This window comes from Cryobacterium sp. TMT2-14 (assembly GCF_004402465.1).
Taxonomy (GTDB): Bacteria; Actinomycetota; Actinomycetes; order Actinomycetales; family Microbacteriaceae; genus Cryobacterium; species Cryobacterium sandaracinum.
The window spans coordinates 1-55,962 of the sequence record NZ_SOFV01000007.1 but is presented as its reverse complement, the minus strand read 5'-3'; the positions used below and the strand labels follow the sequence as shown (position 1 = coordinate 55,962).

At 68.4% G+C, this 55,962-nt stretch carries 51 protein-coding genes, 1 tRNA gene, 2 pseudogenes and 1 riboswitch (1 of these 55 only partly in view); of the genes and pseudogenes, 24 read left to right on the top strand and 30 right to left on the bottom strand.

The features are described 5' to 3' along the window. Both E3O28_RS01685 and E3O28_RS01680 read right to left on the bottom strand, forming a co-directional pair. Positions 1 to 257, bottom strand: partial view of an FABP family protein gene (locus E3O28_RS01685; RefSeq protein ID WP_104100151.1) — the beginning only. 358 nt of this gene lie to the left of the window's left edge; only the first 257 of its 615 coding nucleotides appear in the window; its start codon is at positions 255 to 257; the stop codon falls past the left edge of the window. A 206-nt stretch (positions 258 to 463) separates the two neighbouring features. Further along, positions 464 to 727, bottom strand: coding sequence for a hypothetical protein (locus tag E3O28_RS01680; RefSeq protein WP_104100152.1), 264 nt, complete (start codon positions 725 to 727; stop codon positions 464 to 466). Positions 728 to 801: 74 nt separating this feature from the next. Here E3O28_RS01680 and E3O28_RS01675 point away from each other — a divergent pair, with 74 nt between their 5' ends. The 8 genes from E3O28_RS01675 to pstB all read left to right on the top strand — a co-directional run bounded on the left by E3O28_RS01675 (position 802) and on the right by pstB (position 9,836). Beyond that, entirely contained in the window at positions 802 to 1,494 is a 693-nt protein-coding gene (locus tag E3O28_RS01675) for a response regulator transcription factor (RefSeq protein WP_104100153.1), read from the top strand. After that, positions 1,469 to 2,395: a mycothiol synthase gene (gene mshD, locus E3O28_RS01670; protein WP_241972970.1), complete on the top strand. Its 927-nt coding sequence runs from the start codon at positions 1,469 to 1,471 to the stop codon at positions 2,393 to 2,395. Before E3O28_RS01675 ends, mshD begins: the two co-directional genes overlap by 26 nt. Before the next feature lie 56 nt (positions 2,396 to 2,451). Beyond that, the gene (locus E3O28_RS01665; protein ID WP_104100155.1) at positions 2,452 to 4,626 is read left to right on the top strand and encodes an RNA degradosome polyphosphate kinase; all 2,175 of its coding nucleotides are present in this window, start codon (positions 2,452 to 2,454) and stop codon (positions 4,624 to 4,626) included. Continuing rightward, positions 4,623 to 5,561, top strand: a complete 939-nt coding sequence (locus E3O28_RS01660) for an NUDIX hydrolase (RefSeq protein ID WP_104100156.1) — start codon at positions 4,623 to 4,625, stop codon at positions 5,559 to 5,561. The genes E3O28_RS01665 and E3O28_RS01660 overlap by 4 nt, the downstream gene beginning before the upstream one ends. Before the next feature lie 185 nt (positions 5,562 to 5,746). Continuing rightward, positions 5,747 to 6,826: a phosphate ABC transporter substrate-binding protein PstS gene (pstS, locus tag E3O28_RS01655; protein WP_134373877.1), complete on the top strand. Its 1,080-nt coding sequence runs from the start codon at positions 5,747 to 5,749 to the stop codon at positions 6,824 to 6,826. A 144-nt stretch (positions 6,827 to 6,970) separates the two neighbouring features. Next, positions 6,971 to 7,915: a phosphate ABC transporter permease subunit PstC gene (pstC, locus tag E3O28_RS01650; protein ID WP_104100157.1), complete on the top strand. Its 945-nt coding sequence runs from the start codon at positions 6,971 to 6,973 to the stop codon at positions 7,913 to 7,915. Next, a complete protein-coding gene (gene pstA / locus E3O28_RS01645; RefSeq protein ID WP_134373875.1) occupies positions 7,915 to 9,015 on the top strand; it encodes a phosphate ABC transporter permease PstA in 1,101 nt (366 codons plus the stop codon). The genes pstC and pstA overlap by 1 nt, the downstream gene beginning before the upstream one ends. A 41-nt stretch (positions 9,016 to 9,056) precedes the next feature. Then, positions 9,057 to 9,836, top strand: a complete 780-nt coding sequence (gene pstB, locus E3O28_RS01640; RefSeq protein WP_104100159.1) for a phosphate ABC transporter ATP-binding protein PstB — start codon at positions 9,057 to 9,059, stop codon at positions 9,834 to 9,836. A 177-nt stretch (positions 9,837 to 10,013) separates the two neighbouring features. Here pstB and E3O28_RS01635 read toward each other — a convergent pair whose 3' ends face one another. From E3O28_RS01635 to E3O28_RS01620, 4 genes are all read right to left on the bottom strand, one after another. Further along, on the bottom strand, positions 10,014 to 10,916 hold the full coding sequence (locus E3O28_RS01635) for an aminodeoxychorismate lyase (protein WP_134415079.1): 903 nt from the start codon (positions 10,914 to 10,916) through the stop codon (positions 10,014 to 10,016). A 69-nt stretch (positions 10,917 to 10,985) separates the two neighbouring features. Further along, the gene (locus E3O28_RS01630; RefSeq protein WP_134415078.1) at positions 10,986 to 11,834 is read right to left on the bottom strand and encodes an anti-sigma factor; all 849 of its coding nucleotides are present in this window, start codon (positions 11,832 to 11,834) and stop codon (positions 10,986 to 10,988) included. After that, positions 11,831 to 12,415 carry an ECF RNA polymerase sigma factor SigK gene (sigK, locus tag E3O28_RS01625; RefSeq protein ID WP_104100197.1) on the bottom strand — a complete coding sequence of 195 codons (585 nt, stop codon included), beginning with the start codon at positions 12,413 to 12,415 and terminating at the stop codon, positions 11,831 to 11,833. The genes E3O28_RS01630 and sigK overlap by 4 nt, the downstream gene beginning before the upstream one ends. 246 nt (positions 12,416 to 12,661) lie before the next feature. After that, on the bottom strand, positions 12,662 to 13,291 hold the full coding sequence (locus tag E3O28_RS01620; protein WP_134415077.1) for a DNA-directed RNA polymerase subunit beta: 630 nt from the start codon (positions 13,289 to 13,291) through the stop codon (positions 12,662 to 12,664). Between the two features lie 119 nt (positions 13,292 to 13,410). Between E3O28_RS01620 and E3O28_RS01615 the strand changes: the two genes are divergently transcribed. Both E3O28_RS01615 and E3O28_RS01610 read left to right on the top strand, forming a co-directional pair. After that, a tRNA-Lys gene (locus E3O28_RS01615) sits at positions 13,411 to 13,483 on the top strand. A 169-nt stretch (positions 13,484 to 13,652) separates the two neighbouring features. Beyond that, positions 13,653 to 14,090, top strand: coding sequence for a hypothetical protein (locus E3O28_RS01610; RefSeq protein WP_104100163.1), 438 nt, complete (start codon positions 13,653 to 13,655; stop codon positions 14,088 to 14,090). Positions 14,091 to 14,137: 47 nt separating this feature from the next. On the opposite strand, the gene E3O28_RS01605 is transcribed toward E3O28_RS01610, so the two are convergent. From E3O28_RS01605 to E3O28_RS16150, 3 genes and pseudogenes are all read right to left on the bottom strand, one after another. Beyond that, complete coding sequence (locus tag E3O28_RS01605) at positions 14,138 to 15,334, bottom strand: GAF domain-containing protein (protein WP_134401427.1); 1,197 nt, start codon at positions 15,332 to 15,334, stop codon at positions 14,138 to 14,140. Positions 15,335 to 15,457: 123 nt separating this feature from the next. Continuing rightward, the gene (locus tag E3O28_RS01600; RefSeq protein WP_241972969.1) at positions 15,458 to 16,792 is read right to left on the bottom strand and encodes a DUF445 domain-containing protein; all 1,335 of its coding nucleotides are present in this window, start codon (positions 16,790 to 16,792) and stop codon (positions 15,458 to 15,460) included. A gap of 69 nt (positions 16,793 to 16,861) precedes the next feature. Continuing rightward, positions 16,862 to 17,092: pseudogene (locus E3O28_RS16150) on the bottom strand (histamine oxidase); the annotation flags it as partial. Between E3O28_RS16150 and E3O28_RS16145 the strand changes: the two are divergent. The 3 genes and pseudogenes from E3O28_RS16145 (at position 17,003) to E3O28_RS01590 (ending at position 19,376) form a co-directional block, all read left to right on the top strand. Continuing rightward, positions 17,003 to 17,821 (top strand): annotated as a pseudogene (locus E3O28_RS16145) (aldehyde dehydrogenase family protein). The pseudogenes E3O28_RS16150 and E3O28_RS16145 overlap by 90 nt on opposite strands. A gap of 98 nt (positions 17,822 to 17,919) precedes the next feature. Then, positions 17,920 to 18,327 carry a hypothetical protein gene (locus E3O28_RS16795; RefSeq protein WP_241972968.1) on the top strand — a complete coding sequence of 136 codons (408 nt, stop codon included), beginning with the start codon at positions 17,920 to 17,922 and terminating at the stop codon, positions 18,325 to 18,327. After that, entirely contained in the window at positions 18,324 to 19,376 is a 1,053-nt protein-coding gene (locus tag E3O28_RS01590) for an APC family permease (protein WP_241972967.1), read from the top strand. Before E3O28_RS16795 ends, E3O28_RS01590 begins: the two co-directional genes overlap by 4 nt. An 88-nt stretch (positions 19,377 to 19,464) precedes the next feature. On the opposite strand, the gene E3O28_RS01585 is transcribed toward E3O28_RS01590, so the two are convergent. Next, the gene (locus E3O28_RS01585) at positions 19,465 to 20,448 is read right to left on the bottom strand and encodes an aldose 1-epimerase family protein (RefSeq protein ID WP_104100165.1); all 984 of its coding nucleotides are present in this window, start codon (positions 20,446 to 20,448) and stop codon (positions 19,465 to 19,467) included. Between the two features lie 9 nt (positions 20,449 to 20,457). Further along, entirely contained in the window at positions 20,458 to 21,372 is a 915-nt protein-coding gene (locus E3O28_RS01580; protein WP_134415075.1) for a DeoR/GlpR family DNA-binding transcription regulator, read from the bottom strand. A gap of 84 nt (positions 21,373 to 21,456) precedes the next feature. Between E3O28_RS01580 and galT the strand changes: the two genes are divergently transcribed. Then, positions 21,457 to 22,671: a galactose-1-phosphate uridylyltransferase gene (gene galT / locus E3O28_RS01575; protein WP_104100199.1), complete on the top strand. Its 1,215-nt coding sequence runs from the start codon at positions 21,457 to 21,459 to the stop codon at positions 22,669 to 22,671. After that, on the top strand, positions 22,668 to 23,828 hold the full coding sequence (gene galK / locus E3O28_RS01570) for a galactokinase (protein ID WP_104100167.1): 1,161 nt from the start codon (positions 22,668 to 22,670) through the stop codon (positions 23,826 to 23,828). Before galT ends, galK begins: the two co-directional genes overlap by 4 nt. A gap of 178 nt (positions 23,829 to 24,006) precedes the next feature. Here the strand turns inward: galK and E3O28_RS01565 are convergent, their stop codons facing one another. Both E3O28_RS01565 and E3O28_RS01560 read right to left on the bottom strand, forming a co-directional pair. Next, positions 24,007 to 24,903: an ABC transporter substrate-binding protein gene (locus E3O28_RS01565; protein WP_104100168.1), complete on the bottom strand. Its 897-nt coding sequence runs from the start codon at positions 24,901 to 24,903 to the stop codon at positions 24,007 to 24,009. Positions 24,904 to 25,102: 199 nt separating this feature from the next. Further along, complete coding sequence (locus tag E3O28_RS01560) at positions 25,103 to 25,579, bottom strand: YbaK/EbsC family protein (protein ID WP_104100169.1); 477 nt, start codon at positions 25,577 to 25,579, stop codon at positions 25,103 to 25,105. Between the two features lie 49 nt (positions 25,580 to 25,628). Between E3O28_RS01560 and E3O28_RS01555 the strand changes: the two genes are divergently transcribed. Next, complete coding sequence (locus tag E3O28_RS01555) at positions 25,629 to 26,177, top strand: gamma carbonic anhydrase family protein (RefSeq protein ID WP_104100170.1); 549 nt, start codon at positions 25,629 to 25,631, stop codon at positions 26,175 to 26,177. 172 nt (positions 26,178 to 26,349) lie between these two features. Here the strand turns inward: E3O28_RS01555 and E3O28_RS01550 are convergent, their stop codons facing one another. The 8 genes from E3O28_RS01550 to E3O28_RS01515 all read right to left on the bottom strand — a co-directional run bounded on the left by E3O28_RS01550 (position 26,350) and on the right by E3O28_RS01515 (position 35,069). Continuing rightward, the gene (locus E3O28_RS01550) at positions 26,350 to 27,234 is read right to left on the bottom strand and encodes a bifunctional methylenetetrahydrofolate dehydrogenase/methenyltetrahydrofolate cyclohydrolase (RefSeq protein ID WP_104100171.1); all 885 of its coding nucleotides are present in this window, start codon (positions 27,232 to 27,234) and stop codon (positions 26,350 to 26,352) included. 220 nt (positions 27,235 to 27,454) lie between these two features. Further along, entirely contained in the window at positions 27,455 to 28,753 is a 1,299-nt protein-coding gene (gene glyA, locus E3O28_RS01545) for a serine hydroxymethyltransferase (protein WP_104100172.1), read from the bottom strand. 42 nt (positions 28,754 to 28,795) lie between these two features. Further along, a riboswitch (ZMP/ZTP riboswitch) is annotated at positions 28,796 to 28,885 on the bottom strand. A 6-nt stretch (positions 28,886 to 28,891) separates the two neighbouring features. Continuing rightward, positions 28,892 to 29,230 (bottom strand): monovalent cation/H(+) antiporter subunit G, encoded by a 339-nt coding sequence (gene mnhG, locus E3O28_RS01540; RefSeq protein ID WP_104100173.1) that lies wholly within the window; start codon positions 29,228 to 29,230, stop codon positions 28,892 to 28,894. Beyond that, positions 29,227 to 29,490 (bottom strand): monovalent cation/H+ antiporter complex subunit F, encoded by a 264-nt coding sequence (locus E3O28_RS01535; protein ID WP_104100174.1) that lies wholly within the window; start codon positions 29,488 to 29,490, stop codon positions 29,227 to 29,229. Before E3O28_RS01535 ends, mnhG begins: the two co-directional genes overlap by 4 nt. Beyond that, positions 29,490 to 30,116, bottom strand: a complete 627-nt coding sequence (locus tag E3O28_RS01530; RefSeq protein WP_104100175.1) for a Na+/H+ antiporter subunit E — start codon at positions 30,114 to 30,116, stop codon at positions 29,490 to 29,492. The genes E3O28_RS01535 and E3O28_RS01530 overlap by 1 nt, the downstream gene beginning before the upstream one ends. Continuing rightward, positions 30,113 to 31,672: a Na+/H+ antiporter subunit D gene (locus E3O28_RS01525; protein ID WP_104100176.1), complete on the bottom strand. Its 1,560-nt coding sequence runs from the start codon at positions 31,670 to 31,672 to the stop codon at positions 30,113 to 30,115. The genes E3O28_RS01530 and E3O28_RS01525 overlap by 4 nt, the downstream gene beginning before the upstream one ends. Beyond that, positions 31,669 to 32,157, bottom strand: coding sequence for an NADH-quinone oxidoreductase subunit K (locus E3O28_RS01520; RefSeq protein ID WP_104100177.1), 489 nt, complete (start codon positions 32,155 to 32,157; stop codon positions 31,669 to 31,671). The genes E3O28_RS01525 and E3O28_RS01520 overlap by 4 nt, the downstream gene beginning before the upstream one ends. Then, a complete protein-coding gene (locus E3O28_RS01515; protein ID WP_134415074.1) occupies positions 32,154 to 35,069 on the bottom strand; it encodes a Na+/H+ antiporter subunit A in 2,916 nt (971 codons plus the stop codon). Before E3O28_RS01515 ends, E3O28_RS01520 begins: the two co-directional genes overlap by 4 nt. Before the next feature lie 188 nt (positions 35,070 to 35,257). Here E3O28_RS01515 and E3O28_RS01510 point away from each other — a divergent pair, with 188 nt between their 5' ends. Continuing rightward, positions 35,258 to 36,784 carry an amino acid permease gene (locus E3O28_RS01510; protein WP_233191283.1) on the top strand — a complete coding sequence of 509 codons (1,527 nt, stop codon included), beginning with the start codon at positions 35,258 to 35,260 and terminating at the stop codon, positions 36,782 to 36,784. Between the two features lie 106 nt (positions 36,785 to 36,890). Continuing rightward, positions 36,891 to 37,310: a GreA/GreB family elongation factor gene (locus tag E3O28_RS01505; protein ID WP_104100180.1), complete on the top strand. Its 420-nt coding sequence runs from the start codon at positions 36,891 to 36,893 to the stop codon at positions 37,308 to 37,310. Between the two features lie 81 nt (positions 37,311 to 37,391). Here the strand turns inward: E3O28_RS01505 and E3O28_RS01500 are convergent, their stop codons facing one another. Further along, a complete protein-coding gene (locus E3O28_RS01500; RefSeq protein ID WP_134415073.1) occupies positions 37,392 to 38,708 on the bottom strand; it encodes an MFS transporter in 1,317 nt (438 codons plus the stop codon). A gap of 166 nt (positions 38,709 to 38,874) precedes the next feature. On the opposite strand from E3O28_RS01500, the gene E3O28_RS01495 reads away from it, so the two are divergent. The 3 genes from E3O28_RS01495 (at position 38,875) to E3O28_RS16130 (ending at position 40,505) form a co-directional block, all read left to right on the top strand. Beyond that, the gene (locus tag E3O28_RS01495; RefSeq protein ID WP_104100182.1) at positions 38,875 to 39,747 is read left to right on the top strand and encodes a formyltetrahydrofolate deformylase; all 873 of its coding nucleotides are present in this window, start codon (positions 38,875 to 38,877) and stop codon (positions 39,745 to 39,747) included. A 28-nt stretch (positions 39,748 to 39,775) separates the two neighbouring features. Beyond that, entirely contained in the window at positions 39,776 to 40,132 is a 357-nt protein-coding gene (locus tag E3O28_RS01490; RefSeq protein ID WP_241972966.1) for a YrdB family protein, read from the top strand. 82 nt (positions 40,133 to 40,214) lie between these two features. Continuing rightward, positions 40,215 to 40,505, top strand: coding sequence for a hypothetical protein (locus E3O28_RS16130; protein WP_166784702.1), 291 nt, complete (start codon positions 40,215 to 40,217; stop codon positions 40,503 to 40,505). A gap of 178 nt (positions 40,506 to 40,683) precedes the next feature. Here the strand turns inward: E3O28_RS16130 and E3O28_RS17170 are convergent, their stop codons facing one another. From E3O28_RS17170 to E3O28_RS01455, 6 genes are all read right to left on the bottom strand, one after another. After that, positions 40,684 to 41,415 (bottom strand): DUF222 domain-containing protein, encoded by a 732-nt coding sequence (locus tag E3O28_RS17170; RefSeq protein ID WP_134342223.1) that lies wholly within the window; start codon positions 41,413 to 41,415, stop codon positions 40,684 to 40,686. Positions 41,416 to 41,446: 31 nt separating this feature from the next. Beyond that, positions 41,447 to 42,151, bottom strand: coding sequence for a DUF222 domain-containing protein (locus E3O28_RS17165; RefSeq protein ID WP_166784706.1), 705 nt, complete (start codon positions 42,149 to 42,151; stop codon positions 41,447 to 41,449). A gap of 97 nt (positions 42,152 to 42,248) precedes the next feature. After that, positions 42,249 to 43,463: an MFS transporter gene (locus tag E3O28_RS01470; protein WP_241972965.1), complete on the bottom strand. Its 1,215-nt coding sequence runs from the start codon at positions 43,461 to 43,463 to the stop codon at positions 42,249 to 42,251. A 196-nt stretch (positions 43,464 to 43,659) separates the two neighbouring features. Continuing rightward, entirely contained in the window at positions 43,660 to 46,749 is a 3,090-nt protein-coding gene (locus E3O28_RS01465) for a S8 family peptidase (protein ID WP_241972964.1), read from the bottom strand. Between the two features lie 148 nt (positions 46,750 to 46,897). Continuing rightward, positions 46,898 to 48,853, bottom strand: a complete 1,956-nt coding sequence (locus E3O28_RS01460; RefSeq protein ID WP_104100189.1) for a heavy metal translocating P-type ATPase — start codon at positions 48,851 to 48,853, stop codon at positions 46,898 to 46,900. Between the two features lie 136 nt (positions 48,854 to 48,989). Continuing rightward, positions 48,990 to 50,204, bottom strand: a complete 1,215-nt coding sequence (locus tag E3O28_RS01455) for an NADP-dependent isocitrate dehydrogenase (protein ID WP_104100190.1) — start codon at positions 50,202 to 50,204, stop codon at positions 48,990 to 48,992. A gap of 175 nt (positions 50,205 to 50,379) precedes the next feature. Between E3O28_RS01455 and E3O28_RS01450 the strand changes: the two genes are divergently transcribed. The 3 genes from E3O28_RS01450 (at position 50,380) to E3O28_RS01440 (ending at position 51,674) form a co-directional block, all read left to right on the top strand. Beyond that, positions 50,380 to 50,832 carry a GNAT family N-acetyltransferase gene (locus tag E3O28_RS01450; RefSeq protein WP_104100191.1) on the top strand — a complete coding sequence of 151 codons (453 nt, stop codon included), beginning with the start codon at positions 50,380 to 50,382 and terminating at the stop codon, positions 50,830 to 50,832. A 10-nt stretch (positions 50,833 to 50,842) separates the two neighbouring features. Next, complete coding sequence (locus E3O28_RS01445) at positions 50,843 to 51,163, top strand: MGMT family protein (RefSeq protein WP_104100192.1); 321 nt, start codon at positions 50,843 to 50,845, stop codon at positions 51,161 to 51,163. A 64-nt stretch (positions 51,164 to 51,227) separates the two neighbouring features. Then, a complete protein-coding gene (locus E3O28_RS01440) occupies positions 51,228 to 51,674 on the top strand; it encodes a cytoplasmic protein (protein ID WP_198411461.1) in 447 nt (148 codons plus the stop codon). Positions 51,675 to 51,702: 28 nt separating this feature from the next. On the opposite strand, the gene E3O28_RS01435 is transcribed toward E3O28_RS01440, so the two are convergent. Further along, positions 51,703 to 53,508 carry an ABC transporter ATP-binding protein gene (locus tag E3O28_RS01435; protein ID WP_104100193.1) on the bottom strand — a complete coding sequence of 602 codons (1,806 nt, stop codon included), beginning with the start codon at positions 53,506 to 53,508 and terminating at the stop codon, positions 51,703 to 51,705. Next, entirely contained in the window at positions 53,505 to 55,226 is a 1,722-nt protein-coding gene (locus E3O28_RS01430; protein ID WP_104100201.1) for an ABC transporter ATP-binding protein, read from the bottom strand. The genes E3O28_RS01435 and E3O28_RS01430 overlap by 4 nt, the downstream gene beginning before the upstream one ends. Between the last annotated feature and the right edge of the window lie 736 nt (positions 55,227 to 55,962).

Here is a 55,962-nt window from a genome sequence, read left to right as displayed (position 1 = left end):
AGCCGCCAGTACCCGGTTTCCGTCATCAGCGGCGTCGACTCACCGCCGTCGGAGTCGGGCGTCGGCTCGAGCCAGGTGTAGGAGCTGTAATTCAGGTGCGGCAGGCCGTCGTGGCTGAAGCTCAACCGGTGACCGAACTCCCGGCTGACGGACTCTTCGCCGATCTGATAGTCGATGATTCCCGAACCTTCCCACACCCCGAGGAGCCACGACAGCGGCACCAGTTCGGAGGGGAGCTGAGGGGGCAGCTCAAACATCGAGGGCTACCGCTGCCCCCGGTACAGCTTGAACAGAACCAAGCCGGACACCCAGGCGATCGACAGGCTCGCCAGCGCGAGCAGCCCCAGGAAGAAGATTTCGATAGCGAGGATAGACATACGTCTTACTCTAGCCCGCTCGCGCGCGATAACCCCTCGGCACGCCTCAGCAGAACCACACGAGCACGGGCTGACTCAGATCAGAGTCAGAGGAGCCCGGCGAGAGCGAAGATTCCGGTGGCGGCGGCGAGCACGGCCACGGCACCGACGAGGCTGGTCGTCACCCGGTCCACGTAACCTTCCTTGCGTCCGGTCGCGAGCTGTACGCTCAGGGTTCCGATCGTGCAGCCGGCGAAGGAGAGGCTCATCCAGATCAGATGCTGGCCGGGCAGGGACAGCCATCCGGCCAGCACGGCGCACGCGAACGCGAACAACCACACCACGACGACGCTCTTCCACTGCCAGCTCACCCTCTCATTCTGCCCTGCCCGGGACCCTTTCCGCGGCACGCTAGGATGGGGCGCACAATCCTTGGAGGGTGAGTGTGGCCCAGTTGTTGATCCTGACCTCGGCGGTCAACAGTGACGTTCTTCCCGCCCTCGCCCTGCTGTCACACGGCACGCGCACCATCCCCGCCCAGCCGGACCAGCTCGTGACGGCGCCCGACGCCGACCTCATGCTCGTCGATGCCCGCTCCAATCTGATGGCGGCCAAGTCGCTCTGCCAGATTCTGCGCACCACGGGAAACACCGTTCCGCTGCTGCTCGTGATCACGGAGGGCGGCCTGGCCGCGGTGAGCCCGGACTGGGGCGTCGACGACGTCATCCTCGAGACGGCTGGGCCGGCCGAGGTGGATGCGCGCATCCGCCTCGCCGTCGGGCGCGTGCCCCGCACGGAGGAATCCGCCACCATCCGCGCCGCCGGGGTCATCATCGACGAGGCCAGCTATTCCGCCAAGGTGCACGGCCGGCCGCTGGACCTCACCTACAAGGAATTCGAGCTCCTGCGCTTTCTCACCGCGCATCCGTCGCGGGTCTTCACCCGGGAACAGCTACTCAGCGAGGTCTGGGGCTACGACTACTTCGGCGGCACCCGCACGGTGGACGTGCACGTGCGGCGACTGCGGGCCAAGCTCGGCGACCAGGAATCCCTGATCGGCACCGTGCGCAACGTGGGCTACCGCTTCAATGTGCAGGAACAGGACGGCACCCGTGGCATTCATCCGGTTTGCGCCTGATCTGACGGATGCCGCCTTCGCGGCCGAGTTCCACCGGGTCAGCGCCACCGCTACCCAGGGCGACGGCTACGCGCCGTTCAACGAACAGTCCCTTTTCGACGTGGCCGCGGGGCACCGCGCCCCGTTCCTGGTCGTGGAGAAGGACGGGAACGTCGTCGTGGGTGCGGGCATCCTCGGCGCCGGCGAACTCGACCTCGTCGTCGACCCGGCCCGACGCCGGCACGGGTACGGCGCGGCCGCCCTGGCCGAAATCCTGGCCGACGCGCCCGGGGAGCTGACGATCTGGTCGCACGGCGACCACCCCGCTGCCCGTGCGCTCGCCGATCGGTTCGCTTTCACGGCCGAGCGCACCCTGCTGCAGCTGCGGCTGGACCTGTCGAAGGAGACAGCCGGCAGCGCGCCGGCCGAGCCCGGAGCCCCTGCCCGCACCGGCATCCGTGCCGCCGTCCAGATCGACGCGTTCCGGCCCGGGCCGGACGACGCGGAATGGGTGGCGCTGAACGCGCTGGTGTTCGCCGCGCACCCGGAGCAGGGGGCTCTGACCGCGAGCGATCTGGCCGCCCGCTGTGCCGAACCGTGGTTCTCGGCCGGTGATTTCCTGGTGGCCCGCGACGCCGGCACTGGCACTGGCACCGGTCGGATGGTCGGCTACAACTGGTTGAAGATCGAGTCGGGCTCCCCGGTGGGCGAGATCTACGTCGTCGGCGTGCACCCGGATGCCGCCGGTCGCGGCGTCGGCCGCCGCCTCATGTTGGCCGGGCTCGACCGCCTCCGCGAACGCGGGTGCCGTACCGCGGACCTGTATGTGGAGGCCGACAGCGCCGCCGCGGTGGCCCTGTATCGTTCGCTCGGGTTCACCGAGCGAACGATCGATGTGCAGTACCGCCGCAGCCCGCATTGACCAGTGTTCATCCAAGATCGTCGCATTCGCGCGGTCCGCAGTGTCAAGATGGTTGAATGGACGGCGATAACATTCAGACCGACTCGGGCCTGGGCAGCGACTTTGACGATGATTTCGATCCCCTGATCGGCGTGAACGATCCGGCGCTCCTCACCGAGCGCTACCTCGACCGGGAACTGAGCTGGCTGGCCTTCAACCAGCGGGTGCTCGAGCTCGCGGAGGACCCTGATCTCCCGGCTCTGGAACGGGCGAACTTCCTGGCCATCTTCGCCAGTAACCTCGACGAATTCTTCATGGTGCGGGTCGCCGGCCTGAAGCGCCGCATCCTCACCGGGCTGGCCGTGCCGACCAACATCGGGCGCGCCCCGCAGGACGCCCTCTCCGACATCTCCACCACGGCCCACGTTCTGCAGGCCCGGCACGCCCACGCCTTCCAGGACCTCGTCAGCCCGGCCCTCGCCGAAGCCGGGATCGACATCGTCAACTGGGACACCCTGGACGATGCCGACCGCCGTTCCCTGCGCGACTACTTCTCGAACCAGATCTTCCCGGTGCTGATGCCCCTCGCGGTCGACCCGGTGCATCCATTCCCCTACATCTCCGGGCTCTCGCTGAACCTCGCGGTCCGGGTTCGCAACTCCAAAACCGGCAAGCAGGAGTTCGCCCGGCTCAAGGTGCCCACCATGCTCCCCCGCTTCGTGCGCGTGGACCGACGCGAGAAGGCAGATAGCGTCCGCTTCATCACGCTCGAGGACCTGATCGCGAACCATCTCGGAGATCTGTTCCCGGGCATGGACATCCTCGAGCACCACGTCTTCCGGGTCACCCGCAACGAAGACGTCGAGATCGAAGAGGACGAGACCGAGAATCTGATCAAGGCCCTCGAGAAGGAGCTGCTGCGCCGCCGGTTCGGCCCGCCCATCCGTCTCGAGATCACCGAAGACATGGACGAGGTCACCCTCGGCCTGCTCGTGCGCGAGCTGGACGTCACCGATCAGGAGGTGTACCGCCTGCCGGCCCCGCTCGACCTGGGCGGCCTGTTCGACCTGCGGATCGACCGCCCGGACCTGCGCTACGTGAAGCACGTGCCGACGACGGCCGTTCAGCTGCTCGCCCCGGAACCGAACGCGGAACCGGACATCTTCAGCGCCATCTCGCGCCGGGACATCCTGCTGCACCACCCGTACGAGTCGTTCGCGACCAGCGTGCAAGCGTTCCTCGAGCAGGCCGCGGCCGACCCGGACGTGCTCGCCATCAAGCAGACCCTGTACCGTACCTCGGGCGACAGCCCCATCGTCGAGGCGCTGATCGCAGCCGCCGAGTCGGGCAAGCAGGTGCTCGCCCTGGTGGAGATCAAGGCCCGCTTCGACGAACAGGCCAACATCACCTGGGCCCGCAAGCTCGAGAAGGCCGGCGTGCACGTGGTCTACGGCCTCGTGGGCCTGAAGACGCACTGCAAACTCGCGCTCGTGGTGCGGAACGAAGACGGCGTTTTGCGCCACTACAGCCACATCGGCACCGGCAACTACAACCCCAAGACCAGCCGTCTCTACGAAGACCTCGGGCTCCTGACCGCGGACCCGCAGGTGGGCAAGGACCTCACCCGTCTGTTCAACGAACTCTCCGGCTACGCGATCGAGAAGAAGTTCAAGCGCCTGCTGGTGGCGCCGCTGCACCTGCGCCGCGCCCTGCTCAAGAGCATCGCGACGGAAACCGCGGCCGCCCAGGCCGGCAAGCCGTCGGGCATCCGGATCAAGGTGAACTCCATGGTCGACGAGGCCATCATCGACGCACTGTATCGGGCCAGCCAGGCGCGCGTGCCGATCGAGATCTGGGTGCGCGGCATCTGCAGCCTGAAGCCCGGGGTCCCCGGGATGAGCGAGACCATCAAGGTGCGCTCGATTCTCGGGCGATACCTGGAGCACTCCCGGATCTTCTCGTTCCACACCAACGGTGACCCGCAGGTCTACATCGGCAGCGCCGACATGATGCACCGCAACCTCGACCGCCGGGTCGAGGCGCTGGTGCGCCTCGTCGACCCTGACCACCTGACCGAAATCGACGCCCTCTTCACCCGGGCCATGGACGACCGCACCTCATCGTGGTGGCTGGACAGTTCGGGCGAATGGACGCGCCACCACCTGGACGGCTCCGGCCATCCGCTCGACGACATGCAGAACAGGCTCATGCAACAAATCTCCCTCCGCAAGCGCCCGGCGGGGCGCCGATGAGCGACCCTGCCATCTACGCTGCGGGCGCCGTCTGCTGGCGCCTGATCGACGGCAAGATCCACGTTCTCCTGATCCATCGCACCGTGTACGGCGACGTGACCATTCCCAAAGGGAAGGTCGACCCAGGCGAGACCCTGCCGCAGACGGCCGTGCGCGAGATCGGGGAGGAGACCGGCCTGGCCGTGGCCCTCGGCGTGCCACTGGGCATCTCCGCCTACTCGCTGCTCAACGGCCGCGAGAAGATCGTTCACTACTGGGCCGCAGAGATCACGCCCGCGGCCATCCAGCACTCGACCTTCGTGCCCAACGGCGAGGTCGCGGCGATCGAGTGGGTCACCATCAAGAAGGCCCGCACCTACCTCAGTTACACGCCCGACGTGGAGATCATCGACGCATTCGCCAAGCTCGTCGACACCGGTGTCACCCGCACCTTCGCCCTGATCGCGCTCCGCCACGGCAAGACCGTGCAGCCCGGCAACTGGGACGGCCCCGACTGCAGCCGGCCGCTGACCGAGCGCGGCGTCAAGCAGGCCGCCGCCATCGTGCCCACGATCACCGCCTGGCAGCCCCTGCGGATCGTGTCGAGCACGGCGACCCGCTGCGTGACCACCGTGGCCCCGCTCGCGGCGGCCACCGGCATCCAGATCAAGCGCACCGAACGCTACAGCCAGGACGCGTTCGAGCAGGGCCTGGCGGATGTCCGTTCCGGCATCGGCAAGCGGGTGCGGTCGCGAAAGACTGCTGTGATCTGTAGCCACGGGCCGGTTCTCCCCGAGATCCTGCACGAGATCGCCCTGGCCACCGGCACCACCCACGGTGCGTACATCTCCGACGCGGCGGCCCTCGAAACCGGGTCGTTCTCGGTGGTGCACCTCTCCGCCGACAATCCGAGCGCGGGAATCGTCGCGATCGAAACACACTCGCCTGCCCTCTGACCACGGTATTCGGTGAATGCCCCGCTGCTTCTTTCGGCCTGCCCCGCCGCGTTCACCTTCCGTTAACCTTTTCGCAGGGGTGTCGTTAACCAGGCGGAATATGGTCACGGTGAGGCCAGCACCGGCCTCGAACCTGCAGTCACTTGTTATGAAGTCAACCCTCGAAAGGGATATCTGTGAATTTCATGCGTTTTGGCCGACCCGCGGTCATCGCCGTCGTCGCCGCACTGGCACTGTCTTCCTGCGCCGCGAACGAGGGCGCTGCACCGGAGTCCGACTCCGCCAGCGCCCTCACCGGCACGATCAACGCCGGTGGCGCGTCCTCCCAGGGCTCAGCCCAGGAAGCCTGGATCTCAGCGTTCCAGACCGCGAACCCGGACGTCACCATCAACTACGACCCGTCCGGTTCCGGCGCAGGTCGGGAGGCGTTCATCGCCGGTGGCTCCGACTTCGCAGGCTCCGACTCCTACCTGAGCGACGACGAGCTCGCCGGCACCTTCGGTTCTTGCGCAGCGGACACCACCGCGGTCGACCTGCCCGTCTACATCTCCCCCATCGCCGTGATCTTCAACGTCGATGGGGTCGACGACCTCAACGTCGACGCCGACACGCTGGCCAAGATCTTCTCCGGCGCCATCACCACCTGGAACGATCCGGCCCTGGTCGCACTGAACGAGGGCGTCTCGCTCCCGTCGACCGCGATCACCGCCGTGCACCGCTCGGATGACTCGGGCACCACGAAGAACTTTGCGGACTACCTCGGCCAGAACGCCCCGGACGTGTGGACCGAGAAGGCTTCCGACACCTTCCCGTTCCAGACCGGTGAGGGTGCGCAGGGCACCTCGGGCGTCGTCGACGCCGTCACCAACGGCGTGGGCACGATCGGCTACGCCGACGCGTCGCGCGCCGGAGACCTCGGGGTCGCCAAGCTCAAGGTCGGCGACGAGTTCGTCGCGTACAGCGCCGAAGCCGCCGCCGCCGTCGTCGACGGTTCTCCTCTCGTCGAGGGCCGCGAAGCCAACGACCTCGCGTTCGACCTCAACCGCATGACCGACAACCCGGCCGAGTACCCGCTGGTCCTGGTCAGCTACGCGATCGTTTGCACCGAGTACGCCGACCCCGCCCAGGCTGAGCTCGTCAAGGCCTACGTCGGCTACATGGCCAGCGCCGAGGGCCAGGCCGAAGCGGTAGCATCCGCCGGCGCGGCATCGATGACGACCGAACTCCAGGACAAGGTCGCAGCGGTTCTCGAGACCATCAAGTAGCTCCTGTTTCGCCGTTCCTCAGCTGCCCGATCCGGGACTCGCATGGCTTGCGAGCACCGGGTCGGGCAGACTGGGGTTCGTGGCCTGTGACCTGAACCTCTCTTTCTTAGCTTTTGCCCCAACCCTCCCAGGGAGATACCCGGCATGACGACCGCAGTAGAGCGACCCTCGCTCAAGGCCAAGGAACGCCCCGGCGACCGCATCTTCGCCACGAGCACGATTGTGGCCGGCAGCCTCATCCTGGCAATTCTCGCCGCCGTAGCGGCCTTTCTGCTTGTGCAGAGCCTGCCGGCCTTCCTCGCCGACCCGGAGGAGTTCAAGGGCGACACCACCAACTTCTGGTCGTATGTCTGGCCGCTCGCGTTCGGCACACTCTGGGCGGCGTTCCTCGCGCTGATCATGGCCGTGCCCGTCGCCATCGGCATCGCGCTCTTCATCTCGCACTATGCCCCCCGCAAGCTCGCGCAGGGCCTGGGCTACCTGATCGACCTTCTCGCCGCCGTGCCCTCCGTCGTCTTCGGGCTGTGGGGCATCGGCGTGCTCGCGCCGCTCGTGCAGCCGTTCTACACGAACCTGGTCGAGTGGTTCGGCTGGATCCCCCTCTTTGCCGGCCCGGTTTCCGGCACCGGGCGCACGACGCTCACGGTCGCCATCGTGCTGGCTGTCATGGTCTTGCCGATCATCACGGCGCTGTCCCGGGAGATCTTCCTGCAGACCCCCGTGCTATACGAGGAGGCATCACTGGCCCTCGGCGCAACCCGCTGGGAAATGATCGCCATGGCCGTGCTGCCCTTCGGCCGTGCCGGGATCATCTCCGCCTCGATGCTCGGCCTCGGCCGGGCCCTGGGTGAAACCATGGCCGTCGCCATGGTGCTCTCACCGAGCCGGGACGTCATCTTCCAGCTCCTGACCTCGCAGAACCCCACCACAATCGCCGCGAACATCGCCCTCAACTTTCCGGAGGCGCACGGCGTCGGCGTCAATATTCTGCTCGCGACGGGTCTCATTCTCTTCGTCATCACGCTCGTGGTGAACATGATCGCCCGCGTCATCATCAACCGCCGCAAGGCATTCTCCGGAGCGAACTGATGAGCCTGACGACCACGACCTCGAACACGGCCGCGCCTCTGACGAACTCCCTCACCGCGGGCAAGCTTCCTCGGCACACCTCTCTGGCCGTGCTCCTGGCCAGCTGGCTGGTCACAGGCGCGTTCTTCTTCGTGGTGATGCTCTCCGGCGCTGCCGAGGGATTCAACATCGTCGGAACGCTCTTCTTCGGCACCGTCGTCTACTGCGTCGCCATCTACCTGCTCTCGTACTTCGTCGAGGGCGTGCGCAAGGCCAAGGACCGCCTGGTCACCGCCCTCGTGACCGTGGCCTTCGCGGTCGCCCTTCTGCCGCTCTTCTCGCTCGTCATAACCACCCTGGTCAACGGACTGCCGGCGTTCCTCACCCCGAGCTTTTTCACCCAATCCCAGCGCAACGTCGTGGGCGAGGGCGGCGGCGCCTTGCACGCCGTCATCGGCACGCTGCTGATCACCGGTGTGGCCACGCTCATTTCGGTGCCGATCGGCCTCCTGGCAGCGATCTACCTCACCGAGTACGGCCGAGGTCGGCTGGCTCGGGCGATCACGTTCTTCGTCGACGTCATGACCGGCATCCCGTCGATCGTCGCGGGACTCTTCGCGTTCGCCCTGTTCTCTCTTCTGTTCAACGACCCCGGCATCCGCTTCGGATTCGGCGGCGCCATCGCCCTCACAGTGTTGATGATCCCCGTCGTCGTTCGTTCGAGCGAGGAAATGCTCAAGCTTGTTCCCAACGAGCTTCGCGAGGCGGCGTACGCGCTCGGTGTGCCGAAATGGCTGACCATCGTCAAGGTCGTGCTGCCGACATCCCTCGCCGGGATCGTGACCGGGATCATGATCTCGATCTCCCGCGTGATCGGTGAGACGGCGCCGCTGCTGATCATCTCCGGGTTCACGGCCAGCATGAACTACGACCTGTTCAACGAGCGCATGATGACCCTGCCCGTGTTCGTCTACACCCAGTACGCCAACCAGGGCGCAGACACCCAGTCCTACCTCGACCGTGCCTGGGCCGGCGCCCTGACGCTCATCTTGATCGTGATGCTATTGAACCTGGGCGCGCGCGTCATCGCCAAAATCTTCTCCCCCAAGCTCGGCCGCTAGGCTCCACCTCCCGGCCTCGGCCGTCTGATCCAAAGGAATGCATGTCCAAGCGCATTGAAGTCAACGACCTCAACGTCTACTACAGCAAGTTTCTGGCTGTCGAAGACGTGTCGTTGGTGATCGAGCCTCGAACCGTGACGGCCCTGATCGGGCCCAGCGGATGCGGCAAGTCCACGTTCCTGCGCACGCTGAACCGCATGCACGAGGTCATCCCCGGGGCGTACGTCACGGGCGATGTACTCATCGACGGCAACAACCTCTATGGTCAGGGAGTCGACCCGGTGCTCGTGCGGCGCCAGGTGGGCATGGTGTTCCAGCGCCCGAACCCGTTCCCGACCATGTCGATCGGCGACAACGTACTGGCCGGCGTGAAGCTCAACAACCGCCGGATGGCCAAGTCCGACGCCGACGACCTGATCGAGAAGTCGCTGCAGGGCGCGAACCTCTGGAAAGAGGTCAAGGATCGCCTCGACAAGCCCGGCTCGAGCCTCTCCGGAGGCCAACAACAGCGCCTCTGCATCGCACGCGCGATCGCGGTGCACCCCGACGTCATCCTGATGGACGAGCCGTGCTCGGCCCTCGACCCGATCTCGACGCTGGCGATCGAGGACCTGATCGAGGAGATGAAGGCCGACTACACGATTGTGATCGTCACTCACAACATGCAGCAGGCATCCCGGGTCTCCGACCGCACCGGATTCTTCAACATCGCCGGCACCGGCAAGCCCGGCAAGCTGATCGAGTACGACGACACGACCACGATCTTCTCCAACCCGAGCGAGCAGGCCACCGAGGACTACGTCTCCGGCCGCTTCGGCTAAGCCCGGTTCCGTGCCTGGCGCGCGGACAGCACTGCGCCCTCGCTCCGCGCCCCGAACGAATTCGACGGAGATTCTGCCCTGAACGCGCCGATTACGCGTGAAACGGCACTATTAGAGCAGAATCTCCGTCGAACTGGTTAGCAAGCCGGCTGCGGGGCGACGCGCTGCGGTGGGGCGTCAGACGGTGCGGGCGAGCAGGGCGGCGTTGAGGGTGCGGGTGCGCTCGGAGTCGACGGGCATTGGTCTGCCATCGAGTTCGGTCACGTGCACGGCCAGGCGCAGGCTGGAGAGCAGCCACACGGCATCCGCCGACCGTAGCTCGTCGACGCTCATGTCGCGGTATTCCGTGCGCTCCCCTGCCGCCCGAAGGTGCTCGAACGCGCTCTGTTGGGTGGTGCCGTGCAGGATTGCTCCGCTCGGCAGGGGAGAGACGTAGACGTCGCCCCTGCAGAGCATCACGGTCGAGGTGGGCCCCTCGAGCACGAAGCCGTCGTGGGTGAGGAAGATCGCGTCGTCGGCGCCGCGGCGGCGGGCCTCCCTGAGGGCGGCCATGTTGACCGCATAGCTGAGCGTCTTCGCGCCCATCAGGAGCCAGGGCGCCTGCTCTGCGACGCCGTGCGGGTAGCCGCGGTCCAGGGTGACCGCCCGGATGCCGTCCTCGCGGACGACGGCGAAGTCGGGCGCGAGGGTCGCGTGAAGCCAGGCCGTGGGTGCCGGGCCGGAGTCGACGCCGCGGCTGTAGACGAGTTTGAGCACAACTTCGCCCTCGTGCGGGACGCGGTCGACCACGTGCGCGATCGCGGCCAGCCACTGAGCCGTGTTCGGCTCGGGCAGCTCACAGGTCGCGGCCGAGGTGCCCAGCCGGGCAAGGTGTGGGCCGACCGCCTGAGGGTGGCCGCCGACCACGCCAAGTGTCTCGAAGACGCCGTCGCCCCGCTGGGCGCTCAACTCCCCCACCCGCAACGCCGGGGCATCCGAGTCCACCTCGTGGAACGTGTCGTCGAATTCCGTCTGCGGCGCGTCGGCGGGAACCGGGTCGAGGAGCAGGGTGAAGGGCAGCGTCGTTCGCCGAACAGTCATTTGACGAGCATAGAGGATCGGGTCAGGAGCAGGTCAGGATCAGGTCGGGATCGACTCAGATCAAGCAGCTCAGGAGCTCTGGATGGCGAGGATCGGGTCGCTGGTGGGCTGCTCCGAGCCGCCCTTAGGCTCGACCGTGACGCCGACCGTGTCGCCGGCGGTGAGACTGCCGTCGAGCACGCGCCAGACGGTGCCGGTGCCGGTGCCGGACGAGTCGAAGATTCCGGCGGGAACCGGGCCGGAGCCGCCGATGTACCAGAGCTGGTAGTCCCGGTCGGACGGCAAGTCCGGCAGGTCGTCGACCAGGAGCGCTGAGAGTCCGCTCTCTTCGGACCAGACCAGGGTGGCTTCCTGACCGTCGGCGGTGGTCGCCGACGCGCGCTGGATGTCAGCGGCCGCCGTGATTTGCACGAGACCGGCCGCCTGGTCCTGTTCGAATTGGTCGGACTCCAGGGACTGGCCGATGAAGGTGCCGCCCGCGAAGAGGGCGACGGCCGCGGCGGCCGCCGCGAGAACGCCGACGGGCCGCTGGAACCAGCGCAGGCGGGCGCGCTCGGAGGCGCTGCCCGCTGCAGTGGCGCCTCGGATCGGAGCGGGATCGACGCGCGGCGCGGGGGTGGCCGGTGCCGTCTGATCGGCCGGCAGGGGCGCGAGCTGCGGCGTGGCGGCAAGTTTGGCCATCAGGGAGGCCCTGAGTCCGGCCGAGGGCTGCACGGGGGTGGCGGCAAGGCCCAGCGCCACCGCGGTGTCACTCAGCTCGGCCGCCTCGATGCGGGCCGGCTCGGACGCCTTGAGGTGCTCCTCATAGACGGCGGCCTCTTCCGCGCCCAGGGCGTGGAGGGCGTAGGCGCCGGCGAGCTCGCCCGGGTTCTGCCCGGCGGCGTTGCGGGTTTCGTCATTCCGGGTGTTGTCGCTCATGACGCCACTCCCAACTCGTCGCGCAGGCGGATCATGCCGTCACGCAGCCTCGTTTTCACAGTTCCGAGAGGGATCTGCAACCGCTCGGCGACTTCACTCTGGCTGAGGCCGCCGTAGTAGGCGAGGCTGATCGCCTGGCGTTGCAGTTCCGTCAATCTGGACATCGCCTTTTCCACTCTTTCGTGCTCGATTCGTACTCCGACCGTTTCGGACACCTCGTCGTAGGCAACCGCAAGATCACGGATGCCGATTTTGATATCCCGGTCGCGGCTGGCCTGCGACGACCGAATCCGGTCGATCGCACGGCGGTGCGCCATGGTCAGGATCCAGGTCGCCGCCCCGCCGCGCTGGGCCTCGTACCTCGTCGCCGTCTGCCAGATCTCCAGGAAGATCTCCTGCGTCACTTCCTCCGACTGCGAGGGGTCAACCAGAAGACGTCGAACGAGACCGAGAACACGCGAGGCCATCCGGTCATACAGCTCTCCAAATGCTCCTTCATCTCCCTGCGCCACCCGGCCCAGCAATTCCTCATGGGAGACAGGAACAGTCCCCTCCCGGTTGACGTTGAATTCAGCACTCATGAGAACAAGCATCTCAGGTCTTGTCCACGTCCATGGTTCGGCGCGGAGACCGAATCGGATTGGCGTGTCACGCCAGGCAGAGGAGGAGTGAAGGCCGGACCGCAGAACGCCTCTCGGCGCGAGGCCGCTCACAGCGGCGAATATTGGAGCCCGGGGTTACTGCGGCCCGACCAGACTCCAGTGTAAACGACCCGGATGCGGATCGCGCACCCGGCGGGACGGCTCGCGGCCGATCAGTTAGACAGGTCAGTCCAGCGAGTCACTGCGCCAGAGCCGGGCGCAGGAGCCGAACTCCTGGGCGGTGGTGGAGAACCGGAGGGCGCGGGTGGTCAGTTCGGTGGACCGGAGCGGTTCGGTCGTCTCCAGGTCGTCCGCGACGCTGGTGCAGCCGACGGAGATGACGCGGCAGAACGCCGCCGCGCGGTCGAGTGCCACGGCGAAATCCCCGGTGAAGATCCCCCGCAGGATCTGGTCGGCCAGGACGACGATCTCCGCCGTGCCCGTGGGCACTGCGGCCCCGGCAATGACCGGGTCGATCGCCACCGTGACTTCGGTTCCGCGCTGGTAGAGGAACGCTGTGCTCTCAGGATCCTGGCGGATGAGCAACCGCACCAGGTAGATCCGCCAGAGCGCCCCGGGCAGGCTGCGCGGCGTTGCCCGCGACCAGAGTTCGGCCACCGCGTCGACGCCGTTCTCGTCGGTGTAGGTCACGAGCCGCTCGACGATGTCGGGGTCAGGGTCGCTGCGCACGCGGGCCAGAAGCGCGTGCGCGGTTTCATGCGCCACCCGGCTGATCAGTGCCGGGTCTTCGCCCCCCTGGAAGGACTCGAATTTGCTGCCGGAGAACTGGGTCGGCTTGTGGAAATTCTCGGCCATGGCATCCTCCTGGGCTCGGTTTCGTGTTCGCTGTGGGCACATCCGTCTCGTCTGCAGAAAACCCTCTCCCACGGTACCTAGAAAAACGGATCCGAAATCCCCTGTACATTATTAACCGCGGGCCTCTAGCTCAGTTGGTAGAGCAAAGGACTTTTAATCCTTGGGTCGTCGGTTCGAGCCCGACGGGGCCCACTCACAGGATCAGCGTCGGTGCAGACCCGGGTCTCGCGTGGGCCCAGCATCGACTCCGGACTCCCGGCGAGCACCCAGCGATGATTCGGGCGGCGTTCGGGTAGCTCCTCCATACTTCTCTGACATGGTGCCGGCATGCCCGATGCCGGCGACCTGAGAAGGAGGCCCCGTGGGCAGAGTGAATGAAGAAGTTGAAATCGAGACCGGGATCATCACCCGGTACCGGCGTCACCCCAACGGACGCGGACTGGTGTCCCCCAGCGCACGCGTGCACCCCGAGGCGTTCGTATCCCGAACCGCCTACGTGGAGAGCGGCGCGCGGGTCGGGGCGGAGGCGTGGATCGGCCCCGGCAGTTGGATCGACCAGGACGCGGTCATCGGTTCTCACGTGTTCATCGGCCAGAACGTGCACGTCGGCGCGGACGCCGTCGTCGGCAGCGCAGCGCGGCTGGGCAGCTATGTGCGGATCGGTCGCGGGGCACGGCTCAGCCCCGGAGCGGTCGTCGAACGCGATCTGCGGGTTCCGGACAACGCCGTGATCGGCGCGGCCCCGCGCACGCGCCTGTCGCCCGGATCGGCACCCGCCGGTGTCGCCCACGCCGCCTAGGGGTGCGTCTACGGGTGCGTCTACGGGCGCGTCTACGGGCGCGTCCGCTACTCGGCGGTGAACGGGCTTGCGAGTTCTCGCTGCACCATCAGCGCCAACTCGCGCAACAGCACGAGGTCGATGGTTCCTGCCGCCCTCGGCTCCGAGTCGAACACGCAGAGAGCCCCGATGAGCTCCCCCGACGGCGACTCGATCGGGAATCCGGCGTAGAACCTGATCTTCGGCTCGCCCACCACGAGTGGATTGTCTCGGAAGCGGTCGTCGAGGAGGGCATCCGGTATCACCATAGCCGCGGTGCCCGTGATGGTCACCTCGCAGAACGAATTGGACCGCGGCGACTCGGCATCGGCCACGCAGATGCGGGCCTTATGCCACTGGCGATCGCCATCGATCACCGTGAGCGCCGCGGACTGGGTGCCGAACAGGGTGCGCGCCAGTGCCGCGATGCGGTCGAAGCGCTCCTCGGGCGGGGTGTCGACGATCCCGAGCTGGTCGACCGCGAGCTGGCGCCGCGCCTCCTTCGCCCTCGCCTGGTCGTCGGAGGGCACCGGTTCGGCGTCAGGGGTCGCGACCCGGTCGGCGCCGAGGAGCGGCGCCATCCGGGAGGCGAGAACGTCGGCCCAGTGCGCATACGTATCCGTGGACCGGTATCGGCCCGGCGGCGGCGTCGGCGCCGCACTGGACGGTACGAACGCGACCCCGTCGCTGCTGTCGGCGACGAGCCGTACCGTCACCCGGTTCAGGAGCCGGCCGTGGTGGTCCGCCAGATTTCCGAGCCTGGAATCGAACACCGGGATCGACCGGATGGGCTGGATTCCCGCCACGATGATGCGGGTGCTGCGGGGCGATGACGCCGTGAGGAACCGGAGCAGATTCGCCAGATCGCGCCGCCAGGCCCGGGCGGAGACCAAGTTCACGGCCTCGTTCACGCCCAGGACCAGCACGATCGCTTCGAAACGGGTGAGCCGCACCCCGGTCAGCTCGAGGAGGGCCGTGGCGACGGTCATGCGGGAATTCGCGATGAGGTCGACGTCGACCCCGCGGCCGGTCTGCGCGGACAGGGCGCGGGCGAGCGAGCCGGGCAGGGCCAGGTTGTGGCTCACGACCCCGCGGCCGACCGCCAGCCCCGAACCGAGGATGAGGATCCGGTCGGGATCAATGCCCGCGGAGTGCGCTTGCGGAGCATCCGTGGGCATGGGAACATCGCCGAAGCCGCGCTCGGACGCGGCGGCCCAGGTGCGCATGGCGGGAGCCAGCGCCCATCGTATGAGTTCCCGCACAGATGCCCCTTTGTTGCTAAGACACAAGGGTGTATCCAAGACCGAATTTCAAGTATCCCCCATTCGGGGCGAGAGTCCAGGGCCGCGTCACACCAGTGCCACAACGGCCTGGGCGAGCGCGAAAATGACCAGGCCGGCGAGCGCGCCCACCACGGTGCCGTTGATGCGGATGAACTGGAGGTCCTTTCCGATCTGCAGTTCGATCTTCTCGGCCGTCTCGGCCGCGTCCCACCGCGCGACGGTTTCGGTGATCACCTCGGCGATCTCGTGCCGGTACCGGCGCACGATGTAGCTTGCACTGTCGGCCAGCCACCGGTCGACGCGGGCGCCGAGGGCCGGGTCGGTCGACAGTCTCCCGCCGACCTCCATGACGGTCGAGCGGATGCCCGTGCGCAACCCGCTCGAGGGGTCGTTCAGCGCCGCCGTCAGGGAGACCTTCACGGCCTCCCAGGTTTTGCTCGCGAAATCGCGCAGCCGGGCGCTGTCGAGCAGTTCGAGCTTGAGCGCCTCCACCCGTTCGATCATCGCCGGCTCGTGCTGCAGGTCGTCGATCACCTCGACGAGGTAACGATCGATGGCCTGGCGGAGCGGATGCGCGGCATCCGCACGCACGGTGGCCACGAAGGCGAGCACCTCCCGGTGCGCCTTGTCGTCGACCAGCTTGTCGACGAAACCGGGGAGCCAGGTCGGCAGGCGCTGGGACACGGCCCGCCCGAAGGCCTCCGGATGCTCCAACAGCCAGCCCTCGGCCCGTTCCAGCAGCAGGTCGACGGCGGCGTGCTGCTGCCCCGACTCGACCAGCCGCGCCCCCACGTGCCCGATTGTCGGACCCCATTCCGGCTTCAGCAGGTTCTCGCGGGCCACGGTTTCGATCAGCTCCTGGATCGCGTCGTCGCTGAGCAGGTTGAGCAGGCCGGCGCCCGCCACCGCGACCTCGTCGGTGAGCCGGCGCGCGTTCTCCTCCTGGGAGAGCCACGCGCCGAGCCGACGGGACGCACCCAGCGATTCGAGCTTGCCACGGATGACCGCCTCGGAGAGGAAATTCGTCTCAACGAATTCACCCAGGCTGGCCCCGATCTCGTCCTTGCGGCTGGCGATGATGTTCGTGTGCGGAATGCGCAGGCCCAGCGGGTACCGGAACAGGGCCGTCACGGCGAACCAGTCCGCTATGGCGCCGACCATGCCGCCCTCGGCCGCGGCGCGCACGTACTGCAGCCACGGATAGCTCTCCTGCAGCGCGAACGAGGTGGCGAACACCACCGCCATCAGGAGGAGCAGGCCGATGGCGAGCCGCTTCATGCGGATCAGGGCCGTCAGGCGCACGGCGTCCGGCAGGCTCAGCGGCGGCCGGGCGGCGGCTGCCGCCCGTGCTGCACGTGGACCGGTCTCGGTCTGGTCTTTCTGCCTCATCTTCTCGGCCATCCTCCCAGACTGCCGGATCGGGGCCGGGGAGGGAAACCCGTCTTCCCTCGACCCCGGCGCGCTGCACACTCAGCAGTGGCAGTGTCCCTCTTCGACGGGCGTCGACGGCGGCACATCGAGCACCGGGCTGCGGTCGAAGAAGCCATCGATCTTCAGCTTGAAACCAGCGGTGTCCACGGGCATGATCGGCCAGTCCTCGATGCGCGGATAGTGGGTGAAGCCGAACGTGTGCCAGAGCACGATGTCCTGGCCGTCGATGTCGCGGTCGGCTTCGATGTAGGCAGGCAGGCCGGCGCCGCCGCCTCGAACCTCAAGAGGATCACCCTCGAACTCGGGGGCAAGGCCCCCTTCATCACCACTGCGGACGCCGACATCGACGCGGCCGTCGGCGGCAACCTGGCGGGCGGCACGCTCAATTCCGGGCAGGTCTGCGCGGCCTACACGCGGTTCTATGTCAACAGGAAGCGCGAGGCCGAATTCGTTGAGAAAATGGCGGCCGGGGTCTCCGGCATGAAGCTTGGCGCCGGGATGGACCCCAGCACCCAGCTGGGTCCTCTGGTCTCTCAAAAACACCTCGACCACGTCGAACGGATGGTCACGGTCGGCCGTGCCGAGGGCGCGGAACTCGTGACCGGTGGCGCCCGGGCCGGCGAGGTCGGCTTCTTCTTCCAGCCGACGGTGTTCGCCGGTGTGCGCGACGACATGGCCATCGCGACCGACGAGGTCTTCGGGCCGGTGCTCTCGATCATGTCCTACGACGATGACGACGACCTGCAGGAGCTCATCAACCGGGCCAACGACACCGACTATGGGCTCGCCGCCACGGTCTGAACGAAGGACCTCGAGAAGGCACACCGCCTGGCCAACGGCATCCGTGCCGGTGCGATCTTCGTGAACATGCCACCGGTGCCGGATATGGCCGCGCCGTGGGGCGGGTTCGAGACCAGCGGCTGGGGCAACGAGATGGGTCCGGATTCGATCGACGCGTACACGCAGGTCAAGGGCGTCTGGATGCACTACCGCAGCTAGCCGCACGGGTTTTTCGCGGCATCCGTTCGTTTTCACGCACTCGTCGACTCACGCACTCGTCGACTCACGCATTCGTCGACTCAATGAGGAGTAAACCCATGACGACCACTCGCAGTACCCCTCAGTCCGACTCCCAGACCACCCTACGCACGGGACGCCTCGGTGTGATCGGCATCGTCTTCTTCGTGGTCGCGGTGGCCGCACCGCTCGTGGGCATGACCGGTGCGGTCCCGGTCGCGATCGTTCTCGGTAACGGCGCGGCCGCCCCGGGCGCCTACCTCGTGGTGGGCGTCACCCTGCTGCTGTCCAGCGTCGGCTATGCCGCGATGAGCCAGCGCGTCACCAATGCCGGAGCCTTCTTCGCCTATATCGGCCGAGGCCTCGGCCACCAGCTCGGCAGCGCGTCGGCCTTCGTCTCGATCCTCGCCTACCTCGCCATCCAGCTCGCGATCTACGGGTTCTTCGGCGGACTGCTCGGCGCCCAGGTCGGCCTGCTCCCCTGGTGAGCGTGGACGTCGGCGCCAAGGTGCTCGGCGTGCTGATGCTGCTCGAACTCCTGGCACTGGTCGTCACCTCGGTCGCCATCCTGGCCGACGGCGGGCCGGAGGGCCTGAACTTCTGGGCCTCGTTCAACCCGGCCGCGATCCTCGCCGGCGGGCTGGCCGGCTCGGCGGGCATCGCGTTCGCCTTCGCGTTCGCGTCCTTCATCAGCTTCGAGGCCACCGCAATCTACGGCGAGGAATCCAAGGACCCGAAGACGGTGGTCCCCCGCGCCACCTACCTGGCGGTCGGAGTGATCACGGCGCTGTTCGCCCTGACGGCGTTCGCCATGGTCACGGGAATGGGTGCATCCTCGGTCGTCGAGAAGACCGTGGAGCTGTCGAGTCTCGACGGGGTTCCCCAAGCCGACCCGGCCGCGGTGCTCTTCTCCCTCGCGACCCAGTACGTGGCACCGTGGATGGCCACCGTGATGGGCGTCCTGGTGATCTCGAGCCTGTTCGCCGGACCGCTGGCCTTTCAGAACGCGGCCAGCCGGTACCTCTTCGCCCTCGGCCGCGGCGGCGCGCTGCCCGCGCCGCTCAGCCACGTCAACGGTCGCGGCGCCCCGAGCACCGCCTCCCTCGCCACGTCGGTCCTCACGGATCTCGTCATCGTCACCTTCGCCGTCTTCCGGCTCGACCCGGTGCTCAACATGTTCTACTGGTTCAGCGGTCTCGCCGTGGTGGCGATCGTGCTGATCGAGATCCTCGTCTGCATCGCGGTGATCGCGTTCTTCCACCGCAATGCGGGCAGCGAGAACGTGGTCCAGACCATCATCGCCCCGGTGCTGGCCACCATCGGTCTGATCCTCGGCGAGTACCTGCTGATGAGCCGCTTCGGGCTCCTCTCCGGCACGGTGGCCAAGGGCGTGGACCCGACGATGTCATCGTGGTGCCTGAGCCCGATCGGCTGGGTGCTCGTGTCCCTGCCCTTCGTGCTCCTGCTCGTCGGCTACCTGCACTCCCTCTGGTCGCACACCGAGAACGAGGCCCTGGTCAAGGACGTCCTCTCGTAGCCGGCAAGCCGTGAAACGGGGTGACCGCCGCGAGGCGGACACCCCGTCTCTCTGCCCGTCGGACCGTGATGGGCGCGGTGATGCCGGGTCAGAGGCGGAATCCCTGGTGGCGGATGCCCCAGCGCACAGACCACGACTCCCCTGGTTCGACCCAGCGCAGCCCCGCGCCCGAATTGAAGGCATTCGCAGGGGCCGTCATCGGCTCGATCGCCACCGCCAGGCCCAGGAACGGGCCGCCCGGCCCCGGGAAGGGGAAGTTGCGCGGCGTGAAGACCTGAACGTTGCGGATGTTCCGGTCGCCCCAGATCGTGACGCTGCGGCCGTCAGGCGCGGTCAAGGAGGCCACGCTGGCGGTGCCGGACTCCTCGCCGGTCACGTCGGACCGCACCTCGGGAGCCTCAGGCCCCACCCCGCCGAAGCCGTCGTCGAGATCGACGTCGCCCACCCGGCACCCCGTGCGCAGGTCGAACCTGGTGCCGACGACGGAAGATTCCCCGACGGGGTTTTGCCGGTCGTCGACGTCGATATGGGTGCGCGCCGCGATCGTGAGCACGAGGTCCTCGGTGGGAACGCCGCCGATCTTCGGGTACGGATGCGCGCCGAGCGCTACCGGGGCCGCGTCCCGGCCTACGTTCCGCACCGTGTGGGTGACCGCAAGACCGTTGTCGGTGAGCGCATACCGCACGGTCGTGTCGAGCAGGAACGGGTATCCGGCCTGCGGAAAGACCGTGGCGGCCAGAGTGACCGAACTCGGGCTGCGGTCGAGCATGCGATAGGACGAATACCGAAGCAGGCCGTGGATCGCGTTTTGCTGTTCCGGCTCGGTGAGCGGCAGCCGCTGCATGACGCCCTGGTGCCGCCAGAGGCCGTCCCGGATGCGGTTGGGCCACGGCATCAGCACGATGCCGGCGCCCCACGGCGGGGTGGCCTCGGCCGCGAACGGCTCGACGAGGTCTATGCCGTCCACGGAATACAGCCGGAGGCCGGCGGCCACCTCGGTGACGATCGCCAGCGCAGGCCCACTCGGCGTGGCTACCCTCAACTCATACTGGAAACCCGTTGCAGCGCGCATAGTGTCAACCTACTCCGGCTGCAGAACGGTCAGGCCGGCCTCGCGGAGGGGCGCGAGCATGACCTCGTCGGCCGCGGCATCCGTCACCAGGGTGTCGAACGCGCGCAGCGGGCCGACCTGCCCGAGGTGTACCTGGCCGAGCTTGGAGGCGTCGGCCACGACGACCGCCCGGGTCGCGGCGGCCAGCATGAGCGTTTTGACCCCAGCCTCGGGGAGGTTGATGTTCGTGACCCCGTAGCCGGCATCGACGCCGTTGCAGCCGATGAAAGCCAAATCGGCGTGAACCTGGCTGAGCACCGTCCGTGCGAGTGGCTCGACCAGGGAGTGCTGCAGCGGGCGGAGCGAACCGCCCGTGACGATCACGGTGAACCGAGGGATGGCCGGCTCGAGGGCGAGGGCGATGCTGAGCCCGTTCGTGATGATGACGACGTCGGTCAGATCGGTGCGGGCCAGCAGCGCGTGGGCGATAGAGAGGGTGGTCGTGCCGACGTCGAGGAGGATGCTCTGCCCGCTCGTGACGAGGGCCGCGGCGAGCACGCCGATCTGCTGCTTGGGCAGCACGGATGACGCGAGGGCCTCCTCGAAGGAGAACTCCCGCAGCGGGCGGCCGCTGAGTGGCGCGGCCGGAACCGCCCCGCCGTGCACGCGCTGCACCGTCCCGGCGGACTCAAGCACGTCGAGGTCGGCCCGCGCCGTGACGCCGGACACTCCGAACGCCTCGCGCAACTCGCGCACTCGTACGAAACCGCGCTCCCCGACGAGGCGCTGGATCTGCTCCCGCCGCTGGTGGGCCGGGAGCGTGTCGCGGTCGCCGGGCCGGTCGCTCACGTCGATGAGGTCGGCCGTGGCGGTCGATTCGGTCGATTCGGTCGATTCGGTCGATTCGGTCGATTCGGTCGATTCGGTCGATTCGCGAGAAGCCATACCCAATCTTCACTTAGTTTACTTTGGTTATCAACCTGAAAGACCTGGTTTCACATGTGCAAATCAGATAACGTTGTTTTCGCCATGAACACACCAGACTTCGTAGCCGACACCGGCATCATCCGTCACCGCCACACCCTCGCCGATGGCCGGGACCTCATCTACTTCGATGACCCGCAGTCCAGCCTGCCGCCGGATCGGGCGGCCGACCTGCGCGAACTCGACCCGCGCCCGGCCACCGCCCGGATGCGCCAGGACCCGCTCAGCGGCGAATGGGTCTCGATCGCCGCCGCCCGCCAGAACCGCGTGTTCCTGCCGCCCGCACACTTGGACCCGCTCGCCCCGTCGACGCCGGGGAACCCGTCAGAGGTGCCCAGCAACTACGACGTGGCCGTGTTCGAGAACAAGTCGCCCTCGTTCGGGCCCCTCCTCACCGACGCCGACGCCCCCGCCGGGCTCGACGACCTGAACACCATCGGACTGAACCGCGTCCGCACCTCGGTCGGCCGCTGCGAGGTCGTCTGCTTCAGCCCCGAGAACGAGGGCTCGTTCGCGAGCCTGTCGGTCGTGCGCTCCCGCACGGTGATCGAGGCCTGGGCCGAGCGCACGTACGCCCTGTCACAGCTACCCGGCGTGGAACAGGTCTTCCCGTTTGAAAACTGCGGCGAGGCGATCGGCGTCACGCTGCACCACCCGCACGGCCAGATCTACTCCTACCCCTACGTCACGCCGCGCACCCAGCGCGTGATCGCCTCCCTCGACCAGTACGGACCAAACCTGTTCGCGGACATCCTCGCCAGCGAGCAGGCCGGGGGCCGGGTCATTCTGACCGGCGAGCACTGGACCGCCTTCGTGCCGTTCGCCGCGCGCTGGCCCATCGAGGTGCACATGCTGCCGCACCGGCACGTGCCCGACTTCGCGGCGACCAGCCTGGCTGAGCGCGATGAGCTCGCCGTGCTCTTCCGGCGGCTGTTGCGCGGCATCGATGCCCTCTACGACACCCCGACGCCGTATATCGCGGCCTGGCACCAGGCCCCGGTCTCGGTGCGCCGCGACGAGATCCGGCTGATGCTGCAGGTGACGAGTCCTCGCCGGGCCGCAGACAGACTGAAGTTCCTGGCCGGGTCGGAGGCCGCCATGGGCGCCTGGATCGGAGACGTCACGCCCGAGCAGGCGGCCGACAACATTCGCCGCGCGGTCGAACGCTCCGCCGGGACGGACGCGACCGAAGCGGCGGCCGGCGCCGCGGCATCCGTTCCCGCTAGCAGCACCACACTCGAAAGGCAGGCCCACGCATGACCGATCTCATCCAGACCGTGACGGATGGCTTCACGAGCCGCTTCGACGCGGCCCCGGCCGGACTCTGGTCGGCCCCCGGCCGCGTCAACCTGATCGGCGAGCACACCGACTACAACGACGGGTTCGTGTTTCCCTTCGCGATCAACCGGCGCACGCTCGTCGGGCTCGGCCTGCGCGGCGACCGCCAGCTGCGGGTGGCGAGCTCGTTCGCCGCGGAAACGGTGGAGCTCTCCCTTGACGACCTGACTCCGGAGAACCTGGCCGGCTGGTCGGCGTACCCGCTCGGCGTGGCCTGGGCCCTCGGCCAGTTCGGCGCCGACCTGGCCACCCGGCCCGGATTTGACGTGTTCATCGACTCTGACGTGCCGATCGGGGCCGGACTGTCGTCCTCCGCCGCGATCGAGAGTGCGGTTGCCGTGGCCCTGAACGACCTCTGGCAGCTCGGACTCGACCGGCGCATGCTCGCCCGGGTGGGCCAGCTGGCCGAGAACCGGGCCGTCGGGGCTCCCACCGGCATCATGGACCAGTCCGCGTCCCTGCTGGGCGAGGCCGACTCCGCCGTCTTCCTGGACTGCCGCACCCTCGAGGCCGAGGTGATCCCGCTCGGCTTCGACGGGGCCGGCCTCGACCTGCTGATCATCGACACGCGGGTAAGCCACGCGCACTCGACCGGCGGGTATGCCTCGCGCCGGGCATCCTGCGAACTGGGTGCACGGATGCTGGGGGTCCCCTCCCTGCGCGACCTCACCGTGGACGACCTCGGCCGGGCCGCCGACGTGCTCGACGACGAGACGTTCCGCCGGGTGCGGCACGTGGTCACCGAGAACCAGCGCGTGCAGGACACCGTGCGCACCCTGCGCGAGCAGGGACCGACCGCGATCGGCGCCCTCCTGGACGCCTCGCACCTGTCAATGCGGGACGACTTCGAGATTTCCGTGCCCGAACTCGACCTCGCCGTGGAGACCGCGCGCGGCACCGGGGCAATCGGCGCCCGGATGACCGGCGGCGGCTTCGGCGGCGCCGCCATCGCCCTTACCCCGCGCGCCCTGATCCCCGCGGTTACGGCGGCGGTCACGGCCGCGTTCGCAGCCCGGGGCTTCGCGGCCCCGGACCTGTTCGTGGTGCGCGCGGCCGACGGGGCGGCGCGGGAGCAATAACACAGCGGGAACTCGCCCCACGTGGCTAATTCAGGAGAAGTCGTGCCGCCGCCCGTGCGCATCCACAGACCTGTGCGGGTGCGAACGAGGTTCGGCGGGGATCTCCTGAGTTAGCCACGCACGCGACGGCCGAAACCGGTGCCCGGGGTCGAGGCGGCGCCCAGCGGCGGCGACGTGCCTAGCCCCTCGCGCCGGCGTTGAGTGTGATCGTGTCGAGGCCGCCGTCGACGACCCCCCAGTCGTCCAGAATCGCCTCGTAGGTGCCGTCGTCGACCAGCGACTGCAGCGCAGCCTGCACGGCCTCGGCCATCCCGGAATCCTTCTGCACGGCCATACCGTATGGTGCCGCCTCAAACGTCTCTCCCGCGGTCTGCAGCTTGCCCGTCAACTGTGCGATCCCGTAGAGGGTGACCGGGGAGTCGGCGCTGAAAGCGTCGGCCTGGCCCAGCGCGACGGCATTCGCCGCGGCATCCTGCGTGTCGAGGGGGATCTTCTGGATCGGCGGTTTGCCGGCGGCGACGCAGGCGTCACTCTTCGCCGGGATCTCGACGGTGTCCTGGTAGGTCGTGGACTGCACGGCGACCTTGAGTCCGCACGCATCGTCGGGGTCGACGGTCGTGCCCGCGGGCGAGGCCCACTGGATGCCTGCGAGGTAGTAGTTCACGAAATCGACTTGCTTTTCACGCTCCGCCGTGTCGGTGAAGGACGACATGCCGACGTCGATCTTGCCGCCGACGACATTCGGGATGATGTTCTCGAATTTGGCCACCGTGTACTGGGCCTCGAGCCCGAGCTTGGCGGCGATCGCATCACTCAGGTCGATCGCCCAGCCGATCGGTTCACCGGCGTCGTTTTTGAACTCGTTCGGCGCGTAATTCGGGCTGGTGCCGAAGACGAGCTTGCCCGGGGTCGCGGTCGTTTCCGGGAGGAGCGCGGCGGCCTCCTCGTCGGTGGTCACCACCTCGGCCGCGGATCCCTCCGTGACGCCAGTCGTCGGAGTGGAGTTGTCCACGCAGGCGGTAAGCAGGAGGGCGGCCACGGCGGCCAGGGCCGGGAGAGCATGTCGAGCGCGCATTGAGCATCCTTTGTGAATTTTTCGCCATCGAAGTGATCAGAGGTGCAACTCTGCCGAGTCTATGTTCAGTGCCGGTCGCGCCCGGGACGTGCCGGGCATCCGTCGCCGTACGCCGCCGAACTGTGACTTTGCCCACCGGCGAGGGAGCCATTCTCCCGGCCCGGCGGTGCGCGAGTGGCGGAGATCAGGCCGTCGGGATCTAGGGCGAGACGGCGGTGGGCTCGCCGCCGGTGATTCGCACGAGTTCGTCGAACGTGGTCGGGAACACGGTGTGCGCGTGGCCCGCAGCCGCCCAGACGACCGGGAATTCGGCGAGGGCGACGTCGACCAGGGTGCGCAGTGGCGACGGATGTCCCAGCGGCGCGACCCCGCCGATCACCTGACCGGTGGCCTGCCTGACGACATCCTTCGAGGCACGTCCGATCGTGCCGCCCAGTCTGTCCCCCAGCCACGCCGCATCGACCCGGTGAGCCCCCGAGGTGAGCACGAGCAACGGCTCACCATCGAGGGTGAAGACGAGCGAATTCGCGATGGCGCCGCGCGAAATACCGAGCGCCTCCGCGGCGGCGGCGGCGGTTGTGGCCGCATCGTCGAACCAGCGAATTTCCGGGTCCAGGCCGTGGGCGCGGAGAGCCTCCCGAACCCGATCGACGGACGGATGCGCGGAATTGACCATGCCGAAATCCTAGAGCCTGCACGCGAGGCAGCCCGATAGGCTGACGCGTATGACTGCCGACAGCGCCGCCCGCATCATCACCCTGCCCGACCGACCCGGACCGGTCGTGGCCGAGACCGCCTACGTCGCCCCGGGCGCCGTGGTCGTCGGCAACGTCACCCTGGCCGAACACGCCAGCGTCTGGTACAACGCCGTGCTGCGCGCCGAGGCGGAACCCATCCGGATCGGCCCCGGCTCCAACCTGCAGGACAACGTCTCCTGCCACGTGGACCACGGATTCCCGCTGATCGTCGGCCGGAATGTGTCCGTCGGGCACGGGGCAGTGCTGCACGGCTGCACGGTCGAGGACGGCTCGCTGATCGGCATGATGGCGACGGTGCTGAACGGCGCCGTCGTCGGTTCCGGGTCCCTCGTCGCCGCCGGAGCCGTCGTGCTCGAGGGCACCGTCATCCCGCCCAGATCGCTGGTCGCCGGCGTTCCCGCCAAGGTGCGGCGGCCCCTGACGGATGAGGAGGTGGCCGGCCTCGGCCACAACGCAGCGGAGTATCTGCGTCACTGCGCCCTGCACGCCTCGGTGACGGCGCTGCCGCAGCGCTGAGCCGGTCTGCCTCACGGTCGCGGCGCGGGCTACGGCTCACGGCGCAGGGAATACCGTGCGCCGGCTTCCACAGCGTGCGCCGCGACGGCGGTACCACCGAGCCTCGCCCGCACGGCCACCTGCGCGAGCCCCGAGAGGCGACCGTTACGAGGCGACCGCCCGTGGCGCCCGACTACCTGCTGAGCGACAGCTCGGCTGCCTTCACCACGTTGCACAGCAGCATGGCACGGGTCATCGGGCCGACGCCGCGCGGATTCGGGGACAGGAAGCCGGCGACGTTCGCGACACCCGGGTGCACGTCACCGGTCAGGGTGCCCTTGCCGGTGATCGGGTCGGTCACCCGGGTGATGCCCACGTCGAGCACGGCGGCGCCGGGCTTCACCCAGTCCGCCTGGATCAGGTGCGGCACGCCGACGGCGGCCACGACGATGTCGGCGCGCCGCACCTCGCCGGGCAGGTCTACCGTGCGGGAGTGCGTCAGGGTGACGGTGGCATCCAGACCCTTGCGGGTGAACAGCAGTCCGAGCGGGCGCCCGACGGTGAGGCCGCGCCCGACGACGACGACGCGCTGGCCGACGATCGGCACGTCGTAGCGGCGCAGCAGCTCGACGATGCCGGCCGGAGTGCAGGGCAGCGGCGAGTCCAGCTCGCCCTCGATGCCGAGCACCAAGCGGCCGAGGTTCGTCGGATGCAGGCCGTCGGCATCCTTCGACGGGTCGATCAGTTCGAGCATGGCGTTGTCGTTGTGGCCGACCGGCAGCGGCAGCTGAATAATGTAGCCGGTCACCTCGCGGGCGGAGTTCAGGTCGGCGATTGCGGCGCGCACATCGGCGCTGGTCGCCGACGCGGGCAGGTCGACCCGGATCGATTCAATGCCGACCTCGGCGCAGTCGCGGTGCTTGCCCGCGACATACGAGCGCGAGCCCGGGTCATCGCCGACCAGGAGCGTGCCGAGCCCGGGCACGATCCCGTGCGCGCGCAGCTCCGCGATCCGGTCGATGAGCTCGGTCTTGACCACGGAGGCGGTCGTGACTCCGTCGAGGGTTATTGCCGTCATTGTGGATCCATTCAGTCGGTCATTCTGACGTTTGCAGGTGCGCAGGTGCCGAAGGCGCGTGCGAATCCGACGGGGATTTTGGGCAACACGCCGGTGACGGATGCCTTCAGCGGGCTTTCGCAGCAAAATCTCCGTCGAAATCGTTCACAGGCCGTACGCCAGGGTGCGGAGCCTGCGGCGTTGACACCCGGGTCGAGGGCGGCCGGGTGCGCGGCGGACGTTACTGCTGCAGACCGGGGTACAGCGGGAAGGCCTCGGTAAGCACCTTGACGCGGGCGCGGAGGCCCTCGATGTCGGCGTCGGGCTTGAGCGCCTCGGCGATGACGTCGGCGACGACCGTGAACTCCTCATCGCCGAAGCCACGGGTGGCCAGGGCAGGGGTTCCGATGCGCAGGCCGCTGGTGACCATCGGCGGGCGCGGGTCGAACGGCACCGAGTTGCGGTTGACCGTGATGCCGACCGCGTGCAGGGCGTCCTCGGCCTGCTGTCCGTTGATCGGCGAGTTGCGGAGGTCCGCGAGCACGAGGTGCACGTCGGTGCCGCCGGTGAGCACGTCGACGCCGCCGGCGCGCGAATCATCCGCCATCAGACGGTCGGCGAGGATGCTGGCACCGCGCAGGGTGCGCTCCTGACGTTCCTTGAACTCGGGCTCGGCCGCGAGCTTGAACGCGGTCGCCTTGGCGGCGATCACGTGCATCAGCGGGCCGCCCTGCTGGCCGGGGAACACGTTGGAGTTGAGCTTCTTCGCCAGCGCCATGTCGCGCGAGAGGATCAGACCGGAGCGGGGACCGGCGAGGGTCTTGTGCACGGTGGTGGACACGACATCCGCGTAGGGAACCGGCGACGGGTGCAGGCCGGCGGCGACGAGTCCGGCGAAGTGGGCCATGTCGACCCAGAGCAGGGCGCCGACCTCGTCGGCGATGCTGCGAAAGGCCTCGAAGTCGAGGTGGCGCGGGTAGGCGGACCAGCCGGCGATGATGACCTTGGGCTTGGTCTCGAGTGCCGTCTCGCGCACGACGTCCATGTCGACCAGGAAGGTGGTCGGGTCGACGCCGTAGGCGACGGGATTGTAGAGCTTGCCGGAGAAGTTGAGCTTCATGCCGTGGGTGAGATGGCCGCCGTGGGCAAGTTCCAGACCGAGGATGGTGTCGCCGGGCGTCGCGATGGCCGAGAGCACGGCGGCGTTCGCGGTGGCGCCGGAGTGCGGCTGCACGTTGGCGTACGCGGCGCCGAAGAGGGACTTGGCCCGGTCGATGGCGAGCTGTTCGGCGACGTCCACGTACTCGCAGCCGCCGTAGTAGCGGCGTCCCGGGTAACCCTCGGCGTACTTGTTGGTGAGCACGGAGCCCTGCGACTGCAGCACAGCGCGCGGCACGAAGTTCTCGCTGGCGATCATCTCGAGGTAGTCGCGCTGGCGTCCGAGCTCCTGCTCGAGAACGGCGGCGATCTCGGGGTCGACGACCTCAAGGGGCTCGTTGAATGTGGACCGCAGAACGGTGGATGGCACGGATTCGGGCACGGGGTCTCCTCAGACTTCTTGTTTAACGACGTGATGATCAATCGTCGTGGCCCAGGCGTGCGGTCACTAACCGTGTCAGTCGCTCCCCGATGGTGACCCATCTTTCGTGCTACGCCAGTCGCGACAGAGACGATCTTATCATTCGGGCCGGGTACCGAGCTCATCGATTATGAGCACATCGACACGCACATGGTGGGTGTCATAGGCGGCCCGGCCCACCATGTGCGCTGCGACCGGGGCGGTCAACGCCTGGAACACGACGATGGCCATGACGAGGGTGACGGTGCCCACGGTAAAGTTGTTCAGAGCGACGTCGGCCGTGATCGCCATGAGGCCGAAGATCTGCGGTTTGGTGGCGGCGTGCAGCCGCGATAGTACGTCGGGGAAACGGATGACGCCGATTCCGGCCGCGAAGCACATCACGGCCCCGGCGAGCACCAGGACAGCCGAGATCACGTCGCGCAGTTCGTCGGTCATTCGGTGTCCCGCACGGGCAGGAAGCGGGCGACGCTCAGCGAGCCGAGCACCGCGAAGAGGGCGAGGACCAGCAGCACCGGCAGCGTGTCGGTGTGCCGGTTGAATGCCATCTCCGCGCCCATGGCGCAGATCACGGTCGCGACCAGGACATCCGAGGCGATCACCCGGTCCAGCACGGTCGGTCCCCGCACGATTCGATAGAGGGCGCACAGGGCACCGGCCCCGAACAGCACCCCGGCAATGACGGCAACGATGTGCATCAGGCGGTTCCTCCCCGCTTCAGTTTCTCATTCGCATGCTGGTCGCGTGCGCGCTGGTCTTTCTCACTCCGGTCCTCGCCGCTCACCCGGTGGAGCCGTTCCACGTCTTCCCGGGACCCGAGGGCCATCACGATCCGGCGCTCCTCGGCCAGCACGCCGTTCCGGAACCGCTCCACCTGTTCCGGATGCGCCACGTTCAGCACGTGCAGATAGAGGGTGGACTGCACCCGGTCCACATCGACCACGATCGCCCCGGGAACGATGGACGTCGACACCCCGGTCAGCGTCAGGATGAAGTCGCTGCGGGTGCGCAGGTGCACCGCCACGATCGCGTTGCTGGGTGTGTAGCGCGGGGAGAGCGCGAGGACGGCCACCTGCAGCGAGCCCCGGACGATGTCGAACCCGAGCCGGATCAGGTAGAGCACGGTGTACCACGGGTTAAGGCGCAAACCCAGCTCCACGGCCGGTAGGTAGAAGCCCACGGAGACGAGGGTGGCCAGCAGCGTGCCGGTGAGCAGGTTGAGCCAGGAGAACGAGCCCCAGAGCAGCATCCACAGCAGCACGAGCCCCAGGAACAGCGGCGCCTGGTTGGCGATGGCGACGAGGCGCTGCTTCGGGGTGCTCATGGCGTGCCGTTCGGGAAGACGGCGTCGATGTACGTGGCCGGGTTCTCGATGTTGGCCGCCGCGCGGGTGGTGAACGCGAACACCGGCCCGGCGAACACGGTGAGTGAGACGGTCAGCAGCAGCAGCGCCGTCGTCGCGCCGGTCATCAGCGGCGAGATGGTGCGCGTCGTGACCGTGCCCTCGTCGTCCGGGTCGTCCAGGAGCGCATCGAGCATCGGCGACTCGTAGTCCTCGACCTCGCCGGCCCCCCGCCAGAACGCGATGTTCCAGACGCGGGCCAGGGCGTAGAGCGTGAGCAGCGAGGTGGCGGCGCCGGCGCCCATCAGGATGTAGGTCACCGGTTCGGCGATGTCCGCGCCGGCCTGGAAGAGGGCGATCTTGCCGAGGAAGCCCGAGAACGGCGGGATGCCGCCGAGGTTGAGCGCCCCAACGAAGAACAGGAAGGCCACGAACGGCGCCGCCGTCAACAGTCCGCCGAGCCGGGCCAGCGAGGTGGTGCCGCCCACCCGCTCGATCAGCCCCGCGCAGAGGAAGAGGGTCGTCTGCACCGTGATGTGGTGCACGACGTAGAAGATGGTGGCCGCGATCGCCAGCGGCGTGCCCATCGCGATGCCGAAGATCATGTAGCCGATGTGGCTCACCAGCGTGAACGACAGCAGCCGCTTGATGTCCGCCTGCGCGAGCGCCCCGAGGATGCCCACGATCAGGGTCAGCAACGCCACCACCATCAGCGGCACCGACAGCGGGCTCTCGGGGAAGAGCAGGGTCTGGGTGCGGATGATCGCGTAGATTCCGACCTTCGTGAGCAGCCCCGCGAACACCGCAGTGACCGGCGCCGGGGCCGTGGGATAGGAGTCAGGCAACCAGAACGACAGCGGAAACACGGCGGCCTTCACGCAGAAGGCCAGCAGGAGCAGCAGGTTGAGGATCAGCTGCACGTCCGGCGGGAGGTCCGCCACCCGCTCGGAGATGAGCGCCATGGTGACGGTGCCCGTGGCCCCATAGATCAGGGCGATCGCGCTGAGGAACAGGATGGAGGAGACCAGGCTCACCACGATGTAGGTGACACCGACACGGATGCGCGCACCCGTTCCGCCGAGCGTCAGCAGCACGTAACTAGCCGAGAGCAGCATCTCGAAACCAACGTAGAGGTTGAACAGGTCCCCCGCGATGAACGCGTTGAACAGCCCGGCCGCCAGCACGAGATAGGTGGGATGGAAGATCGAAACCGGGGTTTCCCGGTCTCCGTCGACGATGCCCTGCCCCACGGCGAACAGGAGCACGCCGAGCAGCATCAGCGCGGAGACCAGAAGCATGATCGCCGAGAGCCGGTCGACGACGAGCACGATGCCCCACGGCGCATCCCAGCCGCCCACGTGCACGACGGCGGGGCCGGTCTGATCGACCTGCACCAGCAGGACCGCGCCGATAAACGCCACCAGCGTCAGGGCGATCACGCTGACCACGATCTGCTGGGGGCGACGGCGGCCGAGGGCGAGGGTCAGAGCGCTTCCGAGCAGCGGGATGGTGACGACCAGAGGCACGAGGAGATTCATAGCTTCATCCCCTTGTCCGGCGCGTTGGCAGGGGCACCGAGCTCGCTCTCGCGCTCGCTCGCGTCGAGGTCTTCCTGGCTGGCTGCCTCGTCCTCGGTGACCGAGCGGAAGGACTCCTCCGTGCTTGCCACAGTCTCGGCCGCATGCTCGTCGGTGACCGTGTCCCCCTCGTCGCCCAGCCGGGCCAGCCACCAGGACCGGTAGATCAGCGCGAGGATGAGCGCCGTGATGCCGAAGTTGATCACGATGGCGGTGAGCATGAGCACCTGGGGCACCGGGTCGACCATCGCAGCGTCGGCGGCCGTGCCGGTGACGATGGGCGCGTTGCCGGGGCGGCCGCTCATGATGAAGATCAGCAGGTTCGTGGCGTTGCCCACCAGCAGGAATCCGATCAGCACCCGGGTGAGACTGCGCTCCAGCATCACGTAGACGCCGGCGGCGTACAGGACCGCCATCACGATCACGAGGGTGAGGGAGGCGCTCATCCGGCTACCACCGCGCCCTGCTCGGACTGCGGGTGCGGCTCGGTCTCGCCGGCTTCCTGCTGTCGATCGACTTCGCTGCCGAGGCTGCGCAGGATGTCCAACACGAGACCGACCACGACCAGGTACACGCCGATGTCGAAGATGGTGGAGGTGCCGAAAGAGAGGGGGCCGAGCACGGGTACCGTGGTTTCGAAGTAGGCGGATTCCAGCGGGATGCCGCTGAAGAAGAGCGAGACCACGGCCATCCCGACCGCCAGCACGATGCCGAGCCCGAGGATCTTGCCCGGATCGACGGGTACCGCCTCGCCCAGCTCGTAGCGGCCTCCCGCGAGGTAGCGGGAGACGAGCGCCAGCCCGGCGATCAGGCCACCGGCGAAGCCGCCGCCGGGAGCGTTGTGGCCGGCGATGAGCAGGTAGACGGAGACGATCATGGCCGGGTAGAACAGCAGCCGCACGAGCACCTCGAGCATGATCGACCGGTCCTTCTCGGCAACCGTACGGCCGGCCAGGAGCCAGGACTGGCGAGTGACCGCATGCCCCTCGGAGGACGCGGCCGGGTCGGCGACGACCTTGCGACGGTGCGGCAGCGACCGGCGTTTGCGGGAATCGCGCAGCCGGGGCACGACCGCGTTGCGGCCCGAGACGAAGAGGAGGCTGGCGACGCCGGTGGCCACCACGATCAGCACAGAGATCTCACCCATCGTGTCCCAGGCACGGATGTCCACGAGCATCACGTTCACGATGTTGCGTCCGTGCCCCTCCTCGACCGCGAGGCGCGGAAGCTCCGCCGCGATGCTTGGGGCCTCCCGTGCACCGAGCGCGATCACGCCGATGGTGCCCATCACGGCGCCCACCAGCACGCCGATCAGCACGCGCCGCCGCCGGTGCATCGGCCGGTTGTGCTGGGCGATCTTCTGCGGCAACCGGCGCAGCACCAGCACGAAGACGACGATGGTCATCGTCTCGACCAGGGCCTGCGTCAGGGCCAGGTCGGGAGCGCCGTGGAAGGCGAAGAACGCGACGAGGCCGTAGCCCGTGACGCCGGTCAGCAGCACGGCAGTGATGCGCTCACCGACGCGAGCCGCCATCACCGCCGCGATGCCCATGATGAGGGCGATCACGACCTGGCCCGGGTAGTCCCAGAGCACGACCTCCTCGGGCCAGCTGCGGTTGACGAAGGCCGCGAAGCCCAGGGCCAGCACGAAGACGACGAGGATGGTGGACAGGTACTGCGGCAACCCGCCCTGCTGGGCGAAGTGGGTGATGCGCGCCGCGGCCCGGTCGATGCCGCGCACGGTGGAGCCGTAGCCCTGACCGGCGTCGATGTAGGCCGGCACCGTGCCCTGCAGCCGGGCCACGCCCGGCCGCTTCCAGAACAGCACGGCGCCGAGCAGGAGAACAACGGCACTCAGGGCGAGCGCCGGTTCGAAGCCGTGCCAGAGCGCGAGGTGGTAGTCGCCGCCGCCGGGAACGGTGTCGGCGTAGGAGACCAGCACCGGGTCCAGCAGGAAGACGAGGGGGCCGAGCAGGAGGGTGGCCACGGCGAGCAGTCCCGGCGCCAGCTGGAAGTCCCAGCGGGCGGGGTGCAGGGCGGTGTCTGCGAGGCTGACCCGGGTGCCGAAGGCACCCCAGAAGAAGCGGGCGCTGTAGGCGACCGTCAGCACGGAGCCGACCACGGTGCCGACCAGGGCCACCCAGCCCCATCCGTCGCCGGCCAGGCCTGCCTCGAGGAATGCCGTGAACACGGACTCCTTGGCGACGAAGCCGAGCAGCGGCGGGATACCGGCCATAGATGCGACCGATAGCAGGGCGATCACGGCCAGCACGGGCGCGTTGCGCCCCACGCCGGAGAGCTGTCGCCAGTCGCGGGTGCCGGCCCGGTGGTCGATGATGCCGACGGTCAGGAACAGCGCCGACTTGTAGAGGGCGTGGGCGAGGAGCAATGCCACCCCGGCGAGCGCGGCGTCCCGGGTGCCGAAGCCGACGACGACCATCAGGAACCCGAGCTGGCTGACCGTGCCGTAGGCGAGCACCAGCTTGAGGTCGTACTGGCGCAGCGAACGCCACGCGCCGACCAGCATGGTGACGACGCCGAGGGTGACGAGCACCGGCATCCAGCCCGGCGTGTCGGCATAGCCAGGGGCGAGGCGCGCCACCAAGTAGATGCCGGCCTTGACCATCGCGGCCGCGTGCAGGTAGGCGCTCACCGGGGTGGGCGCCGCCATCGCGGCCGGCAGCCAGAAGTGGAAGGGCACGAGCGCGGACTTAGACAGCGCGCCGACCAGGATGAGCAGCACCGACCAGGTGGTAGCCGGGCCGGTGACGGGGTCGGCGACGATCGCTGCGAGCGACGTGGTTCCGGCCTCCACCGCGAGGATGACGACCCCGATCAGCATGATCAACCCGCCGAAGGTGGTCACCAGCAACGCCTGCAGGGCGGCACCGCGGCTCGCCCGTTTGAACGTGTAATGCCCGATCAAAATGTAGGAGAGCACGCTCGTGATCTCCCAGAAGATGAACATGACGACGATGTCGTCGGATGTCACCAGGCCGTACATCGCGCCGGCGAACGCCAGCAGGACCGCGGCGAAGCGCCCGAGCGCCGGCTCGTCGGCGCTGAAGTAGCGGGCGCAGTAGACCAGCACGAGCGCGCCGACCCCGGTCACGACGAGGGCGAGCAGCCAGGCGAGGGTGTCGACGCGGAACGAGAGCGAGATACCCAACGCGGGAATCCACGGGACGCTCTCGGTGATCGCTCCGCCGGTCGACACGGCCCGGGTCTGGGTGAGGGTATAGCCGAAGACGGTCGCGGGGAGCAATGCGATGACGTAGAAAACACGCAGCGAGAGCCACCGGGTGAGGATCGGGGTGAGCGCGGACAGGGCAGCAAACGTGAGGAGGATTGTCGCCATGCGGCCTCCCGGCTCTCGTGAAGTCAGAATGTCGGATTGAGTCTACCGGAGGCCGTGGACGCCGGCCCCGTGCGCGGGCGGCTAGGGTTGGCCAAAACCGGATCTATCGGAAGAGCCCCATGACGCGTGCAAGCCGGGGACCACAACTCCCCCTTAAACCTGACCATCCCGAGTACCACGGTCGTGGCGTGGAGACGCCGTTCGAGCACATCTCGGACGCCCTCAATGTGCACGAGGATGAGGGGCTGCACAAGGGCCTCAAGGCCCGCCAGGTGCAGATGATCGCCATCGGCGGGGCCATTGGCACCGGCCTGTTCCTCGGGGCAGGCGGACGCCTGGCCATCGCCGGGCCCTCCCTCGTCTTCGTGTACGCGATCTGCGGTTTCTTTGCGTTCCTGATCCTGCGCGCGCTCGGCGAACTCGTGCTGCACCGCCCCTCGTCGGGCTCGTTCGTCTCCTACGCCCGCGAGTTCTTCGGCGAGAAGACGGCGTTCGTCACCGGTTGGCTGTACTGGCTGAACTGGGTGATGACCGCCATCGTCGACGTCACGGCCGTGGCGCTGTACATGAACTTCTTCGCGAAGTACTGGGCACCTTTCGGTGATGTGCCGCAGTGGCTGTACGCGCTCGCCGCCCTCGCCGTCGTGCTCTCCCTGAACCTTCTGTCAGTGAGCGTGTTCGGCGAACTCGAGTTCTGGTTCGCGCTGATCAAGGTGCTCGCCATCGTGGCCTTCCTGCTGGTCGGCACCTGGATGGTCATTTTCGGCACGCCGATCCCCGGCCAGGAGACGGGCTTCAGCCTGATCGGGGACAACGGGGGCTGGCTGCCGAACGGGCTGATCGCATCCGTTCTCGTGGTGCAGGGCGTCATCTTCGCCTACGCCTCGATCGAGCTGGTCGGCACGACCGCCGGGGAGACCCAGAACCCGGAGAAGGTGATGCCGAAGGCGATCAACACCGTCATCATCCGCATCGCCGTCTTCTACGTGGGCTCGATCCTGCTGCTCTCCCTGCTGCTGCCCTACACCGCGTACAAGGCCGGCGAGAGCCCGTTCGTGACGTTCTTCGGCACGATCGGCGTCGGCGGCGTCGACGTGATCATGAACCTGGTTGTGCTCACCGCGGCCCTGTCCTCGCTCAACGCGGGCCTGTACTCGACCGGGCGCATCCTGCGGTCGATGGCGCTGGCGGGATCGGCGCCGCGCTTCGCCGGCAAGGTGAGCCGCACGGGTGTGCCGTTCGGCGGCATCCTGCTCACCGGCGTGGTCACCCTGCTGGGCGTCGCCCTGAACGCCGTCGTGCCCGACAAGGCCTTCGAGATCGTGCTGAACATGGCCGCCATCGGCATCATCAGCGCCTGGGGCATGATCGTGCTCTGCCAGCTGCGCCTGCACGCCTGGTCGAAGCTCGGCATCCTGCGGCGACCGGCGTTCCGGATGTTCGGAGCACCGTATTCGGGGTACGCCAGCCTGGTCTTCCTCGTCGCCGTGCTCGTGCTGATGGCCTTCGACTGGCCGGTCGGCACGCTCACGATCAGCTCGCTCGTGATCATCATCCCGCTGCTGATCGTGGGCTGGTACGCCTGCCGCGGCCGCATTCTCGAGATCGCGAGCGCCCGCGAGGGGTTCACCGGCCAGGTGCCGATCCTTCCCAGCCGCCCGCTGTCGGACCAGCTGCGGGGCGCCGACCGGAAGGACACCGACCGCGAGGAGTAGCCGCCACGCCACCGATCGCCGATTCCCCCATGCGTGGAGCCGGGGCGGCTAGCATGGCCGATTGATCACTGCGCGGCAGATTGCCTCGCGATTTACGGAGAACTCTATGACCACCGAATCGGTGTGGCTGCCACCCCGCTCGCTCGCCCTCCTGATCGAGGAACTCGCTGTGCTGGGCAGCGACCCCACCCCGAACGCGGCCACGTCCGAGCGAATCCGGGAGCTGCGCACGACCCTCCGCCAGGCCGAGGCCTCGGTCAAACCGGACGACGGCCTGGTCGAGCCCGGGATGAGGATCACCGCGATGCTCTCCGGCGACACCCGGGCAACCGTGTTCCTCCTTGGCGAGCGTGAACTTGTCTCCCTCGACCCTGAGGTGAAGGTAGACGTGTACTCCCCCTCGTCACCGATCGGCCAGGCCATCATCGGAACCCACGTCGGCGACACCGTCGCGTACACGACGCCGACCAACGTCAGCATTCAGATCGAGATCCTCGCAGCGGTCCCGTACACCGGCGGCCGGTGAACCGACACGATTGAGGGGTGCGGATGCTTCCGCGCCCCGCAATCGTGTCGTCTCAGCCGTTTCAGGTCGACACGCCGCCGGTCAGGCCGCCCGGCGGCGCACGACGACGTCGCTGACGATCACCAGCACGAAGGCCAGCACCAGGATTCCGACGTAGACCAGCGGCACGGCCTGCATTCCGGCCGAGCCGAGCAGCGCGGCGCCGAGAAGGGCGCCACCGCCGATCCCGGCGTTGAACGCGGTCGTGTAGATGGCGCTGGCGGTGTCACGGATGCGGAGCGAGGCCGTACGCAGCAGCCGCGTCTGCAGCAGCGGCGGCAGCATGCCGAAGGCCAGACCCCAGAGCACGAAGGCGGTGATGGCAACCGGCAGCGTCGCCGCGAAGAGGGCCAGCACGGTCACGCTCAGCGCCGACACGGCGATGCCGATGACGAGCCCGAGCTGCGGCCGGGGGCCGAAGACCGTGCCGGAGAGCACCAGGCCGACCGCGCCGGCAATCCCATAGGCGAACAGGAGCGGGGCGACCGCGCCGGAGTCCACGCCCATCTCGTCGATCAGGAATGGGGCGATGTACGTGTAGAACGTGTAATGCCCGACCATGGTCAGGCCGGTGATCACGGAAAGCAGGATCACGGCGCGCATGGTCGGGTCGCGACGCGGTTCAGCGATAGCAGTGGCGGCATGTGCGGCGGCAGCCCCCGCGTTGACGGCCGCGGTCGGATCGCTTGCCGTGGCATCCGCCACGCGAGCACCATAGTGCGACACCGGCGGCAGGAACCGCCAGACGACGACCGCGCCGATCAGCATGAGGGCGGCGAGGGCCAGGAACGACAGCCGCCAGCCGAGCAGGTGCCCGGCGGCGGTGGCGATGGGCACCCCGAACACGAAGGCGAGCGTGCCGCCCGAGACGGTGATGGCCACGGCACGGCCGATCTGTTCCCGCGGCACGAGGTGCGCGGCGTAGGCGCCGACGACGGCCCAGAACAGGCCATGGGCCATTCCGCCGATGATGCGCCCGCCGACCATGAAGGCGTAGTTGGGGGCGATGGCGGTGAGCACATTGCTGATCGCCAGCACCACGAGCACGAGCACAATCAGGCCGTGCCGCGGCAGGCGGCGGGTGAGGTGGGCGAGCGAGGTGCTCGTGAGCACCACGGTGAACGCGAACCAGGAAACGAGCAGGCCGACCTGTCCCTCGGTGACCCCGAGCGCCCGGCTCATGTCGGGTAGAAGGCCCGTCGGAAGCATCTCGGAGGTGACGGAGAGGAAGACGGCGGCGGCCAGGGCGAGCAGGCCCACCCAGGGGAAGGGTCGGGCGGCGGCCGCGATGCTCTCCGGCGCGTGCGGCGCTTCCGGCGCTTCCAGCGAGGGCAGGTTGATGGGTGCGGTGAATGACATGGCTCTGTGGCTCACAGACGGGAACAGGGGCAGCGCGGGTGTGCCGCGGGCCGGTCCGGATCGGCTGCGCGCCGACGTGCGCGCCCGGGGCCGGCGTGCTGCGCCGACCGCTTTCCAGCCTAGCCGACGGGCCGAGTGTGCGGCAGGGGGCCGGTAACCTAGTCCGATGACCTCTTCCCTCGCACCGCACCCGCGCCACCATTGGGTGATCACTCTCGTCTGCGTCGACCAGCCGGGTATCGTGCACGCGGTCAGCGGCGCGATCGTGCGGGCGCGCGGCAACATCACCGAGAGCCAGCAGTTCACCAGCGCCGACACCGGCCGGTTCTTCATGCGGCTGCAGGTGGAATCCGCGGCGAGCCAGGCTGATCTCGAGGACGAGCTCGCCCCGGTCGTGCGCAGATACGCCATGGAATCCGTCATCGATGTCGTCGGGCGTCCCAAGCGCACCCTGATCCTGGCCTCGACCGCCGGAAACTGCGTCAACGACATGCTCTTCCGCCAGCGCGGGGGCCAGCTGCCTATCGAGGTTCCGCTGGTGCTGAGCAACCACGGCACGCTGCGCGACCTGGTCGGCTTCTACGGGGTGCCGTTCGAGTCGCGTCCGGTGACGGATGCCGCCGGCAAGGCGGCCTTCGAAGCTCGCGTCGTCGATGCCATCACCGAGCACGACATCGAGCTCGTGGTGCTCGCCCGGTATATGCAGATCCTCTCCCCCGCACTCTGCACGCTGCTGGAAGGCCGCGCCATCAACATCCACCACTCCTTCCTGCCCGGGTTCAAGGGCGCCAACCCCTACAAGCAGGCGCACGCCCGCGGGGTGAAATTGATCGGGGCGACGGCCCACTTCGTCACGGGCGACCTCGACGAGGGTCCGATCATCGAGCAGAACGTCGTGCGGGTGGACCACTCGCGCAGCCCGGCCGAACTCGTCGCCATCGGACAGGACGAGGAGAGCCGCACCCTGACCCAGGCGGTCACCTGGTTCGCCGAGCACCGGGTCCTGCTCGACGGCGCCCGCACCATCATCTTCAGGTAGCCTCCCACCTCTCGGTAGGATGGGGCGAGTGACCGATACGAGCGCGACGACCAGTACCAGCCCCAACGACATCGTGCGCTTCCTGCTCGAATTGTTCGCGTTCATCAGCCTGGGCATCTGGGGCCTCACCGCGTGGCCGCTGCCGTGGCCGGGCATGCTCATGGGCATCCTGGCCCCTGCCTTCGCCATTGTGCTCTGGGCGCTGTTCCGCTCGCCCAAGGCGGTCTTCCGCCTCGACCCGTTCGGCAAGGCCATCGTCGAGATCAGCGTCTTCGGGGCCGCCGCGCTGGCCTGGTGGGACCTCGGCCTGCCGCTGGTCGCCGTGATCTTCGCCCTGGTGGCCACGGTCAGCGGCGTCATCTCGGGCCGCGCAGAACTGCACTGAGGGCGGCCGCCGCACAGTCAGGCTGCCTCGGCTCGAACGGCGCCGGAAAGACGACGACCATCCGGTTGCTGTTGGGCATGCCGTGGCCGACGTCCGGGCAGGCGCCGATGCCCGAGGCACCATTGACCTCCTGGTCTCCAACCCGATCGGGCGCTGCCAGTTGCTCCCGGCGAAGTTCGCCGCCCTCCCGCTGGGCACCATCCTGCTTGCCGAGGGGATCGGAGTCTCCCTGGTCGTGCTCGGGGCCGCGGCCGAGATGAGGTCCCCACAGGATAACGTGGCAACCGCGATGCTGCACCGGAAACTGCTCGGGGAGAGTCGGTGCGCTGGCGCTGGCGCCCGCATCGGGCAGAACCGGGTTGAGCCGGGTTGAGCCGGGAGGATCCCGGCCCCAAGGTTCCCCTGACGCCGGCCGAGCTTGTCAGACCAGGTGACGAACCCGCCCAAGGTTCCCCCGACGCTGGTCGAGCTTGTCAAGACCGGCGACCGGTCCTCCGGAGGTTCCCGCGACGCTGATCGAGCCTGTCGAGACCAAAGGCCAGACTCCCGCCCTACAGCCCTGTCCTCTTGCTCTGCAACACAATACGCGTCTGCTCCGGGTCGACTTCCGCCGGTGGACGCAGCCAGTACTGGCTTTTGGTGCGGGTTATCTTCCAGTGCTGATTATGCAGCAGCAAATGGTGCGGGTGGCACAGCAGCACTCCGTTGGCGAGGTCGGTGTACCCATTGTCCGTAAGCCACTCACTGATGTGGTGGGCCTCGCTCCAGGCCGGTGATCGGTCGCAGCCGACCCAAAGGCACCCGCCGTCACGCACTGCCATCGCGGCGCGCTGTGCCTCGGTGAAGAGTCGTTCGTCACGGCCGACGTTGATGATCTGACCGTCTTCGTCGAATTTGATGCCACGGGTGCCGGTGTCGCAGAGCAACCGGTCGATGGTGTCCTGCGAGATCGGGACGGGGTTGCCCTCGATCTGCCCGTGCGCGGCGGGTTCGGCCGCCTGATCCGGCCCGGCCTGCCCGGTCTGCCCGGCCTGCACAGTCTGCCCCGTCTTGAGCGCCTTTTCGGTCACGATCACGCGCACCGAGGGGCGTCGTCCGCCGAACACGCGGCCGGGGTCGGCCTCGCCGGCGATCGTGAGCAGCTGCACGAGCGAGTCCGCGTTGATCTGCTCGTTGCTGCGCGGGTCGTCCTGCATCTTCTCGGCCCAGGCGGCCCGCTCCTTATCGACGAATCGCACCCCGCCGCGGCGCGGGCCGGTGATGGAGTCAAAGGTCGAAAGCACGACTTCCCGTCTTCGGGGGCGAAGAGGCCGTTCAGGCGCACGTTCCCGTGCTGAGCCGGTAGACCTTCAGGTAGCGGTCGTCGTGGGCCTGCTTCTCCCGGGCGGCGATGCCGGCCTCGTCAAGGTGGTTACGCATCCGTCTTGCGCGTTTGAAGACATCGTCGGCGTTCAACGTTGACACCTCGGCCAGCAGGGACTCCAGCGCCGCTCCGAGCTTCTCGGCGGTGACAGCGGCGTCGATCTGGCCGAGGCCGGCGCGGATCGACTCGGCCGCGTCGACCGAGAGCGTGCCGGCGGTGACGGCCCGGGCGATCGGCGCGTGCCACGGCACCTTCGCGACGAATTCGGCAACCTCGGCGGCATCCGTGTCGGGCGACGAGAGCGCCTCCTCGACCAGCTTCTCGGCCGCCTCGGTGTCGGCCATCATCGTGCCGACTGCGACCAGTTTGTAGGCGTCACCCTTGGACGAGCCTGTCCAGTTCTGGATCAGGGCTTCCGGGGACAAGTACCCCTGCTGCGCCGCCAACCCCGAATGGCCGAGCTCCGGCCGCGAACGGTCAGCAATGGTTGCGGCCATCAACGCGGCATAGGTGTCGAGCAGACGGCGGGCGCATGCGATTCGCTTCTGGCCGGCCAGCGCCCCGGCGTCGGGAAGGGCTGCGAGGTCGGCGCGCGAGGAACGCAACAGCGCGACGGCGTCGGCCGCCTGCCTGAGGTCTTCTGCGAGGTTCGTCATGTTACGAGGATACCTCGTTGCGCACATGAAGTCGAGTCTCTGTCACTATTTATTGGTGACAGTTTCGTAGCTGTATTCGACCTCTCTCGGGGCGGGACTACGCCGGGCGGGCCTGCCGCGGCATCCGCAGCGCGTAGACAGAGGTCGCGAAGAACAGCAAGGCGCCGACGCCGAAGGCTACCGGATAGGAGGCGCTGTCAACGAGAAACCCGGCCGCGAGCGGGCCGACGATGGCACCCAGGTCGGAGAACATCGAGAAGACCGACACGGGTCGACCGCCACCGGCGCCGGCCGCGTCGCCGACGGATGCGGCCGGGGCGGTGCCCATGAACGCCGAGGCCACGCCGTAGAGGCAAAGCAGGGCCGTGAGCACGATGATGTTCGGCGCGAACGGGACCGCGAGGATGGTGACCCCGGCAACCAGGAACGCTCCGATGATGGCCGGGCGACGGCCCACAGTGTCGACGAACCGCGCGGCCGGCGCGAGTGCCACCGTCTGGGCGACGGCCGCGAAGGCGAAGGCGATGCCGGTCCAGGCGGTCGGACCCCGCAGCACCTCGACGACCAGCACGGGGATCAGGGCGTTGCGCACGCCGAACGAGTTCCAGCCGGTGGAGAAGTTAGCGATGCACGCCGCGCGGAACCGGGTGTCCCGCAGCACCGTTCGGAACGGGATGCGCTCGGGCGCCGGGCCGGCCGCGGCGACCCCACCCCGCACCGGGCGCAGCAGCACGAGCCCGAGGATGCCGGCAACGGCGAGCGTCGCGGCGTAGAAGAAGAACGGCGCGGTGAGCGAGATCGTGGCGAGGAGCCCGCCGAGCGCGGGGCCGGCCATCCCGCCGAGCAGGAACCCACCCTGGTAGAACCCGATGGCCCTGGCCCGGAATCCCGGTGCCGTGGAGCCGAGCAGGAGAGTCATGGCCGCCACCGTGAACAGGGCCGAACCGACGCCGCCGGCTCCGCGCAGGAGCAGCAGCTGCGGATAGTTCTGGGCCACGCCGACCAGCCCGCTGGAAACGGCGACGATCCCGATGCCGGAGGCCAGGATCACGCGTTCGCCGGCCCAGTCGATCAGGCGCCCGGTGAACGGGCTGGAGACGAAGCGCATCAGCGCGAACGCGGAGACGACGGCGCCGATTTCCAGGTAGCCGACCCCGAAGCTGCGCACGTAGACGGGCAGCACCGGCACGACGACGCCGAAGCCCACCATCACGAAGAACGCGATCACGCCGAGCACGTAGACCTCTCGGGACAGCCGCGGCCGGCTCACGCCGAGGTTCTCGCCGCCTCGGCGCATTCGTGCGAATCGCATTACCTCAGGGTAAGCCGTCGCTCGGTATCCGTCCGCCGCCCGCCCAGAACCGCACCCTGACGAATTCGACGGAGATTTTGCCCAAAACGGGTTCGAAACAGCTCGCAAGCGGCCTCGTGTCGCAAAATCTCCGTCGAATTGGTTCGACGCCGGACGCAGCGGGCGAGTCCGACCTCGCTGACGAACCTGGCGGCCGCTAGTTCTCCACCGCCACGACCGTCGAGAAGCCAGTGTCGCCGTAGCGCACCAGCCCGAGGTAATCCGTGCCCGCGGCCAGACCACTCCACGAGGCCGTGTAGGTCGCTTCAACGCCCTGCACTCCCGGGAGAGGGTTCGGGGCAACGGTGAACGCTCCGGCGCCGGCACCCGGCGCGACCGTGAAGGTGGTCAGGTCGTACCGGTCGGTGCCACTGAAGACCGACGCGACAACCTGGTAGTACCCGGCCGTCGGGTTCAGCAGGTCGACGTGTTCGTCCGTCGCCGCCGTGGCCGACTGCCAGCCTTCGATCGGCGTGCCGCCCTTGCCGCTCAATCGGTTGACCACCAGGTCAAGGTCGGCGGCGTCGGTTAGTGAATCAAGGTCGAAGCGCTGCAACACCGTTCCCGCCGGAACCTGCACGGTGAAGACGATCTCCGTTCCGGGGAGCCCCGTTCCGGTGTAGGCCTTGCCCGGGCCGCCCTTCTTCTCTCTGAGCAGCACGCCGGCCGCGAGGCCGTCGGTCGCCAGGGGGATGTCGGAGGTCGTGCCGGGCGTCACGCGGATGCCGACGGAGCCGGCCAGACCGGTTCCGTCGGCGGTGATCGGCGACTCGAGGGTGACGGGCTTGACCGCCACCGGGCTGTGCACGACGGTCGCGCCGCTGGTCCAGCTGAGCGAGCCGGTCGCGAACGTGTCGACGGGCGCATCCGTTCGGGAGAACGTCGCCGTGTAGGACTGAGTCTCCCCTGCCGCGCCGAAGGTCAGCGTGGACGGCTCGATCGTCACGTCGATGCCGGCGAGGCCGGACACCGAGGCGTCGAAGGTGCCCGCCTGGGTCGACGTCACCGTGCGGGTGATCGTTTCCGGCCGGGTGAGCGAACCGATGCCGATCGAGGCCAGGTTGAGGTTCGACGGGTCGACCGCGGTGACGGCGTCCAGGCCGCCTCCGGTGTAGCCGGCGCCCTTGATGTAGGACATCCAGTCGCTCTCCCCGTTCAGGTAGACGAGTCCCGGCCTGAAGAACTTCGTCGGGTCGACGTGGCCGGCGCCCTGCAGAAACGGGTCGGTCACGGCAGCGCCGGAGCCGGTGACCGTGTCGTAGGCGGTGGTCATGAAGGCCGATTTCACCTCGGCCGGGCTCGCGCTCGGCGTCTGGCCCAGGTAGAGGGCGGCAAGGCCCGCCACGTGCGGCGACGACATAGACGTTCCGGACAGGAACTGGTACGTGCCTGCCGCGCCCGCAGCGTTGGCACCGCCGGCGAGAATCGCAACCCCGGGCGCCGAGACGTCCGGCTTGATGATGTCACTGCCGTCGGCAAGTACCGGTCCGCGCGAGGAGAATCCGGCGACCTGCGGGGTGGGCGGAGTGGTCCCGAGCGCATTGCCCGGCGTGAGGGTCACGGTCGCCCCGGTGGTGCCTGCGTAGGCGAAGGCCGTGGCGAACGCTTCGGCGTTGAGGTGCACCGTCGGCACCGCGTGCTGGTCGAGGTCGAGCGAGCTGGCCGTCTTGTTCACCAGCACCATGCCGATACCCCCGGCACGCTTCACCTCGACGGACTTGGCGACCCGGTCATAGACGCCGCGCTGACAGAACACGATCGTGCCGGTCACCTTGGCCGGGTCGAGCGAGTTAGGCCCGCAGAGCAAGGGGTCTGTTCCGCGCCGGGCGGCGACGAGGTCACCGCGCACCAGCGCACCGGTCACGCCGACGGCGGGGACCGTGATCGAGCCGCCGCCATAGGCAGGGCCGCTGCCGAGGGTGGCGGTGGCCTCGTAGCTCGGAATGGTGCTGGCCGCCACGGTGGTGATCCACGGCGACGCGTTATCGAGCGTGGAGGCGTCGGGACCGGCGTTACCGGCCGACGCCGCCACGAAGATGCCGGCGGATGCCGCGCCCAGGAAGGCGACGTCGGTGGCGGAGACCGTGGTCTGGGCCGCACCGCCGCCGATCGAGAAGTTGATCACGTCGACACCGTCGGCCGTGGCCTGGTCGATCGCCGAGAGGAGGTCGCTGGTGGCGCATCCGTCGTCGTCCTGGCTGACCGGGTCGGGGCCGGACCAGCAGACCTTGTACGCGGCGATCTTCGCCGCGGGCGCAACGCCCGAGATGGTGCCGAAGTCGATGCCACCGACCGACGCGCCGACGGCGTGGTTGCCGGCTGCGGTGCCGCCGGTGTGTGAGCCGTGGCCGTCGCCGTCGCGCGGCGAAAGGTACTCGCCGACGCTTTCGGCACCGATCCGGGAGGCGCCGAACCCGTCGACGTAGTACCGGGCACCGACGATTTTGGTGCTGCAGTCGTCTGCGGTGAACTGCACACCCACGACGCAGGCGCCGGTGAAGGTGCCGCCGTCGGACTTGCCGAAGCGGATGCCGCCGTCGGCCGTGCGAAACGGAGCGTCGCCGAGATCGGTGCCGAGGGGGTCGCCGGCGAAGGACCCGTTCTCCGGGGCGATGCCGGTGTCGATGATACCGACGACGACGCCGGCGCCGGCCGCGTCAATGCCGCCGACCGCGTCCCAGACCCCGCCGACGCCGGCGGCGTCACCGAGCCCGAGGAAGTCGGTCGAGGACTGCGCCGTGACCCGGCGGATCGCGTCCTTCTCGACGGCGAGAACCTCTCGGTTCGCGGAGAGCGCGGCGGCCTGGACCGCGGTGAGTTCGGCGGCGAATCCGTTGAGTGCGGTCGTGTAGGAGACGCTGACGCTCACCCCGGCGGCCGCGGCGACCCTTCTCTGCTCGGTTGCGAGGTGCGCGGCGTAAGCGGTCGCGTTCTTCGAGCTCGCGTCGAGCTGCCGGCCCGGGGCCGGCTTGGTGGCGTCGAAACCGGCGACGCCGCCGGAGTAGGCGGCGACCGCGCTGGCGGCCAGCGTGACGACGTAGCGGCCGGCCTCGAAGGCGGTGGCCGGTTTTTCAATGGCCAACCGCGGAGCCTGCTGCGGTGCGGCGCCGGCTGCGACGGTGCCGCCGACGAGGGCCGCGGTAGCCACCAGCCCGACGGTCAGGGCCACCGCGGTGGCCCTGCACAGTGCGCGCGGCGGCCGGGGGTCGAGGTCCCAGGGTGAGAAATGCCGATTTCGTGAGTTCACGTGCATCATCCAATCCGTTCAACGACGAAAGGTTGACCCCCAACGGAGGCACATGAACTTGAAGCTAGCTGAATTCGACCTCAGACTGTGCAACTTGCACGCGTTGACACCTGAACTGGGGGCATCCAGCACAGTAGGGTGACGCGACTCAGCGACTCAGCGCGCCGGCCGCCGCCGGCTTGCGAGCGGCGATCTGGGCCTGCACCGAGGCGTCCCGGCGGCCGCCGATCGCCCGCAACGCGTTCAGGATCGTGGCCAGGTCGACGAATTCCTGCAATAGTGCTCCCGCGGTGGCGGGAATGAAGCCGAACGCGGCCAGGACCATCAGGCCGAGGCTCAGAGCGATGCCGAGCCAGATGCTCTGCAGCGCGATCCGGATGGTGTCCTGGCCGATCGCGACCGCGCGGGCCGCGCGGGTCAGGTCGTCGATCAGGATGACGACGTCGGCCGATTCGCTCGCGGCCGTGGCCCCGCGGGCTCCCATGGCGATACCGACGTCGGCGACGGCCAGCACGGGTGCGTCGTTCACCCCGTCGCCGACCATGATCACCGGGCGGTGGGCCAGGCCACGCACGGCGTTGACCTTGTCGGCGGGCAGGCAGTCCGCCTGCACCTGCTCGATCCCCACCAGCGCCGCGATGTGCTCGGCGGTGGGCCGAGCGTCGCCGGTGAGCATCACAGTGTCCCGCAGGCCGAGCGCCCGCAGATCCGCCAGAGTCTGCGGTGCGTTCTCCCGCAGCGTGTCACTGGCGACGATGCTGCCGGCGAAGCGCCCGTCGACGGCGATGTAGATGGCCAGTTCGCCGCCCTCGATCGGGGCGGCCACGGCATCCGTCGCCCGTTCCCGGATGAACGACAGCTTGCCCACGGTGACCTCGCGGGCGCCCAGCCGGGCCACGACGCCGTGCGCGGGAACCTCGTTCGCGGTCTCCGACCCGATCAGCTCCAGCCCGCGGGTCCGGGCCGCCGCGATCACGGATGCCGCGAGCACGTGCGACGAGTACTGCTCCGCGGACGCGGCGAGTACGAGCAACTCGTCCTCGTCGAAGCCGGGCTCGGGAAGCACGCGGGCGATGGTGGGGCTGCCGTGGGTGAGCGTGCCGGTCTTGTCGAAGACCACGGTTTTGGCCCGAGAGAGCATTTCGAGCACCCCACCGCCCTTAACGATGATGCCGTTGCGGGCGGCCCGGCTCATGCCGCCCATGAAGGCGACCGGTGCGGAGATCAGGAGTGGGCAGGGGGTCGCCACCACCAGCACCTCGGCAAACCGGGCCGGGTCGCCGCTGACGATCCAGGCCAGGGCGGCGATCGAGAGCGAGACCGCAGTGAACGGCACGGCGTAGCGGTCCGCCAGGCGCACCACGGGGGCCTTGCTGGCCGATGCCTCTTCGACCAGCGCGATGATCTGCTGGTACTGGCTGTCCGCGGCGGTCGCGGTGGCTCGGATGGTGGCGGCAGCCTGGCCGTTGATCGACCCGCTGAGCACGGCGTCGCCGGCTTCGCGCTCGACCGGGAGGCTCTCCCCGGTGAGCGAGGACTCGTCGAAGACTGCGCTGACTGAGACCAGAGCGCCGTCGACCGGCACGATCTCGGCAGGGCGAACGAGAAGCAGGTCGCCCGGCCGCACGTCGGTGGCCGGCACGTCCTCGACCTCGCCGTTTCCGGTGTCGGTATCGGTATCGGTATCGGTATCGGTGCCGGTGTCGGTATCGGTGCCGGCGCCGGCGCCGAGCCGGTGCGCGATCTGCGGGGCCCGCCGGAGCAGGGCGTCGAGCTCCCGCTTGGCCCGGTTCACGGCGAAGTCTTCGAGGGCCGCGCCTCCGGTGAGCATCAGCACGATGATCAGGGTGGCCACGTATTCGCCCACCAGCACCGTGGCGACGATGGCCGTGATCGCGAGCACGTCGACACCGAGGGTGCCGCGCAGCAGCCGTCGTACCATGCCGATCGTTTCGTAACCGGCGACCAGCAGGCCGAATCCACTGAACAGCCAGCGCACGGCATCCGTCTGACCGCCCAGGGCGAGCACCGCGCCGATGAGCCCGAGCAGCACGGTCGTGGCGACGAGCGGGTAACGACGAACGGCGGCGACCAGAGACGACATGGTCATATTCTTGCCTCACTCGCCGGCCACCGCCAGCAAGGAAAGCCTCCCCTCAGGGCCGGGAAAACCCGGAAAAACGCCAAAAAAGGGCGGCAGCCTCACCCCGGGGGTGAGACTGCCGCCCTGTCGCTGCGGGTTAGGCCATGCGGGCCTGGAGGTTCTCCGCGATGGCCGCGAGGAACTCCTCGGTCGTCTGGAAGGCCTGCTCCGGGCCCACGAGAAGCGCGAGGTCCTTGGTCATCTTGCCGCTCTCGACGGTCTTGATGACCACGTCTTCGAGCGTGTTGGCGAACTCGGCGAGCGCCGGGTTCCCGTCAAGCTTGGCGCGGTGCGCGAGGCCGCGGGTCCAGGCATAGATCGAGGCGATCGGGTTGGTCGAGGTGGCCTTGCCCTGCTGGTGCTGGCGGTAGTGGCGCGTCACGGTGCCGTGCGCGGCCTCGGCCTCGACGACCTTGCCGTCAGGCGTGGAGAGCACGCTGGTCATCAGGCCGAGCGAGCCGAAGCCCTGCGCGACGGTGTCCGACTGCACGTCGCCGTCGTAGTTCTTGCAGGCCCAGACGTAACCGCCCTCCCACTTCATGGCAGAGGCGACCATGTCGTCGATCAGGCGGTGCTCGTAGCTGAGGCCGGCCGCGTCGTAGCGGGCCTTGAACTCGGCGTCGAAGATTTCCTGGAAGATGTCCTTGAAGCGGCCGTCATAAGCCTTGAGGATCGTGTTCTTCGTCGACAGGTAGACCGGGTACTTGCGCTCGAGGCCGTAGTTCAACGACGCGCGGGCGAAGTCGCGGATGGAGTCGTCGAGGTTGTACATCCCCATCGCGACGCCGCTGCCGGGGGCCTGGAATACCTCGAACTCTTGCGGGGCCGAGCCGTCCTTCGGGGTGAAGGTCATGCTGAGCGTGCCCTCGCCCTCGAAGCGGAAGTTGGTGGCCTTGTACTGGTCGCCGAACGCGTGGCGGCCGATGATGATCGGCTTATTCCAGCCCGGCACGAGGCGCGGGATGTTCGAGATGATGATGGGTTCGCGGAAGATGGTGCCGCCGAGGATGTTGCGGATGGTGCCGTTGGGCGACGCCCACATCTTCTTCAGGCCGAATTCCTCGACGCGCGCCTCGTCGGGCGTGATGGTCGCGCACTTGACGCCGACGCCGTGCTTCTGGATGGCGCGGGCCGAGTCGATCGTGATCTGGTCGTCGGTCTCGTCGCGCTTTTGGATCGACAGGTCGTAATACTCGAGGTCGATGTCGAGGTACGGGTGGATCAAGGTCTCCTTGATCGCGTGCCAGATGATGCGGGTCATCTCGTCCCCGTCGAGCTCGACGACAGTGCCTTCAACCTTGATCTTCGCCAATGGAAATCTCCTCAGAATATCGGGGGGCAAGAATAGCCACACCGATTCTAGTGGAGCGACGTAACTATCTTGACATCGAGACAGTTTCCGGATCTTCCGGATGGGGCCACCCCCCACGCCCTGTCGTCCGAAAACCCGACTACCGGCCGGCTCCGGTGCACGTTAGCCTGTTCGCATGGGTGAACTACGACTGGAAGAACTGTCCGCGCGCAACATCGTCGCGGCGAACAGCCTGAGCCTGAAACCGGGTCAGGAGCAGTTCATCGCCCCCGTCTCCTACGCGGTCGCGGCGTCCGTCATCAACCCTGCTACCGCCTGGCAGCGCGTCGTTCTGCTGGACGGCGAGGTTGCCGGCTTCATTCACGGAAACTTTGACCCCGACTCACCGCACGAAGAATTCCGTGCCTGCATCTGGCGCATCAACGTGGACGCGGAGGCCCAGGGCAAGGGTGTCGGCAAGTTCGCCGCAGACGCACTCGCCGCCGAGGCCCGCAAGCGCGGCTTCGACCACATCACCGTGATCTGGGAACCCGGCGAAGAGGGGCCGGAGTCGTTCTTCCACCGCCTGGGCTTCAGCGACATCGGCCAAACCGTCTACGGCGAGATTATCGGCGCATTGCAGCTCTGACTCGCAGCCGATGACGGATGCCGGCACCCGGGAACCTGCCTTCGTCACGCACGTTCTCGGAATCGTGGAGTCGATCCCGGCCGGTCGCGTGATGACCTACGGTGATGTCGCGGCCGTGCTCGGCTCCCGTGGGGCCCGCCTGGTCGGGCAGATCATGGCGCGCCACGGCACCGCGCTGCCCTGGTGGCGTGTGATCCGGGCCGGCGGACGCCCGCCGATCGGGCACGAGGAGCGCGCGCTCCCCCACTACACCGCGGAGGGCACCCCGTTGAAGGCCGGGGCATACGGCTACCGCATCGATTACGCGGCGGCGCGCTGGAGCCCCGCATAGCGATCACCGCCCGGGGTTGCCCGCAATGCTTGGTTCGAGGCTGCGCCGGATGCTACCGTTTTTCATGGACAGCGAAAGCACAGCCGCACACACCGCCCTCGATCCCGTCGTCACCGACCCGGGCGCCTACCGAGTACTGCTTGAGAACGACCGCGTTCGCGTGCTCGAGTTCCTCGACGCTCCCGGCGATGAGACCAATCCCCACGAGCATCCCGACAGCGTCATGATCACGCTCAGCGCCTACGCCCGGCGCCTGTCGTCGGAGGGCCGCGAAATCGACGTCGAGCTGCCCGCCGGCGAGACCCGCTGGCTGCCGGCCCAGGAGCACGCCGGCGTGAACATCGGCCGCACGCCGACGCACGCGATCTTCGTCGAACTCAAGGAATCGCCCGCGATCCCGCGGGATCCCAGCTACCACCCGCTCGGACCGGTCGCCTCCAACCGCCCCCTGACGGGCACGCCGCTCTCCGACGACTCGAGCGACGAGGAGAAGGCCTGGGGGTTCGCCTAACCGCTCGCGCCGCGAGTCGCGTCGCCGATCACACCAGCGAGTCGCGCCAGGCGGCGTGCAGCTGCGCGAACCGGCCGGTGCCGGCGATCAAGTGGTCGGGCGTGCCGTCCTCCACGATGCGCCCGTGCTCCATCACGAGCACCCGGTCGGCGATCGCCACAGTCGATAGGCGATGCGCGATGATCACGGCGGTGCGTCCCCCGAGCAGTGTCTGCAGCGCCTGCTGCACGAGGCGTTCACTCGGGATGTCCAGACTCGAGGTGGCCTCGTCGAGGATGAGCACCGCCGGGTCGGCCAGGAACGCCCGAGCGAACGAGATCAGCTGCCTCTGCCCGGCGGAGACGCGCCCGCCGCGCTTGTTCACGTCGGTGTCGTACCCGTTCGGCAGCCCCGCGATGAAGTCGTGCGCGCCGACCGCTCGGGCCGCCGCCACGATCTCGGCGGGCGTCGCATCCGGTTTGCCGATCGAAATGTTGTCGGCGACCGAACCGCTGAACAGGTAGGCCTCCTGGGTGACCATGACGATCGCTCGGCGCAGGTCCTTGGGGTGCAGGTCGCGCAGGTCGACGCCGTCGAGGGTCACCTGACCCACCGACGGGTCGTAGAAACGCGCCATCAGCTTGGCCAGGGTGGACTTGCCGGCCCCGGTCGACCCAACCAGGGCGATGGTCTGCCCGGCCGGGATCGTCAGGTCGAACTGCGGCAGGATGACCCGGTCGCTCTGGTATTCGAATTGCACGTTCTCGAACGAGACCGCACCCTTTGCCGCCCAGAGGTCGACCGGCGTCACCGGGTCCGGCACTCCGGGATGCTCCTCGAGCACCCCGGAGATCTTCTCCAGCGCCGCGGCGGCCGACTGGTAGGAGTTGTAGAACATCGCCATCTCCTCCATCGGGTCGAAGAACCGGCGGGTGTAGAGCAGGGCCGCGAGCAGCGCGCCGATATAGAGCTGGCCGTCGACGACGCGGAACCCGCCGACCAGGAGAACGACCGCGACGGCCACGTTCCCGATCAACACGAGACCCGGATCGAAGATGCCGAACAGCTGGATGACCCGCTCATTCACCTTGCGGTAGTCCTCGACCAGTTCGCCGAACACCTTCTCGTTGCGTTTCTCCGCCCGGAAGGCTTTGACCGCACGGATGCCGGTCATGGTCTCCACGAACTGCACGATCAGGCTCGCCGACGCCGTTCTCGACCGGCGGAAGAGCGTTTGCGAGCGCACCTGGAACCAGCGGGTGAGCAGCGCCAACGGCACGATCGACGCGAGCAGGACAAGCCCGCTCGTACCGTCGAGCAGGAACAGGGCGATCGCCGTGAACACCATGTACAGCAGCCCCTGCACGAGCTGGTTGATGCCCGAATCCAGCAGTTCCCGGATGGCGTCGAGGTCGCTGGTCTGCCGGGAGATGATGCGCCCCGAGGTGTACGACTCGTGGAATTCGAGGCTCAGCCGCTGCGTGTGCAGGAAGACCCTCTTGCGCAGGTCGATCAGCACGGCCTGGCTGATCCGCGCCGACATGATCGTGTACCAGGCGATCAGGATGGCCCCGACCACACCCGTGGCGAGGTAGACCACCCCCGTGGCGGCCAGCGGCACCCAGTCCTGCTCCATCAGCGCGGGCAGACCGCGGTCGATCCCGAACGCGATCAGGGCCGGGCCGGCCACCTGCGCGGCCGTGGACACGACCACGATCAGCATTGCCGCGAGGACCGAAAAGCGCACCGGGTGCAGCAGCGACCCGAGCAGGCGCAGCGACCGGCCCCGGATCTGCTTGCTCTCCGCGGCGGTGAAGTTGCTGCGGTCTTCGCCCTCGACACCGGTGACGGTCATCGCGCCGCCTCCTCTCGTGCGGACTCTCGTCGTTCTTCGTCTTCCAGGCTCGAGATGACGAACTTGTAGTGTTCGCTCTCGCGGAGTAGATCGGAGTGCCGTCCGATCGCGGTGACACGCCCGTTCTGGAGCAGCGCCACCCGGTCGGCGAGCATCACGGTGGACGGCCGGTGCGCCACGATCAGCGCCGTGGTCGCGGAGAGCACCTCGCGCAGCGCGGCTTCGACAAGGGACTCGGTGTTCACGTCGAGCGCCGACAACGGGTCGTCGAGCACGAGCACGGCGGGTTTCGCCGCCACCGCCCGCGCGAGCGCGATCCGCTGCCGCTGGCCGCCGGAGAGGCTCATCCCTTCCTCTCCGACGAGCGTGTCCACGCCCTCCGGGAGGTCGTGGGCGAAGCCGGCCTGGGCGACCATGAGCGCCTCCTCGAGTGCGGCATCCGCTTCGGGCGAGCGCTCGGCCCACTCCGGACGGCCGAGCAGCACGTTGTCGCGCACGGATGCCGAGAACAGCGTCGCATCCTCGAACGCCATCGACAGGTGGCGACGCAGTTCCTCGCGGCCGAGGGAGCGCACGTCGACCCCGTCGAGGGTCACCGCCCCCTCCGTCACGTCGTAGAGGCGGGTGGTGAGCGCCGTCAGGGTGGACTTGCCGGAGCCGGTCAGACCGACGAGCGCCATGGTCTCCCCCGGTTCGAGCACCAGGTCCACGCCGTCGAGCAGGTCCGGGAAGCGGCTCGGCGAGTCGGGGTAGCGGAAGTGCACGTTCTCGAACGCGAGGCGGCCGCGGGGCCGGTCGACGGTGACGGGATGCTCGGGGTCGGTGATGGCGTTCGGCGCGTCGAGCACGTCGAAGAACCGGTCGGTCGCGGTGCGGGCATCGAAGGTCATCGACAGCAGGAACCCGACCGACTCGATCGGCCAGCGCAGCACGGTGGCCGTGGCGAAGAAGGCCACGAGCCCGCCCACGCTGAACTCGCCCTGGCCGGCCAGCCAGACACCGGCGACGAGGCAGAGGGCGAAGGCCACATCCGGGATCATCAGCAGCCACAGCCAGATGCCGGCGATGGCGCGCGCCTTCTCGATCTCGGTGCCGCGCAGGCTCTCGGCCTGGTCGGAGAAATTCTTCAACGCGAACTTGCCGCGCCCGAAGGCCTTGAGCACCCGGATGCCGTGCACCGACTCCTCGACGGCCGTCGCGAGGTCGCCGGCCTGGTCCTGGCTGCGCCGCGCAACGACGGAGTATTTCTCCTCGAACAGGTAGCCGACGATCCACAGCGGCACGGAGCAGACGAGGAAGATGAGGCCGAGGATCCAGTTCATCGACACCAGGATGGCGGCGCCGATCACAACGGTGACGACGTTCACGATGAGCAGCACGAGGCCGAACGAGATCCAGCGGCGGATCAGGTTGAGGTCGCTGACGGCGCGGGAGAGCAGTTGGCCGCTCGGCCACTTGTCGTGGAATGTGACCGGGAGGTCCTGCAGCCGGGCGTAGAGCGCGTTGCGCATCCGCGCCTCGATGTGGGTGCCGGGGCCGAGAACGAACCAGCGGCGCAGTGCGATCAGCACCGCCTCGATCACGCCGAGGGCGAGTACCACGATGACGGCCGGCCAGATCTGGGCGGCGTCCTGCTGAGTCAGGGCACCGTCGACGAGGCGCTGCAGCACCTGCGGGATGGTGAGCGCCACAAGCGCCGCCAGCAGGGCGGCGAGCATGCCGAGGGCCAGCCGCGGCAGGGCCGGCCGGGCGAAGGGGTAGAGGCGCAGCAGCACCTGGAGGGTGTTCCTCCGGGGCAGGGCAACGGGGTCGGTTCCCGCTGCGGGGTCGGGGTCGGGCGGATGGCTGTGGTCGGTGAGCGTGGTCACGAGTGAGTCCTGAACGAGTCTGGTTCCAGTGAACGGCGGCGCGCGGCGCCGGGAGGCCGACGACGAGCACGTCGGTCGGCGGGGGTGGAAGCCGTAGCTTCCGGGGGCAGCATGGCTGCCGGCCTGCGGGGCGGAGCCGATCGCTGGGTGTCAGCGGCCCGGAGTCAGGCCCGAGGCGGGGCGGGAGATCGCGGGAGGGGGCAGGCTAAGCGGCGCGCGGGAACGAGGTGGCTGCGCCAAGGCGCGCGCCGTCGTTCGCACACGTTGCGATCGTGAACGGTGCTGTCTTGGTCATGTCGGCCTCCTGAGCGCGTGGTGTCTGAGCTGTGCCCCCCTGATCAGGCAGCTTTTCAGACTACGGTTCCGGGGCCTCGGGCGCAAGCGCCGAATTCGGGGATCGGGATTCAGCGCACCCGTACGCTCAGGCAGGTGACGCAGCCCTCGAGCTTCTCGAAGTCGGAGATGGGTGGCTCGGATTCGGCGCGCCGGTCATGCGCCGCTCCGCGCGTGGCGTGCCGTGCGCGGAGCGGCGCAGCACGCGCGCAGCGCCGGCGAGGCGACCGGGGAGCCGCCCGGGGCGGCTACC

Excerpts from the sequence above, each read along its gene's own strand:
- E3O28_RS01665 (WP_104100155.1), top strand. The coding sequence starts at position 2,452 with ATGGACGGCGATAACATTCAGACCGACTCGGGCCTGGGCAGCGACTTT.
- E3O28_RS01660 (WP_104100156.1), top strand. The coding sequence starts at position 4,623 with ATGAGCGACCCTGCCATCTACGCTGCGGGCGCCGTCTGCTGGCGCCTG.
- pstS (WP_134373877.1), top strand. The coding sequence starts at position 5,747 with ATGCGTTTTGGCCGACCCGCGGTCATCGCCGTCGTCGCCGCACTGGCA.
- pstC (WP_104100157.1), top strand. The coding sequence starts at position 6,971 with ATGACGACCGCAGTAGAGCGACCCTCGCTCAAGGCCAAGGAACGCCCC.
- pstA (WP_134373875.1), top strand. The coding sequence starts at position 7,915 with ATGAGCCTGACGACCACGACCTCGAACACGGCCGCGCCTCTGACGAAC.
- pstB (WP_104100159.1), top strand. The coding sequence starts at position 9,057 with ATGTCCAAGCGCATTGAAGTCAACGACCTCAACGTCTACTACAGCAAG.
- E3O28_RS01635 (WP_134415079.1), bottom strand. The coding sequence starts at position 10,916 with ATGACTGTTCGGCGAACGACGCTGCCCTTCACCCTGCTCCTCGACCCG.
- E3O28_RS01630 (WP_134415078.1), bottom strand. The coding sequence starts at position 11,834 with ATGAGCGACAACACCCGGAATGACGAAACCCGCAACGCCGCCGGGCAG.
- sigK (WP_104100197.1), bottom strand. The coding sequence starts at position 12,415 with ATGAGTGCTGAATTCAACGTCAACCGGGAGGGGACTGTTCCTGTCTCC.
- E3O28_RS01620 (WP_134415077.1), bottom strand. The coding sequence starts at position 13,291 with ATGGCCGAGAATTTCCACAAGCCGACCCAGTTCTCCGGCAGCAAATTC.
- E3O28_RS01605 (WP_134401427.1), bottom strand. The coding sequence starts at position 15,334 with ATGCGCACCTGGGCCGCCGCGTCCGAGCGCGGCTTCGGCGATGTTCCC.
- E3O28_RS01600 (WP_241972969.1), bottom strand. The coding sequence starts at position 16,792 with ATGGCCGAGAAGATGAGGCAGAAAGACCAGACCGAGACCGGTCCACGT.
- E3O28_RS16795 (WP_241972968.1), top strand. The coding sequence starts at position 17,920 with ATGACGACCACTCGCAGTACCCCTCAGTCCGACTCCCAGACCACCCTA.
- E3O28_RS01585 (WP_104100165.1), bottom strand. The coding sequence starts at position 20,448 with ATGCGCGCTGCAACGGGTTTCCAGTATGAGTTGAGGGTAGCCACGCCG.
- E3O28_RS01580 (WP_134415075.1), bottom strand. The coding sequence starts at position 21,372 with ATGGCTTCTCGCGAATCGACCGAATCGACCGAATCGACCGAATCGACC.
- galT (WP_104100199.1), top strand. The coding sequence starts at position 21,457 with ATGAACACACCAGACTTCGTAGCCGACACCGGCATCATCCGTCACCGC.
- galK (WP_104100167.1), top strand. The coding sequence starts at position 22,668 with ATGACCGATCTCATCCAGACCGTGACGGATGGCTTCACGAGCCGCTTC.
- E3O28_RS01565 (WP_104100168.1), bottom strand. The coding sequence starts at position 24,903 with ATGCGCGCTCGACATGCTCTCCCGGCCCTGGCCGCCGTGGCCGCCCTC.
- E3O28_RS01560 (WP_104100169.1), bottom strand. The coding sequence starts at position 25,579 with ATGGTCAATTCCGCGCATCCGTCCGTCGATCGGGTTCGGGAGGCTCTC.
- E3O28_RS01555 (WP_104100170.1), top strand. The coding sequence starts at position 25,629 with ATGACTGCCGACAGCGCCGCCCGCATCATCACCCTGCCCGACCGACCC.
- E3O28_RS01550 (WP_104100171.1), bottom strand. The coding sequence starts at position 27,234 with ATGACGGCAATAACCCTCGACGGAGTCACGACCGCCTCCGTGGTCAAG.
- mnhG (WP_104100173.1), bottom strand. The coding sequence starts at position 29,230 with ATGACCGACGAACTGCGCGACGTGATCTCGGCTGTCCTGGTGCTCGCC.
- E3O28_RS01535 (WP_104100174.1), bottom strand. The coding sequence starts at position 29,490 with ATGCACATCGTTGCCGTCATTGCCGGGGTGCTGTTCGGGGCCGGTGCC.
- E3O28_RS01530 (WP_104100175.1), bottom strand. The coding sequence starts at position 30,116 with ATGAGCACCCCGAAGCAGCGCCTCGTCGCCATCGCCAACCAGGCGCCG.
- E3O28_RS01525 (WP_104100176.1), bottom strand. The coding sequence starts at position 31,672 with ATGAATCTCCTCGTGCCTCTGGTCGTCACCATCCCGCTGCTCGGAAGC.
- E3O28_RS01520 (WP_104100177.1), bottom strand. The coding sequence starts at position 32,157 with ATGAGCGCCTCCCTCACCCTCGTGATCGTGATGGCGGTCCTGTACGCC.
- E3O28_RS01515 (WP_134415074.1), bottom strand. The coding sequence starts at position 35,069 with ATGGCGACAATCCTCCTCACGTTTGCTGCCCTGTCCGCGCTCACCCCG.
- E3O28_RS01505 (WP_104100180.1), top strand. The coding sequence starts at position 36,891 with ATGACCACCGAATCGGTGTGGCTGCCACCCCGCTCGCTCGCCCTCCTG.
- E3O28_RS01500 (WP_134415073.1), bottom strand. The coding sequence starts at position 38,708 with ATGTCATTCACCGCACCCATCAACCTGCCCTCGCTGGAAGCGCCGGAA.
- E3O28_RS01495 (WP_104100182.1), top strand. The coding sequence starts at position 38,875 with ATGACCTCTTCCCTCGCACCGCACCCGCGCCACCATTGGGTGATCACT.
- E3O28_RS17165 (WP_166784706.1), bottom strand. The coding sequence starts at position 42,151 with ATGACGAACCTCGCAGAAGACCTCAGGCAGGCGGCCGACGCCGTCGCG.
- E3O28_RS01470 (WP_241972965.1), bottom strand. The coding sequence starts at position 43,463 with ATGCGATTCGCACGAATGCGCCGAGGCGGCGAGAACCTCGGCGTGAGC.
- E3O28_RS01460 (WP_104100189.1), bottom strand. The coding sequence starts at position 48,853 with ATGTCGTCTCTGGTCGCCGCCGTTCGTCGTTACCCGCTCGTCGCCACG.
- E3O28_RS01450 (WP_104100191.1), top strand. The coding sequence starts at position 50,380 with ATGGGTGAACTACGACTGGAAGAACTGTCCGCGCGCAACATCGTCGCG.
- E3O28_RS01445 (WP_104100192.1), top strand. The coding sequence starts at position 50,843 with ATGACGGATGCCGGCACCCGGGAACCTGCCTTCGTCACGCACGTTCTC.
- E3O28_RS01440 (WP_198411461.1), top strand. The coding sequence starts at position 51,228 with ATGGACAGCGAAAGCACAGCCGCACACACCGCCCTCGATCCCGTCGTC.
- E3O28_RS01435 (WP_104100193.1), bottom strand. The coding sequence starts at position 53,508 with ATGACCGTCACCGGTGTCGAGGGCGAAGACCGCAGCAACTTCACCGCC.
- E3O28_RS01430 (WP_104100201.1), bottom strand. The coding sequence starts at position 55,226 with ATGCTCGCCGCCCTGCTGGCGGCGCTTGTGGCGCTCACCATCCCGCAG.